49 protein-coding genes (2 of these 49 cut by a window edge) are annotated in these 57,413 nt (G+C 71.8%); 21 read left to right on the top strand and 28 right to left on the bottom strand.

Annotated features, from left to right (window positions below):
- Positions 1-938: the 3' portion of a hypothetical protein gene (locus ACFWGP_RS15290; protein ID WP_376931299.1), read on the top strand. 214 nt of this gene lie to the left of the window's left edge; only the last 938 of its 1,152 coding nucleotides appear in the window; its start codon lies off the left edge, out of view; it ends in the stop codon at positions 936-938.
- Here the strand turns inward: ACFWGP_RS15290 and ACFWGP_RS15285 are convergent.
- Entirely contained in the window at positions 919-1,968 is a 1,050-nt protein-coding gene (locus ACFWGP_RS15285; protein ID WP_275505522.1) for an LLM class F420-dependent oxidoreductase, read from the bottom strand. The genes ACFWGP_RS15290 and ACFWGP_RS15285 overlap by 20 nt on opposite strands.
- Before the next feature lie 189 nt (positions 1,969-2,157).
- Between ACFWGP_RS15285 and ACFWGP_RS15280 the strand changes: the two genes are divergently transcribed.
- Positions 2,158-3,333: a MarP family serine protease gene (locus ACFWGP_RS15280; RefSeq protein ID WP_275505521.1), complete on the top strand. Its 1,176-nt coding sequence runs from the start codon at positions 2,158-2,160 to the stop codon at positions 3,331-3,333.
- A 2-nt stretch (positions 3,334-3,335) separates the two neighbouring features.
- On the opposite strand, the gene ACFWGP_RS15275 is transcribed toward ACFWGP_RS15280, so the two are convergent.
- Together ACFWGP_RS15275 and ACFWGP_RS15270 are read right to left on the bottom strand one after the other, a co-directional pair.
- Positions 3,336-4,268: an aldose 1-epimerase family protein gene (locus tag ACFWGP_RS15275; protein WP_275505520.1), complete on the bottom strand. Its 933-nt coding sequence runs from the start codon at positions 4,266-4,268 to the stop codon at positions 3,336-3,338.
- Entirely contained in the window at positions 4,265-5,116 is an 852-nt protein-coding gene (locus tag ACFWGP_RS15270; RefSeq protein ID WP_376931298.1) for a DeoR/GlpR family DNA-binding transcription regulator, read from the bottom strand. The genes ACFWGP_RS15275 and ACFWGP_RS15270 overlap by 4 nt, the downstream gene beginning before the upstream one ends.
- A gap of 170 nt (positions 5,117-5,286) precedes the next feature.
- Between ACFWGP_RS15270 and galT the strand changes: the two genes are divergently transcribed.
- Together galT and galK are read left to right on the top strand one after the other, a co-directional pair.
- On the top strand, positions 5,287-6,390 hold the full coding sequence (gene galT / locus ACFWGP_RS15265) for a galactose-1-phosphate uridylyltransferase (protein ID WP_376931460.1): 1,104 nt from the start codon (positions 5,287-5,289) through the stop codon (positions 6,388-6,390).
- Positions 6,387-7,541 carry a galactokinase gene (gene galK / locus ACFWGP_RS15260; RefSeq protein WP_231430212.1) on the top strand — a complete coding sequence of 385 codons (1,155 nt, stop codon included), beginning with the start codon at positions 6,387-6,389 and terminating at the stop codon, positions 7,539-7,541. The genes galT and galK overlap by 4 nt, the downstream gene beginning before the upstream one ends.
- A gap of 32 nt (positions 7,542-7,573) precedes the next feature.
- On the opposite strand, the gene ACFWGP_RS15255 is transcribed toward galK, so the two are convergent.
- The gene (locus tag ACFWGP_RS15255) at positions 7,574-8,227 is read right to left on the bottom strand and encodes a helix-turn-helix domain-containing protein (protein ID WP_376931297.1); all 654 of its coding nucleotides are present in this window, start codon (positions 8,225-8,227) and stop codon (positions 7,574-7,576) included.
- A 262-nt stretch (positions 8,228-8,489) separates the two neighbouring features.
- Positions 8,490-9,005, bottom strand: coding sequence for a YbaK/EbsC family protein (locus ACFWGP_RS15250; RefSeq protein WP_376931296.1), 516 nt, complete (start codon positions 9,003-9,005; stop codon positions 8,490-8,492).
- An 83-nt stretch (positions 9,006-9,088) separates the two neighbouring features.
- On the opposite strand from ACFWGP_RS15250, the gene ACFWGP_RS15245 reads away from it, so the two are divergent.
- A complete protein-coding gene (locus ACFWGP_RS15245; protein WP_376931295.1) occupies positions 9,089-10,351 on the top strand; it encodes an APC family permease in 1,263 nt (420 codons plus the stop codon).
- Positions 10,352-10,360: 9 nt separating this feature from the next.
- The gene (locus ACFWGP_RS15240; RefSeq protein WP_231430208.1) at positions 10,361-10,894 is read left to right on the top strand and encodes a gamma carbonic anhydrase family protein; all 534 of its coding nucleotides are present in this window, start codon (positions 10,361-10,363) and stop codon (positions 10,892-10,894) included.
- A 36-nt stretch (positions 10,895-10,930) separates the two neighbouring features.
- Here ACFWGP_RS15240 and ACFWGP_RS15235 read toward each other — a convergent pair whose 3' ends face one another.
- From ACFWGP_RS15235 to ACFWGP_RS15225, 3 genes are read right to left on the bottom strand one after another with little or no spacing between them, the layout of a single operon-like run.
- Positions 10,931-12,553: a DUF6716 putative glycosyltransferase gene (locus ACFWGP_RS15235; RefSeq protein WP_376931294.1), complete on the bottom strand. Its 1,623-nt coding sequence runs from the start codon at positions 12,551-12,553 to the stop codon at positions 10,931-10,933.
- A complete protein-coding gene (locus ACFWGP_RS15230; protein WP_231430206.1) occupies positions 12,550-13,428 on the bottom strand; it encodes an N-acetylneuraminate synthase family protein in 879 nt (292 codons plus the stop codon). The genes ACFWGP_RS15235 and ACFWGP_RS15230 overlap by 4 nt, the downstream gene beginning before the upstream one ends.
- Positions 13,425-14,693, bottom strand: coding sequence for an acylneuraminate cytidylyltransferase (locus tag ACFWGP_RS15225; protein WP_231430205.1), 1,269 nt, complete (start codon positions 14,691-14,693; stop codon positions 13,425-13,427). Before ACFWGP_RS15225 ends, ACFWGP_RS15230 begins: the two co-directional genes overlap by 4 nt.
- Before the next feature lie 191 nt (positions 14,694-14,884).
- Between ACFWGP_RS15225 and ACFWGP_RS15220 the strand changes: the two genes are divergently transcribed.
- Positions 14,885-15,970, top strand: a complete 1,086-nt coding sequence (locus ACFWGP_RS15220) for a type I restriction endonuclease (RefSeq protein WP_376931293.1) — start codon at positions 14,885-14,887, stop codon at positions 15,968-15,970.
- 127 nt (positions 15,971-16,097) lie between these two features.
- Here ACFWGP_RS15220 and ACFWGP_RS15215 read toward each other — a convergent pair whose 3' ends face one another.
- Together ACFWGP_RS15215 and glyA are read right to left on the bottom strand one after the other, a co-directional pair.
- The gene (locus tag ACFWGP_RS15215; RefSeq protein WP_376931292.1) at positions 16,098-16,982 is read right to left on the bottom strand and encodes a bifunctional methylenetetrahydrofolate dehydrogenase/methenyltetrahydrofolate cyclohydrolase; all 885 of its coding nucleotides are present in this window, start codon (positions 16,980-16,982) and stop codon (positions 16,098-16,100) included.
- Between the two features lie 85 nt (positions 16,983-17,067).
- On the bottom strand, positions 17,068-18,342 hold the full coding sequence (gene glyA, locus ACFWGP_RS15210) for a serine hydroxymethyltransferase (protein ID WP_275505514.1): 1,275 nt from the start codon (positions 18,340-18,342) through the stop codon (positions 17,068-17,070).
- Positions 18,343-18,654: 312 nt separating this feature from the next.
- On the opposite strand from glyA, the gene ACFWGP_RS15205 reads away from it, so the two are divergent.
- Positions 18,655-20,307: a beta-N-acetylhexosaminidase gene (locus ACFWGP_RS15205; RefSeq protein WP_376931291.1), complete on the top strand. Its 1,653-nt coding sequence runs from the start codon at positions 18,655-18,657 to the stop codon at positions 20,305-20,307.
- 72 nt (positions 20,308-20,379) lie between these two features.
- Here ACFWGP_RS15205 and ACFWGP_RS15200 read toward each other — a convergent pair whose 3' ends face one another.
- The 4 genes from ACFWGP_RS15200 to ACFWGP_RS15185 form a co-directional block, all read right to left on the bottom strand.
- Positions 20,380-23,256: a discoidin domain-containing protein gene (locus tag ACFWGP_RS15200; protein ID WP_376931290.1), complete on the bottom strand. Its 2,877-nt coding sequence runs from the start codon at positions 23,254-23,256 to the stop codon at positions 20,380-20,382.
- A 190-nt stretch (positions 23,257-23,446) separates the two neighbouring features.
- Entirely contained in the window at positions 23,447-24,376 is a 930-nt protein-coding gene (locus tag ACFWGP_RS15195) for a carbohydrate ABC transporter permease (RefSeq protein ID WP_231430200.1), read from the bottom strand.
- A gap of 2 nt (positions 24,377-24,378) precedes the next feature.
- Entirely contained in the window at positions 24,379-25,374 is a 996-nt protein-coding gene (locus ACFWGP_RS15190; RefSeq protein ID WP_231430199.1) for a carbohydrate ABC transporter permease, read from the bottom strand.
- A gap of 46 nt (positions 25,375-25,420) precedes the next feature.
- The gene (locus ACFWGP_RS15185) at positions 25,421-26,674 is read right to left on the bottom strand and encodes an extracellular solute-binding protein (protein ID WP_231430198.1); all 1,254 of its coding nucleotides are present in this window, start codon (positions 26,672-26,674) and stop codon (positions 25,421-25,423) included.
- A gap of 396 nt (positions 26,675-27,070) precedes the next feature.
- Between ACFWGP_RS15185 and ACFWGP_RS15180 the strand changes: the two genes are divergently transcribed.
- The 9 genes from ACFWGP_RS15180 to ACFWGP_RS15140 all read left to right on the top strand — a co-directional run bounded on the left by ACFWGP_RS15180 (position 27,071) and on the right by ACFWGP_RS15140 (position 36,405).
- The gene (locus ACFWGP_RS15180; protein WP_376931459.1) at positions 27,071-27,940 is read left to right on the top strand and encodes an SIS domain-containing protein; all 870 of its coding nucleotides are present in this window, start codon (positions 27,071-27,073) and stop codon (positions 27,938-27,940) included.
- A gap of 4 nt (positions 27,941-27,944) precedes the next feature.
- Positions 27,945-28,958 (top strand): ROK family protein, encoded by a 1,014-nt coding sequence (locus tag ACFWGP_RS15175; RefSeq protein ID WP_376931289.1) that lies wholly within the window; start codon positions 27,945-27,947, stop codon positions 28,956-28,958.
- Positions 28,955-29,950 carry a 1-phosphofructokinase family hexose kinase gene (locus ACFWGP_RS15170; protein ID WP_376931288.1) on the top strand — a complete coding sequence of 332 codons (996 nt, stop codon included), beginning with the start codon at positions 28,955-28,957 and terminating at the stop codon, positions 29,948-29,950. Before ACFWGP_RS15175 ends, ACFWGP_RS15170 begins: the two co-directional genes overlap by 4 nt.
- Entirely contained in the window at positions 29,947-30,807 is an 861-nt protein-coding gene (locus tag ACFWGP_RS15165; RefSeq protein ID WP_376931287.1) for a class II fructose-bisphosphate aldolase, read from the top strand. The genes ACFWGP_RS15170 and ACFWGP_RS15165 overlap by 4 nt, the downstream gene beginning before the upstream one ends.
- Entirely contained in the window at positions 30,804-31,589 is a 786-nt protein-coding gene (locus ACFWGP_RS15160) for a DeoR/GlpR family DNA-binding transcription regulator (RefSeq protein WP_231430194.1), read from the top strand. The genes ACFWGP_RS15165 and ACFWGP_RS15160 overlap by 4 nt, the downstream gene beginning before the upstream one ends.
- A complete protein-coding gene (gene nagA, locus ACFWGP_RS15155; protein WP_376931286.1) occupies positions 31,590-32,765 on the top strand; it encodes an N-acetylglucosamine-6-phosphate deacetylase in 1,176 nt (391 codons plus the stop codon). It abuts the gene before it with no gap.
- A 428-nt stretch (positions 32,766-33,193) separates the two neighbouring features.
- Positions 33,194-35,107, top strand: coding sequence for a sigma-70 family RNA polymerase sigma factor (locus tag ACFWGP_RS15150; RefSeq protein WP_376931285.1), 1,914 nt, complete (start codon positions 33,194-33,196; stop codon positions 35,105-35,107).
- 26 nt (positions 35,108-35,133) lie between these two features.
- Complete coding sequence (purU, locus tag ACFWGP_RS15145; protein WP_376931284.1) at positions 35,134-36,006, top strand: formyltetrahydrofolate deformylase; 873 nt, start codon at positions 35,134-35,136, stop codon at positions 36,004-36,006.
- 24 nt (positions 36,007-36,030) lie between these two features.
- Positions 36,031-36,405 carry a YrdB family protein gene (locus tag ACFWGP_RS15140; protein ID WP_231430189.1) on the top strand — a complete coding sequence of 125 codons (375 nt, stop codon included), beginning with the start codon at positions 36,031-36,033 and terminating at the stop codon, positions 36,403-36,405.
- A 57-nt stretch (positions 36,406-36,462) separates the two neighbouring features.
- Here the strand turns inward: ACFWGP_RS15140 and ACFWGP_RS15135 are convergent, their stop codons facing one another.
- A complete protein-coding gene (locus ACFWGP_RS15135) occupies positions 36,463-37,518 on the bottom strand; it encodes a hypothetical protein (RefSeq protein ID WP_231430188.1) in 1,056 nt (351 codons plus the stop codon).
- Between the two features lie 167 nt (positions 37,519-37,685).
- On the opposite strand from ACFWGP_RS15135, the gene ACFWGP_RS15130 reads away from it, so the two are divergent.
- Positions 37,686-38,279 (top strand): TetR/AcrR family transcriptional regulator, encoded by a 594-nt coding sequence (locus tag ACFWGP_RS15130; protein WP_275505504.1) that lies wholly within the window; start codon positions 37,686-37,688, stop codon positions 38,277-38,279.
- Between the two features lie 85 nt (positions 38,280-38,364).
- On the opposite strand, the gene nagB is transcribed toward ACFWGP_RS15130, so the two are convergent.
- The 9 genes from nagB to ACFWGP_RS15085 all read right to left on the bottom strand — a co-directional run bounded on the left by nagB (position 38,365) and on the right by ACFWGP_RS15085 (position 49,591).
- Positions 38,365-39,150, bottom strand: coding sequence for a glucosamine-6-phosphate deaminase (gene nagB, locus ACFWGP_RS15125; RefSeq protein WP_231430186.1), 786 nt, complete (start codon positions 39,148-39,150; stop codon positions 38,365-38,367).
- Complete coding sequence (locus tag ACFWGP_RS15120; protein ID WP_231430185.1) at positions 39,135-40,097, bottom strand: ROK family protein; 963 nt, start codon at positions 40,095-40,097, stop codon at positions 39,135-39,137. The genes nagB and ACFWGP_RS15120 overlap by 16 nt, the downstream gene beginning before the upstream one ends.
- Positions 40,094-41,626 (bottom strand): glycoside hydrolase family 3 protein, encoded by a 1,533-nt coding sequence (locus ACFWGP_RS15115; protein ID WP_376931283.1) that lies wholly within the window; start codon positions 41,624-41,626, stop codon positions 40,094-40,096. The genes ACFWGP_RS15120 and ACFWGP_RS15115 overlap by 4 nt, the downstream gene beginning before the upstream one ends.
- A complete protein-coding gene (locus ACFWGP_RS15110; protein WP_231430183.1) occupies positions 41,623-42,582 on the bottom strand; it encodes a carbohydrate ABC transporter permease in 960 nt (319 codons plus the stop codon). The genes ACFWGP_RS15115 and ACFWGP_RS15110 overlap by 4 nt, the downstream gene beginning before the upstream one ends.
- Positions 42,579-43,568 carry a carbohydrate ABC transporter permease gene (locus tag ACFWGP_RS15105; RefSeq protein ID WP_231430182.1) on the bottom strand — a complete coding sequence of 330 codons (990 nt, stop codon included), beginning with the start codon at positions 43,566-43,568 and terminating at the stop codon, positions 42,579-42,581. Before ACFWGP_RS15105 ends, ACFWGP_RS15110 begins: the two co-directional genes overlap by 4 nt.
- Before the next feature lie 152 nt (positions 43,569-43,720).
- The gene (locus ACFWGP_RS15100) at positions 43,721-44,968 is read right to left on the bottom strand and encodes an extracellular solute-binding protein (RefSeq protein ID WP_231430181.1); all 1,248 of its coding nucleotides are present in this window, start codon (positions 44,966-44,968) and stop codon (positions 43,721-43,723) included.
- A gap of 70 nt (positions 44,969-45,038) precedes the next feature.
- Positions 45,039-46,211 carry an ROK family protein gene (locus ACFWGP_RS15095; protein WP_376931458.1) on the bottom strand — a complete coding sequence of 391 codons (1,173 nt, stop codon included), beginning with the start codon at positions 46,209-46,211 and terminating at the stop codon, positions 45,039-45,041.
- A gap of 172 nt (positions 46,212-46,383) precedes the next feature.
- Positions 46,384-48,264 carry a heavy metal translocating P-type ATPase gene (locus tag ACFWGP_RS15090; protein ID WP_376931282.1) on the bottom strand — a complete coding sequence of 627 codons (1,881 nt, stop codon included), beginning with the start codon at positions 48,262-48,264 and terminating at the stop codon, positions 46,384-46,386.
- 109 nt (positions 48,265-48,373) lie between these two features.
- Positions 48,374-49,591 carry an NADP-dependent isocitrate dehydrogenase gene (locus ACFWGP_RS15085; RefSeq protein WP_231430179.1) on the bottom strand — a complete coding sequence of 406 codons (1,218 nt, stop codon included), beginning with the start codon at positions 49,589-49,591 and terminating at the stop codon, positions 48,374-48,376.
- A 213-nt stretch (positions 49,592-49,804) separates the two neighbouring features.
- Between ACFWGP_RS15085 and ACFWGP_RS15080 the strand changes: the two genes are divergently transcribed.
- Positions 49,805-50,260 carry a GNAT family N-acetyltransferase gene (locus tag ACFWGP_RS15080; RefSeq protein WP_231430178.1) on the top strand — a complete coding sequence of 152 codons (456 nt, stop codon included), beginning with the start codon at positions 49,805-49,807 and terminating at the stop codon, positions 50,258-50,260.
- 41 nt (positions 50,261-50,301) lie between these two features.
- Positions 50,302-50,592, top strand: coding sequence for an MGMT family protein (locus ACFWGP_RS15075; RefSeq protein WP_231430177.1), 291 nt, complete (start codon positions 50,302-50,304; stop codon positions 50,590-50,592).
- 56 nt (positions 50,593-50,648) lie between these two features.
- Here ACFWGP_RS15075 and ACFWGP_RS15070 read toward each other — a convergent pair whose 3' ends face one another.
- A complete protein-coding gene (locus ACFWGP_RS15070; RefSeq protein ID WP_231430176.1) occupies positions 50,649-52,436 on the bottom strand; it encodes a sensor histidine kinase in 1,788 nt (595 codons plus the stop codon).
- Positions 52,436-53,101 (bottom strand): response regulator transcription factor, encoded by a 666-nt coding sequence (locus ACFWGP_RS15065; RefSeq protein WP_231430175.1) that lies wholly within the window; start codon positions 53,099-53,101, stop codon positions 52,436-52,438. The genes ACFWGP_RS15070 and ACFWGP_RS15065 overlap by 1 nt, the downstream gene beginning before the upstream one ends.
- A gap of 275 nt (positions 53,102-53,376) precedes the next feature.
- Between ACFWGP_RS15065 and ACFWGP_RS15060 the strand changes: the two genes are divergently transcribed.
- Positions 53,377-54,132, top strand: coding sequence for a hypothetical protein (locus ACFWGP_RS15060; protein ID WP_376931281.1), 756 nt, complete (start codon positions 53,377-53,379; stop codon positions 54,130-54,132).
- A 75-nt stretch (positions 54,133-54,207) separates the two neighbouring features.
- On the opposite strand, the gene ACFWGP_RS15055 is transcribed toward ACFWGP_RS15060, so the two are convergent.
- Both ACFWGP_RS15055 and ACFWGP_RS15050 read right to left on the bottom strand, forming a co-directional pair.
- Positions 54,208-56,013, bottom strand: a complete 1,806-nt coding sequence (locus ACFWGP_RS15055) for an ABC transporter ATP-binding protein (RefSeq protein ID WP_376931280.1) — start codon at positions 56,011-56,013, stop codon at positions 54,208-54,210.
- Positions 56,010-57,413: the 3' portion of an ABC transporter ATP-binding protein gene (locus ACFWGP_RS15050; RefSeq protein ID WP_376931457.1), read on the bottom strand. It continues 423 nt past the right edge of the window; 1,404 of the gene's 1,827 nt are visible here — the last part of the coding sequence; its start codon lies off the right edge, out of view; the stop codon is at positions 56,010-56,012. Before ACFWGP_RS15050 ends, ACFWGP_RS15055 begins: the two co-directional genes overlap by 4 nt.

Genomic DNA, 57,413 nt, shown 5'->3' with positions numbered 1-57,413 from the left:
TGATCGCGACCGGGCTCGTCGGCATCGTCGTGGCCGTCGCCCTGCTCGCTCGGGGCGCACGCGAGCCGCGCGCCCCGTTCGTCGCCGCGGTCGCCGCCGCACTGCTCGCCCTCGCCGCGACCCTCGTGCTGGGAGACGCCGGGACGATCACCTTCGCCGGCTACGTCTTCGGCTTCTGCTCGGTCGTTGCCGGCGTCGTGACGACGTGCGTCCTCGTCGTCCGCGCCCCGCGCCTCGGCGTGCCCCTGCTCGTGCTGCTCGTCGCGCTCGTCGTCGTCGCGGTGTCGTGGGCCGGCCTCACCTGGCAGGGCGTCACGACGTTCCTCGGCAAGTTCGGCGCCGCGCTCGTCGCGAACGCTGGCCTCATCACCGTCTCGGCGATCTCGGTCGTCGCGGTGCTGGCGTGGGTCGCGATCGCGGTCTCGGTCGGACGCACGACGCGCGAGGTGCGCCGCTTCGAGGGATGGCTCGTGCGGCACCGCCGAGTGCTCACGGTGCTCGCCGCGCTCGGGCCGCTGCCCTACGCCGTGGTCCGCGCGAGCTGGCTCACGCCGTGGCCGCTCTTCGCGCCCGCCGCCGACGAGCTCTCGCCGGCGATGCTCACGACCGGGCTCATGCTCGGGGCGGGCGCCGTCGCCGCGGTGGTGCTCACCCTCGGCCTGATCCTGCCGTGGGGGCTCGTCTTCCCGGCGTGGATGCCGCGGGTCGGCGGCCGGACGGTTCCGGCGCGCCTCGCCGTCGTGCCGGGGCTCGCCGCGGCGACCGTCGTCACGATCTCGGCCGTGCCGATGCTCATCGTGGCGGCGGGAAGCCCGACGCTCGGCGAGGCCGTCGTGTTCGACCTGCTGCTGCCGTTCTGGTTCTGGGGGCCGATGCTCGCCCTCGCCGTCTGGGCCTACGCGGCGTGGCGCCGCGAGCTCAGCCGACCAGTCGCCTGAACCCGGCCATGAGCGCCACGCGCTCGGCGGAGGTGCGCGCGAGCGGGGTCACGGCGAGGGTCGTGACCCCGCTCGCGGCGAATGCCGCGACGCGCTCGGCGACGACCGAGGCCGGGCCGATGAGCGAGATCGCCCGCACGAGTTCGTCGGGCACCGCCTGGACCGCCTCCTGCTTGCGCCCGTCGAGGTAGAGGTCCTGGATGTGCGCGGCCTCCGCCTCGAACCCGTAGCTCGCGACGAGGTCGTTGTAGAAGTTCTTGCCGCGGGCGCCCATGCCGCCGACGTAGAGGGCGAGCTGCGGCTTCGCCGCGGCGAGCGCCATGGCCTCGAGCTCGGGGTCCTCCGTGATGGCGAGCGCGGGGCTCGCGAACACGTCGAGCTGGCCGAGCGCGGCATCGCGCTTCGCGGTGCCCGCGGCGAGCGCGGCACCCCACACGTCGCCCGCGCGCTCGGGGTGGTAGAACATCGGCAGCCAGCCGTCGGCGATCTCGGCGGTCTGCTCGACCGACTTCTGCCCGAGGGAGGCGACGGTGATCGGGATGCGCTCGCGCACCGGGTGGTTGATGAGCTTCAGCGGCTTGCCGAGCCCGGTCCCCTCGCCCGCGGGCAGCGGGATCGTGTAGTTGCGTCCCTCGTGCACGACGGGCTCGCGCCGCCACGTCATGCGGCAGACGTCGATGATCTCGCGGGTGCGCCCGAGCGGGGCGTCGTACTTGACGCCGTGGAAGCCCTCGATGACCTGCGGTCCCGAGGCGCCGATGCCGAGCTCGAACCGGCCGCCCGACACGTAGTCGAGCCCTGCGGCCGTCATCGCGGTGAGCGTGGGCGTGCGGGTGTACAGCTGCAGGATGCCGCTCATGAGCGTGAGCCGCTCGGTGCGGGCGGCGAGGAAGCCGAGCTGGCTGACCGCGTCGAACGAGTACGCCTCGGGCACCGCGATGAGATCGACGCCGGATGCCTCGAGCTCGGCGACCTCGTCGGCCGCTTCGCGGAAGCCGCCCGCGTAGTTCAGGAACATGCCGACGCGCATCCGTCACTCCTCGTCGTGTGGGGTCGTGGTGTGCCCGGCCGTCGGCACGGGCCCATCAGAGGCTACCGAACGGCTCGGGCACCCGCCGCGCCGGTTGTGGGGTTCCGACGACCCTCAGGTTGCTCCGAGTCGGATGCCGCAGGCTGGACTCCAAACGACCGCCAGCATGCCCCGACGGGAGGAGGATCCGTGAGCTGGAGCCTCGTGCTCGACATCCTGCTCGTGCTCGTCTTCATCGGAGCCGCCGTGAACGGCTGGCGTGCGGGGCTGCTGCGCACCGCCGCGGGCCTCATCGGGCTCATCGCGGGCGGCATCGCCGCCTGGTTCGCGATGCCCTGGCTCGCCGGGCTCGTGCCCCTGCCCGAGCTGCGCGCGCCGGTCGCGATCGCCGTGGCGCTCGTGCTGCTGTCGCTCGGCGCCTGGCTCGGCGCGATCGTGGGCCGTGCGCTCCGCCGCGGCGCGCACCGGGTGAAGCTCGGCGTGCTCGACCGGGCGCTGGGTCTGGTCGGCAACCTCATCGTGACCGCGTTCGTCGTCGCCCTCGTCGCATCGGGCGTCGCGGCGATGGGCGTTCCGGTGCTCTCGCCCGCCGTGGCCGGATCGACCGTCGTCCGGGCGCTCGACCAGGTGACGCCGCCGCCGGCGAGGTCGGCCATGGCCGAGCTCCGTGCCGCGGCGCTCGGCGAGGGGCTGCCGTGGCTCGTCGACGTGCTCGACACGCCGCTGCCGACCGAGCCGCCGCCGCAGGGCGGCGTCGACTCGCCCGCGATCGCCGAGGCGTCGCGGTCGGTCGTGCGCATCACGGGCACGGCGTTCCGGTGCGGCAGCAACGTGTCGGGGTCGGGGTTCGTCGTCGCCGACGACCGCATCGTGACGAACGCGCACGTCGTCGCGGGCGTCGACGAACCGATCGTCGAAGCGCCGGGGCTCCCCGCCGTCGCCGGCCGGGTCGTCGCGTTCGACCCCGAGCACGATCTCGCGGTCATCGCGGTCGACGGGCTCGACGCCCCGGCGCTGCCCATCGACGAACCCGCCCTCGGCGACGAGGTCGCCGTCGCGGGGTACCCGTTCGGCGGGCCGCTGGAACTCCGACCGGCGCGCGTCGCGGCGAGCGGACCGCTCACGATCTCGACCGACGGCGCGACGTCGACGCGCGACGTCATGACGCTGTCGGCCGACGTCGATCCCGGCAACTCGGGCGGGCCGGTGCTCGACGTCGACGGCGAGGTCGCCGGCGTCGTGTTCGCCCGGTCCGAGACCGTCGCGACGGTGGGGTTCGCGGTTCCCGTGTCGACGCTCGCGCCGCTCGCGGCGGAGGCATCCGCCCTCGACGACCCGGTCGATTCGGGGGCGTGCGCCGCGTGAGGTCAGTCGGCTGAGAAGCCCTCGAAGCGGATGCCCCAGCTGAGCTGCCATTCCTCGCCCGGGCCGAGCCACCGCAGGCCGCGGCCGGAGTTGAACGCCTCGGCCGGCGCGGTCATCGGCTCGATCGCGATCGCGACGTCGCCGCCCTCGCCCGGGTACTCCCGCGAGGTGTAGACCTGCACGTAGCCGAACTCGTCGTCGGCCCACACCGACACGCTGCGCCCGTCGGGTGCGGTGAGCGTGTGCAGCACCTGGCCGTCGTCGCTCGCGAGCTCGCCGAACGCGTCGTCGAGCTGCACGTCGCCGACCCGACGTCCTTCGCGGAAGTCCCACTCGGTGCCGTCGACCGGGACCTCGCCGGTCGGCAGCAGGCGCTCGTCGACCTCGATGTGGCTCGCGGCGTCGAGACGCAGGACCAGGTCTTCGGTGCGGACGCCGCCGATCTTGAGGTACGGATGGGTGCCGAGCGCGACGGGGGCCGTGTCGGCGCCGAGGTTCTCGACGAAGTGCGTGACGCGCAGGCCGTCGGCGACGAGCTCGTAGTGCACGGCGGTGCCGAGCAGGAACGGGTAGCCGAGCTGCGGGTAGATGCGCGCGGCGAGCGTCACCGAGTCGCGCTCTCGGTCGACGGCGCTGTACTCGGTGTAGCGCAGCAGCCCGTGGATCGCGTTGCCGCGGGCCGGCTCCGTGATCGCGAGCTGGTGGTCGACGCCGTCGTGGCTCCACCGGCCGTCGCGGATGCGGTTCGGCCACGGCGCGAGCACGATGCCGGCGCCCATCGGCGGCGACTGGTCTTCGCCGTAGGCGGGAACGAGGTCGATGCCGTTGATGCTGAGGGTGCGGAGCCCGGCGGCGACGGCCGTGACGGTGGCCCGGATCTCACCGCTCGACGTCGTCGTCTCGAGCTCGAACTGCTCGCCCGTGGGAAGGGTCATGGACCAACTCTATGGTCTGCATCGGGTGCGTGCGCGGTGACGACCGCGAGTCCGGCCTCCTCCAGTTCGGCGACGACCGGGTGCGGCGCCGAGGCATCCGTGACGAGCTCGTCGAACGCGTCGACGGGGCCGACGCGACCGAGGTGCACCTCGCCGACCTTCGACCCGTCGGCGACGACGACGGCTCGCGCCGCCCGCTGCAGCATGAGCGCCTTCACCTGCGCCTCGGGCAGGTTCGCATTGGTGACGCCGTGCACCGGATCGACCCCGTTGCAGCCGATGACGGCGAGGTCGACGTGCAGGTCGCGCAGCATCGAGCCGGCGAGCGGGTCGACGAGCGAGTGCTGGCGAGGACGCAGCGTGCCTCCCGTGACGACGACCTGGAACCTCGGGATCTCGGACTCGAGCTCGAGGGCGATCGAGAGGCCGTTCGTGAACACGACGACGTCGTCGAGGTCGCTGCGCTGCTTCAGCGCGCGCGCGACCTGCAGGGTCGTGGTGCCGACGTCGAGGATGAGGCTCTGCCCGCTGCGCACGAGTCCGGCCACGTGCGCTCCGATGCGGCGCTTCGGTTCGACGGACGCCTCGAGCGCCTCCTCGAAGCTCGGCTCGCGTTCGGGCCGGTCGACGCCGGGAGCGCCGGCGGGCACGGCGCCGCCGTGCACCCGGCGGATCATGCCCTGGCGTTCGAGCGCGTCGAGGTCGGCACGGGCGGTGACGGTCGTCACGCCGAAGGCGCGGCTCAGCTCGGCGACGCGCACGAACCCGCGCTCGGCGACGAGGGCTCGCGCGAGCTCACGGCGGCGGGGCGCGTCGACCTGGGCGTCGAGCCGTGGTTGGTCGCTCATAGGGGAATCATGCGGCTTCCCACCTGACTTTGCAATACGAAAGTGGTTTGTTTGCGAATCGAAAGTCGCGTAGGGTGTGCGGCGTGACCGAGACCCGTGACTCCGCCGAGGCATCCTCGACGCCCACCGGCGCCCCGCGCATTGTCGACCAGCACGCCGTCGACCCCCGCATCGCCGTACGACGCACGAGACTCGCCGACGGTCGCGAGCTGATCTACTTCGACGACGTCGACACGACGCTGCCCGACGAGCGGTCGATCGACGAGCGCGAGCTCGGCCCTCGCCCGGCGACGGCCGAGATGCGGCAGGACGTGCTCACCGGCGAGTGGATCTCGATCGCCGCGGCCCGCCAGAACCGGGTCGTGCTCCCGCCCGCCGAGCTCGACCCGCTCGCGCCGCAGTCGCCGGGCAACCCGTCCGAGATCCCGAGCCGGTACGACGTCGCGGTGTTCGAGAACCGGTCGCCGTCGTTCGGGCCCGCCATTCGGCCGGCTCAGGGCGCCGAAGGCGGGCTCGCCGGGCTCCGCCGCGTCGGCCTCGAGCGCCGCCTGCCCTCGGTCGGCCGGTGCGAGGTGGTCTGCTTCAGCCCCGAGCACGAGGGCTCGTTCGGCACGCAGCCGGTCTCTCGCGCCCGAACCGTGATCGAGGCGTGGGCGCACCGCACGGCCGAGCTCTCGGGGCTGCCCGGGGTGCAGCAGGTCTTCCCGTTCGAGAATCGCGGCCGCGAGATCGGCGTGACGCTCGGGCATCCGCACGGTCAGATCTACGCCTACCCCTATGTGACGCCGCGCACCGAGCGACTGCTCGCCTCGATCGACGGCTACGGCCCCGGACTCTTCGCCGACCTGCTCGAGCGGGAACGCGGCGGCCCGCGCATCGTGCTCGAGGGCGAGCACTGGAGCGCGTTCGTTCCGTTCGCGGCCCGCTGGCCGATCGAGGTGCACCTGCTCCCCCACCGTCACGTGCCCGACCTCGCGGCGACGAACCTCGACGAGCGGGACGAGCTCGCGGTGCTCTACCGGCGGCTCCTGCGCGGCGTCGACCGGCTCTACGAGACGCCGACGCCCTACATCGCGGCCTGGCACCAGGCGCCGGTGCACGAGCGTCGCGACGAGGTGCGGCTCATGCTGCAGCTCACGAGCCCGCGCCGCGGCGCCGACAAGCTGAAGTACCTCGCCGGCTCCGAGGCCGCGATGGGAGCATGGGTCGGGGATGTCCCGCCCGAAGCACAGGCCGAGGCGCTGCGCGCCGCGATCGAAGGAGTCGCAGAATGACCGTCGCCGACGCCGCCCACGGATTCGCCGAGTGGTTCGGCCGACGGCCGGCCGGGGTGTGGTCGGCGCCCGGCCGCGTGAACCTGATCGGCGAGCACACCGACTACAACGACGGCTTCGTGTTCCCCTTCGCGATCGACCGTCGCACGACGGTCGCGCTCGGCGACCGCGACGACCGGGTGCTGCGCGTGGCGACGAGCCACGAGCCCGAGGCGGTCGAGATCGGCCTCGACGACCTCACCCCCGACGCCGTGTCGGGGTGGGCCGCCTACCCGCTCGGCGTCGCGTGGGCGCTGCGGGAGTTCGGCGCCGATCTCGACCACGCCCGCGGGGTCGACCTCTACATCACCTCGGACGTGCCGATCGGTGCGGGCCTGTCGAGCTCGGCGGCGATCGAGTGCGCGGTCGCGCTCGCGCTCGACGAGCACTGGGGGCTCGGTCTCGACCGCCCCACGCTCGCGAAGGTCGGCCGCCTCGCCGAGAACCGCGTGGTCGGCGCCCCGACGGGCATCATGGACCAGACGGCCTCGCTGCTCGGCGCAGCCGACTCGGCGGTGTTCCTCGACTGCCGCAGCCTCGACGCCGACGTGATCCCGCTCGGCCTGGAGGCCGAGGACCTCTCGCTCCTCGTGGTCGACACCCGCGTGGCGCACGCCCACGCCTCGGGCGGCTACGCCGCGCGTCGGGCGTCGTGCGAGGCGGGTGCCCGGAGCCTCGGCGTGGAGTCGTTGCGCGACCTGCGGGTCGACGGCCTCTCCCGCGCGGCCGAGGTGCTCGACGACGAGACGTTCCGTCGGGTGCGCCACGTCGTGACCGAGAACCAGCGGGTGCTCGACACCGTGCGCACGCTGCGGGAGCACGGGGCGGGGGCGATCGGCTCCCTGCTGGATGCCTCGCACGTGTCGATGCGCGACGACTTCGAGATCTCGGTGCCGGAACTCGACCTCGCCGTGGCGACCGCGCAGTCGTCGGGCGCGATCGGCGCCCGCATGACGGGCGGAGGCTTCGGCGGTTCGGCGATCGCGCTCGTCCCCGAGGCCCTCGTTCCCGACGTGACCCGCGCGGTGACCGCGGCCTTCGCCGACCACGGCTACCGCGCACCCATCGTCTTCACGGTTCGCGCATCGGAGGGCGCCCGCCGGGACGCCTGATCGGCGCCGACCGGAGTCGCGTCGCCTCCGGATCAGGTGCCGCACTCGCAATCGCAGTCGGCCGCACAGTCGCCGGCCTCCCAGCAGTCGACACGACAACGACAATCGTCGAGCAGTATCGGATCGCGTCTCGCGAGGGATGCGGCACGCTCGAGTCGGTCTCGAAGGCGTCGCTGCGCCTCGAACCTGAGGGCGCTCGTGGTCGGCCCATCGTCGTTCACCGCATGGAGACCGCGGGCGCGCCGCTCATCACGGTGCGCTCGATGGTGGTACCAGGCGTTCGGCTCGGCACGGTCGTAGTGGATATCGGTGAGCCTCGAGCGTGGGCGGTCGTCGGGCGGGCGCACGTCGAGATGAACGGGCAGACGCCGTCCGGCGTTGTCGCGCACCCAGTCGGGCGGAATCGGGGCCATCTCGGCGCCCGACTCGTCCAGCACCGCGAGACGCATCCCCGCGAGGCCGACGAGCCGCTCGAGGTCGGCCACGTCGATGCCGTTCCGATTCGCCTCGACACGTGCGATCGCCGCGTGGCTGACGCCCAACCGTCGTGCGAGGTCTCGTTGGCTCAGGTCGAGCTGTCGACGAACCCTGAGGACCACGCCGACCACATCGAATCGAGGGGTCTGCGCAGCGACGGGTTCCCCGTCGCTCCGTCTCCCCTCCATCGGTCCTCCGCTCTTCTCCATCGGTCCTCCGCCCCGGGCGCGACCTGCGCCACTGCAGGTGCTCTCAGGAGGCAGTGTCCTGCTCGCCACCCACATCCATCACGCCGTCGTGATTCCCTCGGCGCGACTACGACACTGAATCGCCCTGCGACTCAGTGTCGTAGTCGCGGGAGCGGGATCGACATCGGCGTGGAAGCCGGCCGCGAGCGGGATGCAGCGCAAACGCAGGCCTGTGGGCCGCAGGGAAGTTCCGCCGTGGCGCGCGGATGCCGCGCGATTCCGGTCAGGCTGACTCGGCGGCCGGTTCTCGGGCGGGCTCGACGGCGCGAGGCGTGCCGCCGGTGATGCGGACGAGGTCGTCGAAGGTGGTGGGGAACACGGTCTTGGCGTGCCCGGCGGCGGCCCACACGACGGGGTAGGCGGCGAGGTCGGTGTCGACGATCGTGCGCACCGGAGCGGGGTGGCCGAGCGGCGCGACGCCGCCGATCACCTGGCCGGTCGCCGCCTTCACGGTCTCCTTCGACGCTCGCCGGATGACGCCGCCGAGCTCCGATCCCAGCCACTCGGTGTCGACGCGATGGGCGCCCGACGTGAGCACGAGGATCGGTTCGTCATCGAGCGTGAACACGAGCGAGTTGGCGATCTGGCCGACCTCGACGCCGAGCGCGTCGGCCGCGAGCTGGGCGGTCGTCACGGCGTCGTCGAACCACACGATCTCGGGCTCGAGTCCCTGCGCGGCGAGGGCCGCGGCGACGCGGTCGACGGCAGCATGCGACGGGGCGGAAGCGGGTGAGCTCATCTCCCGATCCTATGGCGCGTCGCGGCTGGTGCCGCGCTGAGCCGAGAAACGGGCGCGACACCCCGATGGCGTAGAGTGCGCGCGTGCCACAGCCTTCGCTCGCCCGCCGACTCGGGCTCCGCGACGCCGTCGTGATCGGCCTCGCCGCCATGATCGGCGCCGGCGTCTTCGCCGCGTTCGCCCCCGCCGCTGCCGCCGCCGGCGAGGGGCTGCTCATCGGCCTCGCGATCGCCGCGATCGTCGCCTTCGCGAATGCGAGCTCCACCGCGCAGCTCGCTGCGCGCTACCCCGAGTCGGGCGGCGCCTACCGCTACGGGCGCGAGCGGCTCGGAGCATGGCCCGGATTCCTCGCCGGTTGGGGGTTCGTCGTCGGCAAGACCGCGAGCTGCGCCGCGATGGCCATGACGTTCGCCGCGTACCTCGTCCCAACGGCATGGCAGCGACCCGTCGCCGCCGCGGCCGTCATCGTGCTCGCCGCCGTCAACCTCCGCGGCATCACCCGCACGGCCCGGGCCGCGAGCATCATCGTCGCGGCCGTGATCTCGGTGCTGCTGCTCGTCATCGCGGCCGGCGCCGGTCCGCTCCTCCAGCGCGGCATCCCCCTCGACGGGCTGCTCGATGCCGGCTGGCCCGGCATCCTGCAGTCGGCGGGCCTCCTCTTCTTCGCCTTCGCCGGCTACGCGCGCATCGCGACCCTCGGCGAGGAGGTGCGCGACCCCGCCCGGACGATCCCGCGCGCCATCCCGGTCGCCCTCGGCATCGCGGTCGCGCTCTACGCCCTCATCGGCTCCGTCCTGCTCGCCACCCTCGGCGCCGATGCACTCGCGACGTCGACCGCACCGCTCGTCGACCTCGTCGACGACGTCGGCTGGACCTGGGCCGCCCCGATCGTGCGCGTCGGCGCGGCCGCCGCCGCACTCGGCGCCCTCCTCGCGCTCATCGCCGGCATCGGCCGCACCGCGCTCGCCATGGCCCGCGACGACGAGCTTCCGCGACCGCTCGCCTCGGTGCATTCGCGGTACCGGGTGCCGCACGTCGCCGAGATCGTCGTCGCGGTGGCGGTCGTCGCCCTCGTGCTCACCGTCGACCTGCGCCAGGCGATCGGCTTCTCGTCGTTCGGCGTGCTCGGCTACTACCTCGTCGCCAACCTCGCCGCGATCACCCAGCCCGCGAACGAACGCCGCGTCCCCCGCGCGCTGTCTGTGCTCGGCGCGATCGGCTGCATCGTGCTCGTCGTCACGCTGCCGCCTGGCGCGATCGCGGCGGGCGTCGCCGTCTTCGTCGTCGGCGCCGCCTGGCGCCTCGTGACCCAGGCGATCCGAAGGCGCCGCAGCCGCCGCCGATAGGCTGTCGCCATGTCCGTCGATCCCAGCGCACGCCTCATCCCACTGGCCGGCATCGCCGCCCCCGCCGTCGCCGACAGCGCGTTCGTCGCGGCCGGCGCCGTGATCGTCGGCGACGTTCGCCTCGAGGCGGATTCGAGCGTCTGGTACAACGCGGTGCTGCGCGCCGAGGCCGAGCCGATCGTGCTCGGCGAGGCGTCGAACCTGCAGGACACGGTCGTCTGCCACGTCGACGCCGGCTACCCGCTCACCGTCGGCCGTCGGGTCTCGGTCGGCCACGGCGCCGTGCTGCACGGGTGCACCGTCGAAGACGACAGCCTCGTCGGCATGAACGCCACCGTGCTCAACGGCGCGGTCATCGGCGCCGGCTCGCTCGTCGCGGCCGGTGCGGTCGTGCTCGAGGGCACGATCGTGCCGCCCGGCTCGCTCGTCGCCGGGGTGCCCGCGAAGGTGCGCCGCGAACTCAGCGACGCCGAACGCGAGGGCATCCGCCGCAACGCCGCCTCGTACCTGCAGCACGTCGGCGAGCACAGCGCCGGCGCCTGACCCGGCACTGCGATCGGCGGCGCCGCCACCGTCGGACTACGCCGCGTCGGACAGCGCCGCGTCGGACAGCGCCGCGTCGCCGCGCGCTTCGCCCGCCGGCATCGATTCGAGCATTCCCTGCTCACGGTGGATCGACTCGGTGCCCGGCCGCGTCGTGACCGATCGCTCGCTCCGCACGGGGTCCGTGAGCACCCCGTCGGCCGGCATGGAGCCGGCGAGCACGGCGTGCGCGATCGCGGAGGACGACCCCGCCCGCGAACCGCCCGGCAACGCACGCCGCACCGCGCGCACCCGGCGCAACGCCCACCGCGTCGGCACCGCGACGATCGTCGACAGCGCCCCGGCGACCGACCGATCGTACGGCCCGAGCATCCGCTTCCGCTCGAACGCCCGACGCACCGCACCGCCGACGAGGTCGTGCCGTCGAGTCGGCGCCGGCAGCAGTCCGGCCGCACGCCGGTCGAGCAGTTCCTCGAGCCGATCGACCCAGTCGTCGAAGGCCTCGCCGTGGAAGTAGTTGTCGACGAGCCAACCTTCGGCCGGCGGCTTCGCCACCCACTCCGCGACCGCCGCGCGGTCGCCGAACAGCCCGCTGCCAGCGAACACCGTGTTGATCAGCTTCGGGCCGACGCCGAACTCGTCGACGACGATCGCGGGCACCCCGGCGGCCACCGCTTCGAGCACGGCCGTCGAACTCACCGTGACGAGCATCGACGCGCGTCCGAGGTGCTTCGCCATGGGCCCGTCCTCGACGACCAGGTTCGGCGGGACGCCGCCGAGGCGGGCGCGTACCTCGGGATCGGCGAGGAGGTCGGCGTAGTCGTGCGCCTCCGCGTGGGTCTGCGCCTCGCCGCGCCGAGCCCTGACCTTGACGACGACCCGTCGGGTCGGACGCCGCCGCGCGGCATCCGCGAGCAGGCCGAGCATGCGCACCCGGTCGTCGCGCTCGGCCGGCACCTTCGCCTGGGCGGCGAACACGAGGTCGCCGTCGGGCGGCGTCGATGCCGACGTCGACGCGAAGGCCGCCACCGGCGCAGACGCCACGTGCGGCGTCACCGGCGCGGCATCCCCGTCACCCGGCGATGCGCCGCGTCGGCGCGCCGTGAGGAACGGCAGCGTCGCGAGCCCGAACCCGACCCGCACGCCGAGCCCCGCGGCCAGCTGCTCGAACTCGCGCACCTCGCGGCGACTGTGGAGCACGACGAGATCGACCTGTTCGCGGTAGACCACCGCCTTCGGGACCGCCGGGATCGTGAGCCCCGGGAAGCCGCTCAGCAGGACCGGCCTCCCGGGCAGCGCCGCGACGATCGGCGCGACGACCCGCACGAAGGGACCGCGCAGTGCGAGCAGCACGGCATCCGGCCGGCGGGCGGCGAGGCGTCGCTCGAGCGACGCCAGGTCGAGCCGGCGCACGCCCTTCGCATGGAACGACGAGCCGGCGAGCGCGGCGCCGAGCTGCCGGTCGCTCGGCATCACGGGCGTCGTCACCACGATGAGCTCGGCATCCCAGCCGGCCGGCAGGCGTGTCGCGAACGCCGCTCCCCACTTGACGTACGAGTCGGAGTCGGCGACGACCACGAGGCGACGACGTGCCTCGGGCGCGCCAGAGGCCTCCGTGACGGCGCGACGCGCTGGTCCGCCCGCCGAACCCGCGTTCACAGCGCCGGCACCCGTCGCAGCTTCGCGCGCGGCGCCTCCTCGCCCGGGAACACGCGCTTCGCACCGTCGCCCATCGCGTCGCCGATCACCCTGATGTCGCGCACCAGGTGATCGAAGCCGGTCGGCTCGAGCGATGCGGCCTGGTCCGACCCCCACATCGCCCGGTCGAGCGTGATGTGCCGTTCGACGGCGACGGCGCCGAGTGCGACCGCGGCGAGCGAGATCTGGAGGCCGCGCTCATGCCCCGAGTACCCGACCGGGACACCCGGGTAGCGGCGTCGCAGCGCGTCGATCACGAGGAGGTTCGCCTCCTCGGGCGGCATCGGGTAGCTCGAGGTCGCGTGCATGAGCACCAGGCGCTCGGTGCCGAGCACCTCGACCGCCCGATCGATCTCGTCGAGGGTTGACATGCCGGTCGAGCAGATGACGGGCTTGCCGGTCGCGGCGATCGCCTCGAGCAGGGCGAGGTCGGTGATCGAGGCCGAGGCGACCTTGTGCGCGACGACGTCGAGGCGCTCGAGGAACGCGACCGACGGCACGTCCCACGGCGAGGCGAACCAGTCGAGCCCCGAGCGCATCGCGTACGACGCGATCTCGAGGTACTCCGACTCGCCGAACTCGACCCGGTACCGGTAGTCGAGGTAGCTCATCGTGCCCCACGGGGTCTCACGCGAGACATCCCGCATGTGCTCGGGCGTTGCGATCTCGGGCGTGCGCTTCTGGAACTTGACCGCCTGCGCACCCGCCTCGGCGGCGACGTCGATCAGGCGCTTCGCGATCTCGACGTCGCCGTTGTGGTTCAGGCCGATCTCGCCGATGACGTACACGGGCTGACCCGGGCCGACCGACGAACGGCCGATGCGGACGGTGTTCATGCGAGGGCTCCCTGCGGTGCTGTTCGGTGTGCGGAGGGTTCGGCCGCAGTGGCGGCTCGTTCGTGGGGTGCTGCGCCGGTCGCACCGTCGCGGGCCGCGAGCACGAGCTCGGCGAGCTCGCGCACCGCGCCGTCGCCGCCCCCGGCCTCGAGCACGAGGCGGGCGGCGTCGCGCACCGCGGGCACCGCATCGGCGACGGCGAGCGGCCACCCGACGAGCGCCATCGCCGGCAGGTCGCCGACGTCGTTGCCGAGGTAGGCGATGCGTGCGAGCGGGATGCCTCGGGCCTCGGCCCATTCGGCGAGCGCGGGGGCCTTGTCGTGCATGCCCTGGAGCACGTCGACCCGCAGCTTGGCCGCTCGCGCGGTCACCACGCGGTTCGTCTCGGCCGAGAGCACGAGCACCGGAACGCCCGCCGCGCGGAGGCGGGCGACGCCCTGCCCGTCGCTGCGGCTGACGCGGACGAGCTCGCGTCCCTCCGTGTCGATCCAGGCGGTGTCGTCGGTGTGCACCCCGTCGAAGTCGGTGACGACGGCGTCGACGTCGACGACGCGTGCCGGCCGGTCGATGAGCTCGACGAGCGCCCGCGCGACCACGAGGTCGGCGGCGGTGTCGATGTCGACGCCGTGCAGCTGGGGCACGACCTGCGGCGCGATCCGGCCGAAGAAGCGGTGCCGTGCCGCGCGGAAGCCCGCCGTCCGCATCGCGGTGAACGCGCCGGTCTCGCGGAACTCCGGTTCGCGCTCCTGCCTGCGGTGGCGCACCGCGGCGTCGTGGTTGGCGCCGAACACCGAGCCGTCGCCGGCGGCGCGCCACACGAAGGCGTGGCTCTCGACCGCCGCGAACACGCTGTCGGCCTCGTGGCTCACGACCCGTGCGACCGCGGCGTCGAGATCCGACGGGTCGATGAACGGCGATGTCGCCTGCACGAAGAGCGTGACAGCGGGCAGCGGGCCCCGGGCCTCGAGCTCGTCGAGTGCGTGCAGCAGCGCCGATTCGCTCGACGCCGTGTCGCCCGAGAGGTCGGCCGGCCGGTCGACGACGGTCGCCCCGGCGGCGCGCGCCACACGTGCGATCTCGTCGTCGTCGGTCGTGACCACGACCGCGCCGACGCTGCGTGCGGCATGCGCGGCCGCGACGGCGCGACCGACGAGGGAGACCCCGCCGAGGCGCATCAGGTTCTTGCCCGGCAGGCCCTTCGACCCGCCGCGCGCCGGAATGATCGCGACGGCGACGCCGCGCTGATCGGTCTTCGACTCGGCCATGCGGGCAGGCTACGGATCCGAGGTGGCGCCGGGGTGGCGCGCGCGTTGCGCACCGGTGAACGGCGGTCTGCAGCGAGCGCGGAGCGCCGTTTGCGCGCCCCCCGAAAAGGGGGTGTTCGGCACCCGAGTCGCCGCCGAGGTGACGCGGATTCGCTCGATAGAGTCACCCGTACTGCGACTGAGAGGTACCCATGGATTTCCCTGATGCGCTCAACGCGCTCGCTCAGAAGGTTCGGAATCAGCGCGAGGCGATTCAGACCGAGGAAGCGACGAAGAACGCGTTCGTCATGCCGTTCATCTCAACAGTGCTCGGATACGACGTGTTCGACCCTCTCGAGGTTGTCCCCGAGTACACCGCAGACGTCGGTATCAAGCGCGGTGAGAAGATCGACTACGCGATCATGCGCAACGGCGAAGTGCAGATGCTCGTCGAATGCAAGACCGGCACGAGCGGGCTCAAGATCGAACACGCGTCGCAGCTCTACCGCTATTTCGCCGTCACGAACGCGCGCATCGCGGTGCTCACCAACGGAACGGTCTACCATTTCTTCACTGACCTTGATGCTCCCAATCGGATGGACGAGAAGCCATTCCTCGTCCTCGATCTTCTCGACATCGACGAAAGCCTGGTGAGCGAGCTCAAGAAGCTCTCGAAGGACTCATTCGATCTCGACTCGGTGATCAGCGCGGCCGGCGAACTGAAGTACATCGGAGAGCTCAAGCGCGCGATCGCGGAGCAATTCCGTTCACCATCGGAAGACTGGGCTCGCTTCTTCATCTCCAAGGTCTACGACGGTTCGATCACGCAGCGTGTGCGTGATCAGTTCGGCCCTCTCGTCACCAAGGCAGCTGCCCAATTCTTGAACGACCAGGTCAACGATCGACTGAAAGCGGCCCTCCGAGGCGCGTCGTACACGACGGACGAGACCGCCCCCGCAATTACCAGCCAGGACCCCTCCACCGATGATCTTGATCGCGATACGGAGATCGAGACCACTCTCGAAGAGCTTGAGGCGTACCAGATTGTGAAGGCGATCGCGTGCAGTGACGTGAAACCTCACCGGGTTTCACAGCGCGATTCGAAGTCCTATTTCGCAATCTTGCTCGACGACAACAACCGAAAGCCGATCGCGCGACTTCATTTCAATTCGAAGAAGCAGAAGTACCTCGGTCTGCTCGATGAGCAGAAGAATGAAACGAAGTACCCGATCGACGGGCTCGAGGACATTTACGAGCACTCTTCGCTCATCCGCGAGGCAGTCGTCCGCTACAAGTAGACAGACGTTCGCAACGCCATATTCGCGATAGTCCGAGCCCTTCCCACCCTCGACTCGCGATGAGTTCGTGGCGGGCGCGGCGCGTGCCGAGGCATCCAGTCGTGAGGCGACTCGGCCGCACATGCGCCTAGCGCTGCAGGCCCTGCTCCGCCGCCTTCACGACGTTCGCGAGCAGCATCGCGCGGGTCATGGGGCCCACGCCGCCCGGGTTGGGCGAGAGGTGTCCCGCGACCGCTGCGACGGCGGGGTCGACGTCGCCCGTGAGCCGGCCCTTGCCGGTCTCCTCGTCCTGCACGCGGGTGATGCCGACGTCGAGCACCGCAGCGCCGGGCTTGATCCAGTCGGGCTTCACGAGGTGGGGCACGCCGACGGCGGCCACGACGATGTCGGCGCGGCGCACCTCGGCCGCGAGGTCCTGCGTGCGCGAGTGCGTGAGGGTGACGGTGGCGTCGAGGCCCTTGCGCGTGAACAGCAGGCCCAGGGGCCGGCCGACGGTGAGGCCGCGCCCGATGACCGTGACGTGGCGTCCTCTGATCGGCACGTCGTAGCGCTGCAGCATCTCCACGATGCCCGCGGGCGTGCACGGCAACGGCGAGTGCAGCTCGCCCTCGATGCCGAGCACGAGGCGGCCGAGGTTCGTGGGGTGCAGCCCGTCGGCGTCCTTGTCGGGATCGATGAGCTCGAGCATCGCGTTCTCGTCGTGCCCGGCGGGCAGCGGCAGCTGCACGATGTACCCGGTCACCTCGGCTGCGGCGTTGAGGTCGCTGATCGCCGCGCGCACGTCGGCGGCGGTCGCCGTGACCGGCAGGTCGACGCGGATCGACTCGATGCCCACCTCGGCGCAGTCGCGGTGCTTGCCCGCGACGTACGAGCGCGACGCCGGGTCGTCGCCGACGAGCAGCGTGCCGAGGCCGGGCGTGACGCCGCGGGCCTTCAGTTCGGCGATGCGTGCGGCGAGCTCGTGCTTCACGGCGGACGCCGTGGCGACCCCGTCGAGCGTGATGGCGGTCATGGTGCTCCTCGGTGGGCGAGCGGGTGAACGGATGCGACGGGGTCGGTCCGGCCGGGGCGACGTCCGCCGCCCCGACCGGCGCGGCCTACTGCTGCAGGCCGGGGTAGAGCGGGAAGGCGGCGGTGAGCGCCTCGACCCGGGCGCGGAGCGCCGCGACATCCGCCTCGCCCTGCAGCGTCAGCGCGATGATGTCGGCGACCTCGGTGAACTCGGCGTCGCCGAAGCCCCGAGTCGCGAGCGCCGGGGTGCCGATGCGCAGGCCCGACGTGACCATCGGCGGGCGCGGGTCGAACGGCACCGCGTTGCGGTTGACGGTGATGAGCGCCTCGTGCAGCAGGTCTTCGGCCTGCTGGCCGTCGATCTTCGAGTTGCGGAGGTCGGCGAGCACGAGGTGCACGTCGGTGCCGCCCGTGAGCACGTCGACGCCGGCCGCGCGCGAGTCGTCGGCGGTCAGGCGGTCGGCGAGGATCGCGGCGCCGCGCAGCGTGCGCTCCTGGCGGTCCTTGAACTCGGCCGAGGCGGCGATCTTGAACGCGGTGGCCTTTGCGGCGATGACGTGCATGAGCGGGCCGCCCTGCTGGCCGGGGAACACGTTCGAGTTGAGCTTCTTCGCGAGCTCCATGTCGCGCGAGAGGATGAAGCCCGAGCGGGGGCCGCCGATCGTCTTGTGCACGGTCGACGACACGACGTCGGCGAAGGGCACCGGGTTCGGGTGCAGGCCCGCGGCCACGAGGCCCGCGAAGTGCGCCATGTCGACCCAGAGCTTCGCGCCGACCTCGTCGGCGATCTCGCGGAACGCGGCGAAGTCGAGCTGGCGGGGGTACGCCGACCAGCCGGCGATGATGACCTGCGGGCGGTGCTCGAGGGCCTTCTCGCGGACGACGTTCATGTCGACGAGGAAGGTCTCGGGGTCGACGCCGTAGGCGACGGCGTTGTAGAGCTTGCCCGAGAAGTTGAGCTTCATGCCGTGGGTGAGGTGGCCGCCGTGGGCGAGCTCGAGGCCGAGGATGGTGTCGCCCGGCGTCGCGATCGCGCTCAGCACGGCCGCGTTCGCGGTCGCGCCCGAGTGCGGCTGCACGTTGGCGTACTCGGCGCCGAAGAGCGACTTCGCGCGCTCGATGGCGAGCGACTCGGCGACGTCGACGTACTCGCAGCCGCCGTAGTAGCGACGACCGGGGTAGCCCTCGGCGTACTTGTTGGTGAGCACGGAGCCCTGCGACTGCAGCACCGAGACGGGAACGAAGTTCTCGCTCGCGATCATCTCGAGGTAGTCGCGCTGGCGACCGAGTTCGAGTTCGAGAACTTCGGCGATCTCGGGGTCGACCTCGGAGAGGGGCGCGTTGAAGACGGATTCGGCCAAGACTGGCTCCTTCATGACATACGGACCTAGGGGGTGCTGCCGCTGCGACTCGCGCAGCAAGCAGGCGTACCGGCCCAGGCGTGCGGTCGGTCCGTGCCAGTCGCTCCCCGATGGGAATCCATCTCAACGCCAGTCGCGACGACGCAAGCATAGCAATGGATGCCTCCTGCCGCCGCCGCTCGCGACGTGACGAGGCCGTCGGGATGCGGCACCGGGAGCCGGCGGCTCTTCCGCACGCCCGTCGTCCCGTGGCAGGATGTCCGACGAGACGATTTCGTCAAGATTCCTGTCTTTCGATTGGGAGGGGCAAAGATGCCGAACGCCGCCGTCCGCACCGCCGTGGCCGTCGCGACGGCATCGCTCCTCGTGCTGTCGGGCTGCTCGGCGGACTCGGACGCGAAGGCCGAGTTCTCCGGCATCGTGCCGGCGCCCGCGCGGTTCGAGCTCACCGACCGGGGCGCATTCACCCTCGGCGAGCGCACCCGGCTCGTCGTCTCCGGCGACGGCGCCGCCGCCGTCGCCGAGACGTTCGCCGCACCGCTCCGCACCGCGACCGGGTTCGAGCTGCCGGTCGAAGAGGGCGCGGCCGAGGCATCCGACATCGAGCTCGTCATCGACCCCGAGGTCGAAGGCGACGAGGGCTACACGCTCGACAGCGGCGCCGACGGCGTGCGGATCGCCGCGTCGGCGCCCGCCGGACTGTTCTGGGGCACCCAGTCGCTGCGGCAGATGCTGCCGGGCGAGATCGAGGAGGCCGACCCGATCGAGCCCGAGGGCGGCTGGGAGGTGCCCGCGGCCTCCATCGTCGATCGGCCGCGGTTCGCGTACCGGGCCTCGCTCGTCGACGTCGCGCGCCACTTCTTCCCCGTCGACTACGTCGAGCAGCACCTCGACCGCATGGCGCTCATGAAGATGAACGTGCTGCACCTGCACCTGACCGACGACCAGGGCTGGCGCATCCAGATCGACGCGTGGCCGGAGCTCACCGGCATCGGCGCGTCGACCTCGGTCGGCGGCGACGGCGGCGGCTTCTACACGAAGGACGACTACCGCCGAATCGTCGACTACGCCGCCGACCGGTTCATCACCGTGGTGCCCGAGATCGACCTGCCCGGGCACACGAACGCGGCGCTCAGCGCGTACCCCGAGCTCAACTGCGACGGTGTCGCGCCGAAGCCGTACGAGGGCGTCGAGGTCGGCTTCTCGTCGCTGTGCGCCTCCCCGGCGCGCGCGGAGGCGACCGATCGCTTCCTCACCGAGGTGCTCGCGGAGGTGGCGGAGATGACGCCCGGCCCGTGGATCCATGTCGGGGGCGACGAGCCGCTCGCGACCGAGCCCGACGACTACCTCGACCTCGTGCGTCGCATCACGGCGGCCGCCGCGGCGACGGGCAAGACCGTGATCGCCTACCACGAGATGGGGGCCTCGACCGAACTGCCGCCCGGCACGATCGGGCACTACTGGGACCTGTCCGCCGGCCACGAGATGCCGGCGAACCGGCGCGGCGAACCCGCGCGCCCGTATCCGGAGTCGGCCGGCCAGGCGCATGCGTTCCTCGAGCAGGGCGGCAGGCTCGTGCTCGCGCCGGCCGACAAGACCTACCTCGACATGATGTACCCCGACCGTCCGGCGGGCCCGCTCGGCACCGAGCTCGGCACGCGTTGGGCCGCCACCATCACGCTCGAGGAGGCCTACGGCTGGCAGCCCGAGGCGACGATCGACGGGCTCGACGAGTCCGACATCCTCGGCGTCGCCGCCTCGGTCTGGACGGAGACGCTCTCGAACGCGGCCGACTTCGAGTTCATGGTGTTCCCACGCATCGCCGCGATCGCCGAGGTCGGCTGGTCGCCCGCCGACGCGCGCGACGAGGAGGGCTTCCGTTCACGGTTGACGACGCTCGGCGCCCACCTCGACGGGCTGGGCGTCGCCTACCGGGAGGTCGGCGGGGTCGACTGGCCCGGCTAGCGGCGGATGCCTCGGGGCCGACCCCGAGGCATCCGCCGTGCGCGTGCGGGCCGAGGCGGCCCGCACGCGATCTCAGCCGCGACCTGGCGCAGGCGAGCTCGCGACCGGGGAGACGTGCCCGACCAGGTCGGTGGCACGCGCCTCGAGCGTGTGGCGTCCCGGGGCATCGACGACCACATCCTCACCGTCCCACGCCGTCCAGGAGCCGCCGTCGAGGCGGAACTCGACGCTCGCGATGCCGGCGCCGTCGTCGTGCGCCTCGATCGTGAACCGCACCGGACTCCTCGGGCTGCTCACCGCGGGCCGGCGGTCTGCACCGACCTCCACCGACGGTGCGACCGTGTCGACCTTGACGATGCCGTATCCCGCGACCCGCCGATCACCGACGGTCGCCCGGTACTCGACCCGCTGCTCCCCCTGTGCGCCGATCTCGACGGGGCCGTCGGCGGCCGACCACTCGCCGTCGCCGATCCGCACCTCGACGCCCGAGGGCGCGCCCTCGGTGCCGCCGGCGGCGAAGCTCGCGCTCGGGGCGGAGGTGTACCAGCCGTCGGGGCCGTCCGGGGCCTCCGGCGAGAGTTCGGCCGAGATCCATGCCCCGGCCTCCGCGATCGACGGCACCGTGAGCTCGAAGAGGCTGAGGTACGGGCTCAGGTTCTTCGCCGTGACCGTCACGCGGACATGGCGTGCGTCGACCGGCTCGAACGCCACGGTGTCGACGCGCGCCCCCGCGGCCTGCCCGGTCATCGTCGCGACGGTGGTCCAGGTCGCCCCGTCGTCGGAGACCTCGACGACGTAGTCCTTCGCCGAGGCTCCCTCCCAGGCGAGCACGACCTCGCCGAACTGCTGCTCCGACCCGAGGTCCACGGCGATCCACGGCTGTGCGACGTAGTTCGCCGACCAGCGCGTCTTGTCGTCCCCGTCGATCGCGAGGCTCGGCGGGAATGCTGCGGCCTCGACGCCTGAGGCGGTCGCCGTGGCGCCGCTCGTGAGCGGCTCGGGTGCGAAGACCGACATCCGCCAGGCGCCGAGGTCGCCGCCGTCGGCGCGGATGTCCCGCACGGCGACGTACCGCGCCGACAGCGAGCCCAGCTCGACCGATGCGGCGGTGCCGTCCACGTCGTCGGCGACCTGCTGCCAGAACACGCCGTCGTCGGAGACCGCGACGTCGTAGCTCGCCGGCGCGATCCCGGCCCAGTCGACCTCGAACCGGCCGACCGGCGCCGCCTCGGCGAGTTCGATCCGGACGTCCGCCGTGTCCTCGGTCGTCGCCCACCGAGTGAGGGCGAGACCGTCGGTCAACGACTCGGCCGGCGTGCCCTCGCCGCTCGACGACGCGGTGACGGCCGCCCCGAGACTCAGCTCGCCGGACCGCGCGACTCCCGTCTGGTCGATCGTCGTGAGCCCCGGACCCGAGCCGATCCGCCGCTGCACGGCGACGAACTCGCCGTACGACCGTGTCGGGGTCTGCGAGTCCCAGGTCTTCTGCGCGATCACGGGGAAGGAGTCGCGCACGAGGCCGTGCACGTCGAGTTCGGTGTACTCCTCGTGCACGAGGTCGTTCCAGACCGCGAACATCGCACCCTCGGGCGCCCCTTCGGGCACGACGGCCGTCGAGCCGAGCCGGTTGGGAAGCCACGTGGCGTAGAGGCCCGCGTTGTTCAGACCGTTGCCGTGGTAGTAGTTCGCGAACGGCACGACGTAGAGGTCGCCGTCGTTCGTGTTGATGTAGCGGTACCCGTCGGCCTCGGCCTTGGCCATGCCGTACCAGCCGTTGTTCCAGGCGTTGATGATCACGTCGCGGTCGTATCCGTCGGCCGAGCCGTGCATGACGCTCATGCTGCCCCAGGCCCGCGGCTGCTTGCCGAGCGAGCGGATGTGCTCGGCCATGGTGTTGAAGAACTCGCGGTACTGGTCGGCGCCCGAGCGCGGGTACTCGTCGGCGCCGAAGTGCACGTCGGGGCCCTCGAACCAGGGCACGAACTCGTCGAAGACGGCCTTGATCGTCTCGGTCGACTCGGGCTTGGAGAGGTCGAGGTGGTCGGAGTCGCCGCCGTTGAAGCCGAGTTCGGGCTTCCATCGGATGAACGAGCGCGAGTGCGCCGGTGCGTCGATCTCAGGGATGATCACGACCGCGTGCGCGGCCGCGGTGTCTTCGAAGCTCTGCCAGTCGGCGCGGTCGTAGGCGCCGTCCTCCGACGCGAGCCCGGCGAACGCGGGGTCGTCGCTCTTCAGCCGGAAGCCGTCGTACGCGTCCTTCCAGCCGCCCGCCGGGCGGGCGATCTCGTTGTCGTTGAGGTGGATCTGGAACTCGTTGAGCTTGTACCAGCTCATCATGGTGATGTAGTCGCGCACGAACTCGGGCGTGAAGAAGCGGCGCCCGACGTCGAGCGAGAATCCGCGCACGCCGTGGTTCGGCCAGTCGACGGTCTCGCCCGCGGGCAGCGAGTTGCGCTGGGGCGACTGCACGAGCCCCTGCAGCACCGTCCGCGTGCCGTAGAAGGCGCCCTGCGAGGCCGGGGCGACGATCTCCACCCCGTCGCCGTCGATCGTCAGCCGGTAACCCTCGGCGCGGAACAGCTCACCGCCGTCGGCGTGCTCGAGGCCCGGGTCGAGATCCAGCGTGAGGTCACCGGGGCGCGCATCGGCGCCGACCGCGACCTCGGCCGCGAAGCCGGTCGTGGCCTCGAGATCGTCGGCGAACTGGCGCGCGACCGACTCGAGGTCGGCGTCGGCGACGATCCGGCTCTCGGCGCCGAGGACGAAGGCGCCCTCGCCCCCGGTCCACGTCTGCAGCGCGGGAATGACCTCGGGGGCGTCGTTGGTCGCCGCCTGCGCCGGCGCGGGGGTCGTCGCGAGCAGTCCCGCCATCAGCCCGAGCGCCGCGATCGCCGCCGCGCCCCTTCGCCGAACCGCTCGATGCGTACTGGGAGTTCGTGTGCCGCTCACCCCTGGACCTCCTCGTCCTCGTCAACTTCATTGAGTAAACAAACTAAGTTGGCTCGAACCTAGGAGATGCCGGCGGTCCCCGTCAAGGCCGGGATTCCCCGGGGCCGTGCCCGGACGATCGCCGCGAACGACGAGGGCGGACGACTCGGGTCGGCCCCGAGGCATCCGCCCTCTGCACTACGACGAGCGCCTACTTGACGCTGCCCGCCGTGAGGCCGCCGACGAGGCGCTTCTCGATGAGCATGAACAGCACGACGACGGGGATGATCGCCACGATCGACACGCCGAACACGTACTGCCAGCTCGTCGAGTACTGGCCGACGAACTTGGTGAGCGCGACCGACATCGGCTGGTTGCCCGCCGTCGAGAGGATGACGAGCGAGGCCGCGAACTCGTTCCAGCAGGCGACGAAGGTGAACACGATCGCGGTCACGATGCCCGGCCAGACGAGCGGCAGGTTGATCTTGAAGAGCACCGTGAGCCGGCCGGCGCCGTCGATCTGGGCGGCCTCGTCGACCTCCTTCGGGATGCCCGCGAAGAAGGAGTGCATGATCCACACGGCGAACGACAGGTTGAACGCCGCGTTGATGAAGATCATCGCCGCCCAGGTGTCGATCATGCCGAGCGCGGTGAACTGCCGGAACAGGCCCGATGTGAGCACCGCCGGCTGCAGCATCTGCGTGACGATCACGAGGAAGAGGAACACGAAGCGGAACGGGAACTTGAACCGCGCCGTGTAGTACGCCGCGGGCAGCGCGACCGCGAGCACGAGCAGCGTCGCGAAGACCGAGATCACGATCGTCGAGACCATGTTCTGCGGCAGCGGCGTCTCGGGCGTCGACCACATGTCGAGGTAGTTCTCCCAGTGCCACTCCGTGGGGAAGTAGGTGGGGTCGACCGACAGGATCTGCGACTTCGTCTTCACCGAGCCGAAGAACATGATGAGGTACGGCACGATGAAGACCGCGAGCACGATGAGCCCGGCGAACATGCGCAGCAGCACACGGCCGAGGGGCACCTGGTCTTCGGTGTAGCGACGCTTGCGGGGCGGGGTCTGGCGGCCGGATGCCCCGTGGCCGGCGTCGCTCGCGAGCATCGCGCGGGTTTCGGTGACGGTCACGGTCAGACCTCCTTCATGGGCTTGACGACCTTCACGTACACCGCGACGATCACGATGACGATGACGAACGCGACGACCGAGAGCGCGGACGCGACGTCGACCTTGTGCTGGTTCTGGATGTACTTGAAGATCATCGTCATGATCGTGTCGGCGTCGTAGCCCGGGATCGACCCGGTCATCACCCGCAGGATCGGCAGCGAGTTGAAGACGTTGATGATGTTGATGAGCACCGCGACGCTGAGCGCCCCGCGCAGCTGCGGCAGCACGATCGTGAAGTAGGTGCGCACGGAGCCAGCGCCGTCCATCTTCGCGGCCTCGAGCGTGTCGCCGGGCACGGTCGCGAGTCCCGCGAGGATCGTGTAGGTCGTGAACGGCAGCGACACGAAGATCGCGACGATGATCGACCACATGAACGCGGTGGTCGGGTTCTTCGTCCAGCCGTAGCCCTCGGGGGTGTCGACGAGTCCGATGTCGACGAGGAACTTGTTGATGATGCCGAAGTACGGTTCGAGGCCGTAGTAGACGACCATCGTCGTCATCACGACCGAGGCCGCCCACGGGATGATCACGACGAGCCGCACGAGCTGTCGGCCAGGGAAGGCCTTGTTGAGGATCTGGGCGAGGCCGAGCGAGATCACGACGGTGAACGCCACGACCACGACGACCCAGACGATCGTGCGGAAGAAGATCGGCCAGAAGTACGGGAACTGGAAGACCTCGACGTAGTTGTCGAAGCCGACCGAGCCCTTGTCGAGCCCCGAGAGCGAGATGTCGCGGGTCGAGTTGTAGAACATGACGACGGCCGGGAACAGCACGACGCCGAAGATGAGGATCAGCGCGGGGGTGATCCAGGGAAGGGCGGCGGCGAGGTCGCGGCCGCCGGGCTTGCCTCGGCGGGCGGGCTTCGCGCCCTTCCCGCCTGCCGGCGATCCCCCGGAACGGGGGCGGCCTGCGGCCGCCCCCGTCGGGTTCGGTGATGCGTCGGTCGTGGAGCTCATGGTGCGAGGATCACCGAACCCTTTCCGTGTGGGATCGAGGCGAGCGTCAGCTCGCGTCGACCTGCGCCTGGATCTCGGTCAGCACGTCCTGCGCGGGCTTCGACTGGATCTGGCCGAACAGCGACTTGAACGCGCCGTCGGTGGCCTGCCACTTGGGGTTCGAGCTCGGGTAGAACTGCGCGTCGGGCAGCACCTCGAGGAACGGCGCGAGCGCCTCGTCGTCCTTCAGCTGCTCGGCACCCGACTTGGTGACGGGGAGGAAGCCCTCGGCCTGCACCCACGGCACGTACACGTCGGCCGAGTAGTAGTAGTCGAAGAACTTCTTGATCGCGTCCTGCTTGTCGCCGTCGTTCTGGAAGGCCATGAGCTGGTCCATGACGCCGAGCGTGAAGGGCGAGCCGTCCTTCGTCGGGATCGGGACGATCGAGTAGTTCAGGTCGGGGTTGCCGTCCTCGATCTGGCCGACGGTCGGCGGGAGGCCGACCTGCATGCCGATCTTGCCCTGGACGAAGATCTCCATGAGCGGGGTGCGGTCGGTCGAGCCCGGGTCGGCCTGCGTGGCGCCCGCGTCGATCATCTTCTTGATCTGGTCGGCGCCCGGCAGGTTCTCGGGGATGTCGACCGTGATCTCCTCGGCGTCGCCGAAGGTGCCGCCGCCGCCCCAGAGCCACACGGCCGCCTCGGCCTGCGCCTCTTCCGAGCCGAGCGGCATGCCGTAGCCGGCCACGCCGCCGCCGAGCTTCGAGATCTTGGTGGCCGCGTCGAGCAGCTCGTCCCAGTTGGTCGGCGCAGCGCTCACGCCGGCCTGCTCGAGGAGGTCGTTGTTGACGAACAGCGCGCGGGCCGAGGCGATGAGGGGCAGCGCGTACGCGGTGCCGTCGACCTCGGCGTTCGCGAGGAACGAGTCCTGGAAGTCGCTGTAGGTGTCGTCCGAGACGACGTCCTTCGTCTCGTAGAGCAGGCCGTCGGCCGCGAAGCCGGCGAAGGGGCCGCCGTTGTAGATGTCGGGGGCCTCGCCGCCCTGGATCTTCGTCGTGATGACCGACTCGAGGTTGTCCCACGACTGGACCTCGAGCTTGACGTCGATGTCGGGGTTCTCCTTCTCGAAGCCCTCGATGACGGTGTCCCAGTTGTCCTGGGTGGCGTCGGAGTAGCTCGGAACGAGCATGTTGAGCGTGGTCTTGCCGGAGGCGTCGCCGCCGTCGCTGCCGTTGCCGCCGCCGAAACCGCACGACGCGAGCGTCAGCGACGCGGTGGCCGCGAGCGCGATCGCGGCGCCCAGGCGCAGTGACTTCTTCATTGAATGCTTCCTCACTCTGGTGGTCGGCGCACCGGCGGCGAAGGGTCACGCGCCAGTGCGTTCGCTCGAAAGCTGCAGTGATCGTGAAATCAATTGCAGTTTCATGAACGTTTCGTCGAACAAATGATCAGGTGCGTTCATTCGACGCTGGGCAATCTATTCCGGATGCCTCACGGCCGTCAAGCCGCGGAAGCCATTTGTTATCAGATTTTGTTCAGATCCCTCACAAACCCCGTGTTTGCGGGGTAGTGATGGGAAACGATCTTTTCAATGATCGCTGGACACGGATTGCAGTCATCTGCAATCATTGCTGCGTCAGTGCCCTGCGTCGCCGGGCCCGCCCCACCGACTGGAGATCCCGTGACCGTGCCCAGCGCATCCGCCCCCGCCGCCCACATGGCCGCCGAGCTCGCCTCGCAGCCCGAGACGTGGGCGCGCGCGGCCGAGCTGCGCGACGAGCAGTCGCGCCTCCCCCGGCGCGGCGAGCGCATCGCGGTCGTCGGCTGCGGAACCAGCTGGTTCATGGCGCAGTCGTACGCGTGGCTGCGCGAGTCGGGCGGCCACGGCGAGACCGACGCGTTCGCCGCCTCCGAGGCGTTCGCGCTCCGCGGCTACGACGCGGTCGTCGCCCTCACGCGCTCCGGCACCACGACCGAGGTGCTGCAACTCGTCGAGGAGCTGCGCGGCGAGGTCCCCACGGTGGGGGTCATCGGCGACGCCTCGTCGCCGCTCGTCGGCCTCGTCGACGACGCGATCACCCTGCCGTTCGCCGACGAGCAGTCGGTCGTGCAGACCCGGTTCGCGACGACGGCGCTCGCCCTGTTCCGCGCCTCGCTCGGCGAGGACCTCGCCCCCGCGATCGCCGATGCCGAGCGTGCGCTCGCGAGCGACCTCGACCCCGCGCTCGTCGAGGCGGACCAGTACACGTTCCTGGGCCGCGGCTGGGGCGTCGGCCTCGCCCACGAGGCGGCGCTCAAGATGCGCGAGGCGTCGCAGTCGTGGACCGAGTCGTACCCGTCGATGGAATACCGCCACGGGCCGATCGCGATCGCCGCGCCCGGCCGGGTGACCTGGCAGTTCGGCGAGGCGCCCGAGGGCCTCGCCGCCGATGTGGCCGCGACCGGCGCCCGGTTCGAGACGAGCACGCTCGACCCCATGGCCGACCTCGTGCGCGCGCAGCGCGTCTCGCTCGCCCGTGCGCTCGCCCGCGGGCTCGACCCCGACCAGCCCCGCAACCTCACGCGGTCCGTCATCCTCGAGGGCTGACCCGATGACCGCCGAGCCGATGAGGGAGGACCCGGCTCCGCTGGGTCCCGGCGCCGCCGTGCTCGCATTCGACGTCGGCGGCACCGACACCAAGTCGGGTCTCGTGGATGCCTCGGGCCGGGTGCTCGGGCTCCGCCGCACGCCGACCCCGCTCGACGCGGGCGACCCGGCCGGCGCGATCGCGCGATCGTTCGCCGAGCTCGCCGACGCGCTCCGCGCCGACGCGCCCGGCGTCGTCCCGGTCGCCGTCGGCGTCAGTGTTCCGGGGCTCGTCGACGAAGTGGCCGGCATCGGCATCTTCTCGTCGAACCTCGGCTGGCGCGATGCGCCCATCCGCGACCTCGCCGAGGGCGCGCTCGGCCTCCCGGTCGCCTTCGGGCACGACGTCCGTGCCGCGGGCGACGCCGAGCACCGGCTCGGCGCGGCGCGCGGCTACGACGACGCCGTCGTGCTCGCGATCGGCACGGGCATCGCGAGTTCGATCCTGATCGGAGGACGCCCGTACGCCGGCGGCGGCTACGCCGGGGAGTTCGGGCACTCGCTCGCCGACCCGGCGGGTGAACGCTGCGCGTGCGGGGCGATCGGATGCCTCGAGACGATCGCCTCAGCCGGCGCGATCGCGCGCCGGTACGCCACCGCGACCGGTCGGCCGGTCGCGGGCGCACGGGCGGTGCTCGCTGCCGCGAGCGCCGGCGACGCCACCGCGCGCGGCATCTGGGACGACGCGATCGAGGCTCTGGCCCAGGCCCTCGCACGACTCGTCGCGAACCTCGCTCCCGAGGCCGTGGTCATCGGCGGCGGCCTGTCGCAGGCCGGCCCGGCGCTGTTCGACCCCCTGGGCGACCGCCTCGACGCGCTGCTGAGCTTCCACCGGCGGCCCGTGCTCGTGCGCGCGTCGCTCGGCGACGATGCGGGCCTGCTCGGCACGGCGCTCGCCGCGCGCGACCTCGCGGCATCCCATGGTTCGGAGAACGACGCGCGGGTGCCTCGAAACCCCGGCGAGGAGACGGCATCGTGATCCTCACCGTGACGGCGAACCCCGCCGAAGACCTCACCTGGCACGTCGACGCGCTGCGCCCCGGGGAGACCCACCGTGTGCCGGCGGGAGTCTCGCGCGCGGGCGGCAAGGGCCTCAACGTCGCGCGCGTGCTCGCCGCCGAGGGCCACGACGTGCTCGCGCTCACGACCGCCGGGGGCGCAGCCGGCGACCGGCTCGTCGCCGATCTCGAACGCAGCGGCATCGCCCACCGCACCGTGACGGTCGCGGGAGAGACCCGGCGCAGCCTCGCGTTCGTCGACGAGGCGAGCGGCGAGACCACGATCTTCAACGAGCTCGGCGCCCCGCTCGAGGCCGCGGAGTCCGCGCAGTTCCTCGCCGAGGCCACCCGGCTCGGTCGTACGGCCTCGGTCGTCGCCGTCTCGGGCAGCCTGCCGCCGGGGCTCGACCCCGCCGATCTCGCGGCCCTCGTGGCGGAGCTCGTCGCGGCCGGCACCGCCGTCATCGTCGACACGAGCGGCCCGGCGCTCGTCGCGGCCGCCCGTGCCGGTGCGACCGTGCTGAAGCCCAACCGCGACGAACTCGCCGAGGTCACCGGCCTCACCGACCCGATGGCGGGCGCCCGCGTCCTCATCGAGGCCGGTGCCCGCCTCGTCGTCGTCTCGCTCGGTTCCGACGGGCTCATGGTCGTCGCCGCGGCGGCGGTCGGAGGCATCCGCGCCCGCCTCGCCGAGCCGTTGCGCGGCAACGCGACCGGCGCCGGCGACGCCGCCGTCGCCGCGATCGCCGCGGCCCTCGCCGCCGCACCGACACTCGCGACCGACCCGGCCGAGCACGGGGCGCGCGTCGCGCTCGCACGCCGGGCCACGGCGTGGTCGGCGTCGGCCGTGCTCATGCCGCTCGCCGGCGCGCTCTCGCCCGAGCACGCGAGCCTCGAGTCCCGGGTCGTCGTCGAGATCGACGGCGGCCCGGAGACCCCGCTCTCCACCTCCGAACCGAAGGCCACCGCATGACGCTCACGTCCACCCGCACCATCCTCGAGGCCGCGGCCGCCGCCGGCACGGGCGTCGGCGCGTTCAACGTGCTCCACCTCGAGACGGCAGAGGCGCTCGCGGGCGCCGCCGAGGAGACCGGGCTGCCCGTGATCCTGCAGCTCTCGGAGAACTGCGTGCGCTACCACGGCGCGTTCGAACCGATCGCACGGGCCACGCTCGCGGTCGCCGAGGCGTCGACGGCGCGGGTCGCCGTGCACCTCGACCACGCGGAGGACGCCGGGCTCGCGCTGCGTGCGATCGACCTCGGGTTCGGCTCGGTCATGTACGACGGGGCGAAGCTCGACTTCGCCGACAACGTCGCGACCACGCAGCGGGTCGTCGCCGCAGCGGCGACGCGCGCCGTGCTCGTCGAGGCCGAGCTCGGCGAGATCGGCGGAAAGGACGGCGCGCACGCCCCCGGCGTCCGCACCGACCCCGACGAGGCGGCCCGCTTCGTCGCCGAGACGGGCGTCGACGCGCTCGCAGTGGCCGTCGGCTCGTCGCACGCGATGACCGAGCGCGTCGCCGCGCTCGACCTCGAGCTCATCGCCCGGCTGCGCGCCGCCGTGCCGGTGCCGCTCGTGCTGCACGGGTCGTCGGGCGTGCCCGACGAGACGATCGTCGCCGGCATCGCCGCCGGCCTCACCAAGATCAACGTGTCGACGCACCTGAACAAGGCGTTCACGGGGGCGATCCGGGAGTTCCTCGCGGAGCACCCCGCCGCCGTAGACTCTCGCAAGTACGTCGCGGCGGGCCGCGACGCGGTGCGCATCGAAGCGGGCCGGATGCTGCGGCTCTTCGCCTCGGCCGGGGCCGGGAAGGACGGGATCGGATGAATCGCGCGGAACGGCTGAGCGCCGTCCTCGATCTTCTCGCCGACGGCGGGCAGGTCGAGGTCGAGCAGATCGTCGAACGGCTGAACGTGTCGCCCGCGACCGCCCGTCGCGACCTCGACGCGCTCGCGAGCCAGCAACTGCTCACCCGCACCCGTGGCGGCGCGGTCGCGCATTCGGTCGCGTACGACCTTCCCATCCGGTACAAGAACCAGCAGAACCCCGAGTCCAAGGCCGCGATCGCGCGGGCCGCGAGCGCGATGGTGCCGCGCGGCGCCGTGATCGGGCTGTGCGGCGGCACGACGGCGACCGCGATCGTCGAGGCGCTCATGTCGCGTGCCGACATCATGGAGCCGGCGACCGACCCGAGCCTCACCGTCGTGACGAACGCGATCAACATCGCCATGCAGCTCGCGATCCGGCCCCAGATCAAGACGGTCGTCACGGGCGGTGTCGTGCACGCGCGCTCGTACGAGCTCGTCGGCGCCTACACCGACGCGGTGCTCGGCAGCGTCACGCTCGACTACGCCTTCATCGGGGTCAACGGCATCGACCCGGCGCTCGGCCCGACCTCGCACGACGAACGGGAGGCGGCGGTCAACGCGCTGATGGCGTCGCGCGCGACGCACCCCGTGATCGTCGCCGACTCGTCGAAGCTCGACAAGCGCGCGTTCGCGGCGATCGGACCGCGGCGGCTCTTCTCGACGATCATCACCGATTCGGGGGTCACCGAGGAGCAGCTGGCCCGTCTCGCCGACCACGGGTACGACGTTATCGTTGCTTAGGTGAGCACCCCCGACGAATCCTCGCCTGCTTCGACCGTCATCCACTCGGCGCGCCTCGTGTCGGGCTTCGACAGCGTCCCCGACGCGTGGGTGCGGTTCGAGGGCGGCCGCGTCGCCGAGCGCGGGCTCGGCGACGGATGGCGCGCTGCACTCGACCCGGCGACGAGCGTGACGGATGCCTCGGGGCGGTTCCTCGTACCCGGGTTCATCGACCTGCACTGCCACGGCGCCGGCGGCTTCGCCGTCGACGAGGGCGACGAGGCGATCGAGACCATCCTCGCGGTGCACAACGCGCACGGCACGACGCGCTCGGTGCTCTCGCTCGTGACCGCTTCCGTCGATCGGCTCGCCGAGCAGGTCGCCGCGATCGCGCGGTTCGCGGCGCGCGACCCGCGGGTGCTCGGTTCGCATCTCGAAGGGCCGTTCCTCGACGACGGGTACCGCGGTGCGCACGACCCGGCGCTCCTGCGTACGCCCGACACCGGGGCGGTCGACCTGCTGCTCGCCGCCGCGGGCGGAACGCTGCGCCAGATCACCATCGCCCCCGAGCACGACGGCGCCGCCGCGGCGATCGCGCGGTTCGTCGATGCGGGGGTCGTCGTCGCCGTCGGGCACACGGGCGCCGACTTCGCGACGGCGCTCGCGGCGTTCGATGCGGGGGCGTCGATCCTGACGCACGCGTTCAACGGCATGCGAGGCATCCACCACCGTGCCCCCGGGCCGGTCGTGGCGGCGATGCACGCCGACCACGTGACCCTCGAGATCATCAACGACGGCGTGCACGTGCACCCCGACGTCGTGAGGCTCGCGTTCTCGGGCGCCCCCGGCAGGGTCGCCCTCATCACGGACGCGATGGCCGCGGCCGGCGCCGCCGACGGCGAGTACGTCCTGGGGTCGCTCGAGGTCGTCGTCGCCGACGGCATCGCGCGCCTGCGCGAGGGCGGATCGATCGCCGGCTCGACGCTCACGCTCGACGAGGCGCTCCGCCGCACGGTCGTCGAGTGCGGGATCCCGTTCGACCAGGCGATCGCGGCGCTCACGATGGTGCCCGCAGCGGCGATCGGCCGAGCGCACGACCTCGGCCGGCTCGATCGCGGCTACGCGGCGGATGCGGTGCTGCTCGGCGAGCAGCTCGACGTGCAGGCCGTGTGGTCGGGCGGCGTCCGGCTGGTCTGATCTCCGGCGGTGCGCAGTCCTGAGCGCTGCCCTGTTCCCGATCGCGTCTGACGAGAGAGGGTGGGCCAGTCGAGAGCGAGGGCGGGGCCCCGAGGCGTGTTCCCCATCGCCTCCGGACCCCAGCCCGATCGAGCGACGCGCCTCCCCCGGCGCGACCGCTGCTCCGCCGGCGGGTACCCGGCGGCCGTCTCGGTCTTCGGGTCCCCGAGACGGCGGTTCTCGGAGGGCGATTCTCACGCCCTCACCCCATGAGACGGGGTCGATGCGGATCTATGACGCGATTCCCGGAGAAATCTGCTGGAATTGGTGACATCCGCCCGGGCGCGTCATGATCAGCCCGTTCTCGCGTCTCTCGGGTGGGCCACCACTCGCGCCCGCGGGTGACGACCCGATCCGCCGACCGCACCCCACTGATCAGAAGGAGCCGCGTGCCCCCCGTGCGCACCGACCATGCCGCCGACGCGGCGCTCATCGAGCGCACCCGCCGGGGCGACTCCGCGGCGTACGGCGAGCTCTGGCAGCGGCATGCAGCCTCGGGCAGGACCGTCGCCCGCTCGTACAGCTCGCTCGATCCCGACGACCTCGTCGCCGAGTCGTTCACGCGCATCTACGACGCGATCCTCGCGGGCAAGGGCCCGACGGCCGCGTTCCGCCCGTATCTGTTCACGACCATCCGGAACACGGCCGCGAGCTGGGGCCGTGCACGCCACGAGACGAACCTCGAGACCCTCGAGTCGTTCGAGGACCCCGAGACGAGCGAGTCGGCGACCCTCGAGGCGCTCGACCGCTCGACGACGGCGCAGGCCTTCCGATCCTTGCCCACCAGGTGGCAGGAGGTGCTCTGGTACAGCGAGGTCGAGGGGATGACGCCGCAGCAGATCGCTCCGCTCGTCGGCATGAGCGCGAACTCGACGGCTGCGCTCGCGTACCGGGCGCGCGAGGGTCTCCGCCAGGCGTGGATCCAGGCGCACCTCAAGAACGCGACCGAGCCAGAGTGCCGCTGGACGATCGATCGGCTCGGCACGTACACCCGCGGCAAGCTGCGCGCCCGCGACACGGCGAAGCTCGAGGCCCATCTCGACGACTGCGCCCGCTGCACGATCGTGGCGGCCGAGGCCCGGGAGGTCGGTTCGCGCCTCGCGCTCGTGCTGCTGCCGCTCGCGGCCGGCATCGGCGGTGCGACCGCCTATTCGGCCTGGCTGTCCCAGGGCACGGCCGTCACGACCCTCGCCATGGGTGCCGGCGGCGTGGGCGCTGCAGGAGCCGGCGCCGCGTCGACCGGGACGGCGGGCGCGGCAAGCGCGGCCGGTTCCTCTGGTGCTGCGTCGTCGACGGGAGCCGCGGGCTCGGCCGGTGCCGCCGGCTCGGGGGTCGCGGTCGGCACGGGTGCCGCGATCGGCGCGGGGGCACTGGTGCTCGCCGCGGCGGCCGTCGCGATCGCCGTCATCGCACCGAGCCTGGTCGCGACGAACGATCCCGTCGCCGCTCCCGTGAACGACGCCGTCGGCGAGCCGCCGGCAGCCCCCGAGGCGGCCGAGGCGCCGGCCCCCGCCGCACCGCCCCCACCCGTCGACGAGTCGGCGCCGGTTCCGCCCGACGACGATGCCGTCGCGGACCCCGCCCCTGCGCCGGGCGACACCGAGGCGCGATCCACGCCGCCGGCTCCCGCACCGACACCGTCGCCCACGCCGGCCCCCACGCCGACGCCGACCCCCACGCCGACGCCCACGCCCACGCCGACGCCCACGCCGACGCCGATCGACACCGAGGCGCTGGCGCCCGAGGTCTTCGAACCGGACACCGGCGGCGGGCTCGTCGAGCCCGTCGTCTCGGGCACCGCCGAGCCCGGAGCGACGGTCACGGTGAGCGCCGGCGCCGGAGCCGCACGAATCGCGGCGACGTCTTCGACCGCGGGCGGCTGGCAGACCACCGCCGACGCCGATGGCGCCTGGTCGCTGACCCTCGACGGCGTGCCTGCAGGCGATTCCGTCTACCGCGCCGTGCAGGTCGACGTGGCGGGCAACCAGTCCGAACCGACCGAGTTCGCGGTGCACCTCGCGACGCCGCCGAGGCTCAAGCTCTTCGTCTGGAAGGGCATCCTCTGGCGCATCGACGTGAGCGACGGGATCGCGGGCGCCGACGCCGATCTCGTCGTCGACGGCTCGACGTGGCACACGTTCACGCTCGACCGACGCGGTTCGGCGCGCTTCCGGCTCGTCGACGACGCCGAGTCGCTCCGGTCGATGACCGTGCGCTACCGCGTCGGCGACCGAGTGGGTCCCGTCGGCCAGGCCACGTCCTCCCAGGACGAGCCGGTCACGGCCTCCCCGAGCGCCGGCTGAGGCCGCGCGCCCGGTAATCTGGGCGGATGACGACGGATGCCGCGCCAGAACGCCTGTACCACTGGGTCGTGACCCTGAGCTGCGTCGACGGACCGGGCATCGTGCACGCGATCTCAGGTGCCATCGTCGCCTCCGGCGGCAACATCACCGAGAGCCAGCAGTTCGCGAGCCTCGACACCGGCCGCTTCTTCATGCGGTTGCAGGTCGAGTCGCCGGCCACCCTTGCCGACTTCGAGGCCGCGCTCGCGCCGGTGACCGAGCGGTGGAGCATGCAGTGGCACCTCGACGAGGTCGGCCGGCCGCTGCGCACGCTCGTGCTCGCCTCGACGGCCGGGCACTGCGTCAACGACCTGCTGTTCCGCCAGCGTGCGGGGCAGCTGCCGGTCGAGATCCCGCTCGTGCTCTCGAACCACGGCACGCTGCGCGACCTCGTCGACTTCTACGGGGTCCCGTTCGAGTCGGCCGCGGTCACGAGCCCCGCCGAGAAGGCCGAGTTCGAGCGGCGCGTGCTCGCCGCGATCGACGAGCACGACATCGAGCTCGTCGTGCTCGCCCGGTACATGCAGATCCTCTCCCCCGAGCTGTGCGAGGCCCTCGCGGGCCGCTGCATCAACATCCACCATTCGTTCCTGCCGGGATTCAAGGGCGCGAACCCCTATCGGCAGGCCCACGCGCGCGGCGTGAAGCTCATCGGGGCGACGGCGCACTTCGTGACGAGCGACCTCGACGAGGGCCCGATCATCGAGCAGAACGTCGTGCGCGTCGACCACTCGCGATCCGTCGCCGAGCTCGTCGCGATCGGCCAGGACGAGGAGAGCCGCACCCTCAGCCAGGCGGTCAAGTGGTTCGCCGAGCGCCGCGTGCTGCTCGACGGCGCCCGCACCATCATCTTCCGCTGAGTCGCGCGGGTAGACTCGAGGGTTGTGAGCAACGCACCCCAGCCCGCGCAGTCCGCCCAGCCGAAGATCGGGCCGAACGACATCCTGCGGTTCTTCCTCGAGCTGTTCGCGATCGTCTCGCTCGGCATCTTCGGCTTCACCGCGTTCGCGCTGCCGTGGCCGGGCATCCTCGTCGGCATCGGCGCCCCCGCGCTGGCGATCCTGCTCTGGGGCCTGTTCCGCTCACCCAAGGCCGTCTTCCGGGTCGACCCGTTCGTGAAGGCGCTCGTCGAGATCGCCGTGTTCTCGTCGGCCGCGATCGCGTGGTGGATCATGGGCCAGCCCGTCGTCGCCGTCGTCTTCGCCGTGATCGCCGCAGTGAGCGGCATCATCAACGGGCGCAAGGAACTGGCGGGCTGACGACGCGACCCCGCTCCGCCTGCCGGGCGGGCGGGGTGCGTGGTCGCTGCCGAGCCTTCAGGCCTCCACGGCCGCCTCGGCATCGGGCTCCGCGCCGCCCGCCGTGCGGAAGTGCCCCACCACGCTGAGCAGCAGTCCGCCGACGGCCCACGCGGCGAGCACGAGCCACGGGAAGGTCGTGTCGGCCGCCGGGAAGTACGAGAGGTCGCGCACGAGCGTCGCGGCGGCGCCCGGCGGGAACCATTGGCCGATCTCGCCCCATGGCTCGGCGATGAACTCCTTCGGGATCGCCGCCGCCGAGATCGGGTTGGCGAACAGCAGCATGACGACGGGACCCACGGCGATGCCGGCCCGGCCGAAGAGGGCGACGAAGCCCGTGATCGGCGCCGCGATCGCTGCGAGGGCGAGTCCGATCGCGGCGGCGTTGAGCCAGTAGTCGCCCTGCAGCGCACCGAACCAGCCCTGCAGGATGCCGGCGAGCACGAGCCCGCCCGCGGCGGCGTAGACCACGACGGCGAGCACCCGGCGCATCGCGCCGATCACCGAGAGCGAGATGGCGATGCCGCCGAGCATGCCGCCGAGCACGAGCGGGAAGAGCGCGGCCGCGAGCCCCGTGCCGCGCGGGTCGGTGTCGGCGAGCGGTACGACATCGGTGACCGCGACGTCGATGTGCGGCGGCGCGGTCGGAGCACCGGCCGCCTCTGCGGCCGCCGCCGCCTGCGCGTTGACGCCCTCTTCGAGGTTCGTCGCGACCGTGCCGAGCAGTTGGGCGACGACGAGGCTCCCGGCCGACGTGGTGAGCACCTCTGGCGCCTGGCCGAGCACCACGGCGCCGTAGACCTCGCGGGTCTCGATCGCGCTGACGGCGGCATCACGGTCGTCGACCTCGACGAACGCGATCGCGCCCGGCTGCTGCTCGTCGACGGCCGCCTCGGCCGCATCGACGGCCTCGGCCGGGCCGGTGATCGCGATCGGCAGGTCCTTCGCCTCCGCCGTGACCGACGGCCACGAGAAGGCGAGCACGATGACCGCGACGACGGCGGCGAGGGCGAGGCCGAGTCCGACGACGCGTGCGATGGGGGTATGCCGGTTCACGGCATCGGCGTGGGGCATGGTTGGCGCCTCCTCAGGGCGAGCGGCCGTGGCGGCGGGCAGCGGCGTTCGGCCCGGCCGGCCCGCCTCATCGGCATCTATAAAACGAATGTTCGTTCTTTATAAGGATGCGCCCGCAGCCTATGCTTGTCAAGAACGTTCATTCTGTTTGCGACGAGGAGGCGACCATGCCGAAGGTCACCGCCGAGCATCGCGCCGCCCGCCGCGACGAGATCCTCGACGCCGCGCTGCGCGCCTTCTCGGAGAAGGGCTTCCAGCGCACCTCGATGGCCGACATCATCTCGGAGTCGGGCTTGTCGGCGGGCGCGATCTACGGGCACTTCACCGGCAAGCGCGACCTCGTCGCGGCCGTCGCCGCGCGAACGCTCGAGGCCCGTCGATCCGAGCTGCTCGCCCGCCGCGCCGACGACGGGCGCCCGCTCTCGCCCGGCGAGGTCATGGCGACGATCGTCGACGGCATGCGCCACGAGGGGTTCAGCCGCATCCTGCTGCAGCTCTGGGCCGAGGCCGCGATCGACCACGAGATCCGCGAACTCGTGCAGGGCGTGCTCGTGCGCCTGCGCGAGACGCTGCGCACCCAGCTCGTCGAGTGGGGCGAGGCCAATGCCGACCGCATCGACGGCGACCCCGAGGCATGGGCGGCTCGCCTCACGCCGGTGCTCATCGCCCTCGGGCCGGGCTTCGTCGTGCAACGGCAGCTCGTCGACGGCTTCGACGAGGATGCGTACCTCGCAGCCCTCCCCGAGGCCCTCCCCCACTGACCCGCGTCGGGCCCGTCACGGGCCGACGACGACGGATGCCTCGGAGCGACGCGCGCCCGAGGCATCCGTACTCGTGGAGCGGCGGTCAGATGCCCTGCCAGGCCGGCTTGTTCGCCCAGGCGTGCCGGTAGTAGTCGAGGTTGGCGAGCCGCGATGCGGCCGCGGCGTCGACGATCACCGTCGCGTGCGGGTGCAGCTGGATCGCCGATCCGGGCTGGCTCGCGGAGACCCCGCCCTCGACCGCGGCGGCGACCGCCTCGGCCTTGGCCTCGCCGAAGGCGAGGAGCACGAGATGCCGCGCCCGCAGGATCGTGCCGATCCCCTGCGTGATGCAGTGCATCGGCACGTCGTCGGGCGAGTCGAAGAACCGTGCGTTGTCGATGCGGGTCGGCTCGGTGAGCGTCTTCACGCGGGTGAGCGACGCGAGCGACGAACCCGGCTCGTTGAAGCCGATGTGGCCCGTGCGGCCGATGCCGAGGATCTGCAGGTCGACCCCGCCGGCCGCGGTGATCGCGGCCTCGTAGTCCGCGCCGGCGTGCTCGATCGTCGCCGGGTCGCCGTTCGGCACTCGCACGAGCTCGGGCGTGAGGCCGAGCGGTTCGACGACTTCGCGGGTGATGACGGCCCGATAGCTCTCGGGGTGGCCCGCCGGGAGCCCCACGTACTCGTCGAGCGCGAACCCGCGCACGCCCCGCACGTCGATCGACTCGGCCGAGATTCGCGCGGCGAGGGCACGATAGCTCGCGAGCGGGGTCGAACCGGTGGCGAGCCCGAGCACCGCATCGGGCTTCCGCCTGATGAGCGAGACGATCGCGTCGGCGACGAGCTCGCCGGCGGCCTCGTCGCTGTCGACGATTACGACTTCTGCCATTGCGCTACTCCAACCAGGGCAGCGCCCACTGCCGCTGCCGGGAAACCGAGGGGGATGACCTGGACCCGCTCAGCGAGATCCAGTGAGGCGAGGAACGCCGAGTCGGCGGCCCACTCGTTCAGGATACGGCGCGTGCCGACGACGAGCGGGTCGCCGAGCGCGGCGAGCCCCCCGCCGATGACGACGTCGTCGACGTCGGCGGTCAGCACGAGGAGCCGCACCGCGGCGGCGACGCCCCAGAGGAACCGCTCGCGCACCCGCACCGCCTCGGCGTCACCGGCCTCGGCCGCGTCGAAGAGTTCTCGGGCGGGCAGCTCGGCGAGCGTCGGCCAGGTTCTCGCGATCGCCGACCCCGACGCGAACGTCTCGAGGCAGCCGCGCTGCCCGCACCCGCACCGATCACCGGCCGGATCGACCGGGATGTGCCCGATCTCGCCGGCGACGCCGTGCCCGCCGCGCAGCAGGCGCCGGCCCTGCACGATGCCTGCGGCGAGACCGGTGCCGAGGTTCAGGTAGGCCATCGACCGTTCGCCGACGACGCCTGCGTCCGCCCGGTCGTCCGTGCGGCCGAGCAGGTGGTGGGCGCCGAGCGCCGCGGCCTTGACGTCGTTCTCGATGCGCACGTCGATGCCCAGCCGGTCGGCGAGCCGCGCGCCGAGGTCGAGGCCCTCGAGCCCGAGGTTCACGGCATGCGCGACCCGACCCGTCTCGTTGTCGACGGCTCCGGGGATGCCGATGCCGATCGAGGTGAAGGCGCCCGTGCCGAGCCCCGAGACCTCCGCCATGCGTTCGACGGTGCGCAGGGCGGTCTCGACCACCGCGTCGGCGCCGAACCCGGTCGGCATGCGCACCTGGTCGCTCAGTTCGCCGCCGTCGCCGATCGCCACTGCGGCGGTCTTCGTACCGCCGATGTCGATGCCGAGCCGCACGACGCCACCGAGGCTCACCGGGCCGCCAACGGCGCGAGTGCGCCGTCGACGAAGGCGAGCACCGCATCGCCGACCAGACGGGAGGCCCCGAAGGTCGCGACGTCCGCATAGGCGCGATCGTGCGACGGCCAGCCCATGTCGATCGTCACGACGTCGTCGCGCACGGCGCGGAGCGCGTCGATCGCGGCGCGGGCGAACACATGCCGGTGCAGGTCCTTGCCGACGACGAGCACCGAGCCGGAGAGGGCGGCGGGGTCGGCGAGTCCGGACCCCTCGGCGAGGGGGACGATCTCGGCACGGCTCAGCCACGACGGGCGCTCGGCGACCGCCTCGGCCGCGAACGGCCCCCACGGCGCGACGCCGATGGCGATGTTCGCCACCGTGTCGACGCGGATCACCGTGCCGATGCCCGACGTTCGCGAGAGGCGTTCGCTCGCGTCATCCGACACCTCGAACGCCCCGACCACGCGGGCGATCTCCTCGTCGTCGTGGGCGGGCTCGATCACGTCGGGCGCGGCGGGGCCCTCGGGGACCGCCGGGGCCGTGGCCCCGAGGGCACGCACCCGTGCCGCGGCGTCGCGAACCCGATCGACCGGGAGCCGGCCGGACGCGATCGCCTGTGCGACGGCGTCGACGATCTCGCTGATCTGGGCGTCGGTGTTGTCGGCGCCGATGCACAGCAGGTCGCAACCGGCGGCGAGGGCGCGCACAGCGGCTTCGGGTATGCCGTGCACGCCGCTCGCCCCCTTCATGTCGAGGGCGTCACTCACGATGACGCCCTCGAACCCCAGCTCCCCGCGGAGCAGGCCGTGCAGAATACGCGGGGAGAGGGTGGCCGGGTTCTCCGCATCGAGCTGCGGAATGAGGATGTGCGAGGTCATGATCGTGCGGGTGCCCGCCGCGATCGCCGCCTCGAACGGCGCGAGCTCGCGATCGCGCAGCGTCGCGAGCGGCACGTCGACGACCGGAAGCGCGAGGTGCGAGTCGGTCGCGGTGTCGCCGTGCCCGGGGAAGTGCTTGGCGCTCGCGGCGATGCCGGTCTGCTGCAGGCCCTCGACCCATGCGGCGCTGTGCCGCGAGACGAGCGCCGGGTCGGCGCCGAAGCTCCGCACGCCGATCACCGGGTTGTCGGGGTTGGCGTTCACGTCGACGTCGGGCCCGAAGGTCACCGTGCAGCCGGTCGCGGCGAGCGCACGACCCACCTCGGCCGCGACACGACGGGTGAGCTCGGGTTCGTCGATGCGGCCGAGCACGGCGTTGCCGGGGAACGGCGCCCCGCGGTCGTAGAAGAGCCGAGTGACATCGCCGCCCTCCTCGTCGATCGCGATGACGGCCTCGGGGTTCGCCTCGCGCAGGCTCGCGTTGAGCGCGCGCAACTGCTCGGGGTCGACGACGTTCTCGCCGAAGAGGCAGATGCCGCCGAGGCCGGCGCGCAGCCGGGCGAGCACCCACTCGGGGGCCACCGGCCCCACGAATGCGGGAAGCAGGGTCGTCAGGATGTCCCGGTGCAGCGCCACGGCATCACCGGTCTGAGTGGCGGCGCTCATCCCTTGACGGCTCCGGCCACGAGGCCGCCGACCATCCGCCGCTGCACGAACAGGAAGAAGATCACGACGGGCAGGGTGATGAGGGTCGAACCGGCCATGACGGCGCCCCAGTTGGTCGCCTCGGTCGCCGACTGGAACGAGTTCAGCCACGGCGGGAGGGTGAGGTTGTAGCCCTTGAGCAGGAGCAGGGCCATCAGGAACTCGTTCCAGCTCTGGATGAAGGCGAAGATGCCGGTCGAGACGAGCGCGGGCGCCATGAGCGGGAAGGTGACCTTCCAGAATGCCTGGGCCTTGGTGCAGCCGTCGATCATGGCCGCCTCCTCGAGCTCCTCGGGCACGCCCTTGACGAAGCCGCGCAGCGTCCAGATCGTGAACGGCACGACCGCGGCGAGGTGCACGATGAACAGGCCCAGCAGGGTGTTCATGAGGCGCCAGTCGTCGATCATGTTGTAGATCGTGAACATCATCGCCTCGCCCGGCACCATCTGCACGACGAGGACCGCGACGATGAAGAACACCCGGCCGCGGAACGCGAAGCGCGAGAGCGCGATCGACGCGAGGAAGGCGAAGACCGCGCCCACCACGACGACCGCGACGGCGACGATGATGCTGGAGCCGAGCGCGTGCGGGAAGTCGGTCTGGCCGGGCGCCGCCTCGCGGGTCCATGCCGTGACGTAGTTCTTGAACGTGAAGTCGAGCGGCAGCAGGCTCGGGTTGCGGCTGATGATCTGGTTCGAGGGGGTGAACGACATGTTCACCATCCAGTAGACCGGGAAGATCGAGCACACGATGATGACGAGTGCCCAGGCGTTGAGGCCGATGCGGCCGAACAGGCCCTTGCGGCGGCCGGCGCGCCGGCCGAGGCGGCCGCCGTCGCGGATCGTGGTGGCGGCGCGCGTGTCGGCCGCGACCGACCCGGGCTCTTCGGCGAGCTGCATTCCGGGACTGATGCTCACAGCTCTTCCTCGTCTTTCAGGGAGTTGCGGACGTTGAAGTAGGAGATGCTCATCAGCAGGATCATCATGAACACGCCGATCGCGGCGGTCGTGCCGAACTCGCCGATGCCCTGGCGGAACAGGTAGGTCGGCAGCACGTTCGTCTCGCTCGCGAGGCCGCCCTGCTGCTGCAGGGAGTACACCTGCGTGAAGATGCGCAGGTTCCAGATGGTCTCGAGCACGAGCACGGCGGTGATGACGTTGCGCATGTACGGCAGGATGATGAGCCGGAACCGCTGCCAGGCGCTCGCGCCGTCGAGCGACGACGCCTCGATGACCTCGTCGGGGACCTGGCCGAGGCCCGCGTAGAAGGTGATCGCGGCGAAGGGGATGCTCTGCCACGTGACGATGATGACGAGCACCATCATGAACGACCACGGGTTCTCGAGCCAGCCGTGGCCGCGCCAGTCCTGCGTGCCGGTGATCGTGTTGAGGGCCCAGTTGACGACGCCGTAGTCGGTGTCGAACATCCAGCCCCAGACGACGGTCGCGGCCAGCGGCGGCATCGCCCAGGCGAACAGCAGCGCGATCGAGACGGCGAGGCGCCAGGCCTTCGAGAGCTTCGTCAGGGTCAGCCCGATGAGCATGCCGAACACGACGATGAGCACGGTGAGCACGACCATGAGGCCGAGGCTGCGGGCGAGCACCTGGGGGAACTGCGAGTCGGTGAAGATCTCGAGGTAGTTGTCGAACCCGACGAAGTCGGGCGCCGTGCCGAGCATCTTGTTCTTGATCTCGAGGTTCGTGAACGAGGTGATGAACATCACGATCGTCGGGTAGACGACCATCACGATGAGGAGGGCGATGCTGGGGCCGAGCAGCGCCCAGGGCGCCCACGGCAGCGGCTTCTTCTTGCGGGCGCCTGCGGAGGAGCCCTTCGGGGGACGGGGTGGTCTGGTGGTCGGCGTGCGCGGCGCTGCGTCAGGCTCGGTGAGGGTTGCGCTCATGGCTGCTCCTCTGGGTGACCGCGAGGGGGACGCGGGTATGACTGATGGTACGACTCGCGGCACCGGCGCCGCTCGATCCGCTTCCGGCCGTGGCCGGGCAGAGGAGCGGGGGCGGAGCTGTGTGGGACTCCGCCCCCGCGGGGCTCAACAGGCTAGCTGTTGAGGATCTCCTCGATCTGCTTGTCGAGGTCGGCCGCGATGGTCGGCACGTCGCCACCCTGGGCGATCTTCACGAGCGCCTCCTGGATGATCTGCGAGGCCTCGACCTCGGCCCACTTCGGAGTGGTCGGGGTGACCTTCGAGTTCTCGAGCGCGGTGGCCTGGGCCTTCGCGATCGGGGTGTCGGGCAGCGACGACGCAGCCGCCGTCAGACCCGGGGTGAGGCCGCCCTCGGCGAGGAGCTTCTGGTAGCCCTCGCCCGCCATGATGTCGAGCGCGGCGCGAGCCTGCTCGGGGTTCGCGCTCTTCGTCGCGACGGCGATGTTCGAGCCACCGGCGAAGATCGGCGCGGTCTCACCGGCCGTGCCGCCCGGGAGCGGGAAGGCCTGGAGGTCCTTGCCGTAGGTGTCGGGGCAGCCGGGCGCCTCGGCGTCGGCCGGAGCCGTGATCGACCACTGCACCCACGCGGGTGCCGAGAGGAAGAGGACCTCACCGGCGCAGAACGGCACCTGCGGGTCGGTCTCGTCGCCGTCCTTCGGCGCGTTCGACGCCTTGAGGTAGACCTGCTGCAGCTGCGTCAGGCCCTCGATGCCGCCCTCGCTCGAGAAGCCGGCCTTCCACTCGTCGCCCTCCTGCTCGGCGATGAAGCCGCCGTGCTCCCAGACGTAGGGCAGCGCGTTGTACCAGTCGCGGCCCGGAGCCCAGATGCCCGAGACGGTGTCGGTCTTGCGAGCCTCGCCCGTCGCGACGTACTCGTCGAGCGTCGTGGGGAGGGCGGTGTCGCCGAGGACCTCGGGGCTGTAGAACACGATGCGGCCGCCGGCGTAGTACGGTGCGGCGTAGAGCTCGCCGTCGTAGGTCGCCGAGTCGACGAGGCCCGGCAGGTACGCCGAGCTGTCGAAGTCGTCGAGCGGGAGGAAGAGGCCCTGGTCGGCGAAGCTCGCCGTCTGGGTGTTCCCGACCTCGACCACGTCGGGCGAGTCGTTGGACTGGAGCGCGGCGGCGTAGGTGTCGCTCACGTCGGCCCAGGTCTTCTCCTCGACGTTGAGGGTCCAGCCCTTGTTCTCGGACTCGAAGGTGTCCTTGAGGTAGGCGCGGGCCTCCTTCGGGGTGTCGGTGCCGACGACCCAGACGGTGATCTCGCCGCCGTCGGCGGAACCGTTGTCGCCGCCACCGGTGCTGCAACCGGCGAGGGTCAGGGCAGCCGCGGCACCGAGGGCCACAATGCCGAGTTTCCTCATTTGTCGTTTCCTTTCATGGGGGTTGGGCTGGCAGCGGGGGTTCGCTGTCACCCTTGGTGCGTGGAGTCCCTCACGAGACCCCGAGTTGTCCGGAGAGGACCATGACGGCCGCGCCGCGGAGGACGACGTCCTCCGCCTGCTCGGACATCCGGAGCCTCAGATCACGGTTGAGCACCGCCATCGTCCGCTGCCGGAGGGTGTCGACGGTCGCGTCGTGGAACGGGCCGTCGAGCAGTTCGGCGGGGCCGCTGAGCACGACCTCCGTCAGATTCAGTGCGCCCACCACGGGCGCGAGCACGATGCCGAGCCGACGCCCGGCCTCGCGCAGGATCTCGTCGCGCGCGGCCTGCACGGCGGCGGGCTCGCCCGCGAGCGAGTCGAGCTGCTCGGTCAGTCGCGGAACGGCGAGCCAGGCTTCGAGGCATCCGTCCTTGCCGCACGCGCAGCGGGGGCCGCCGTCGGTACCGACCACGACATGGCCGATCTCGCCGGCCGCGAAGCCGCCGCCGATGACCGGGCGGCCGCCGACGATGAGGCCGGCGCCGACACCGTGGCCGATCTTGATGAGCAGGAGGTCGTCGAGCGGGGTCGCGCCGTGCTCGGCGAGCACGGCGACGTTCGCGTCGTTCGCGACGTGCACGGGCAGTTCGGTGCGGGCCGCCAGCCGGGCCTGCAGCGGCAGGTCGAACCACCCGAGGTTCGGCGCCGACCGCACGACGCCGAGCGGGTCGACGACACCGGGCGATCCGACGCCGATGCCGAGCACCGGCGCGGTCGCGAGGCCGAGCAGGCGCTCGACGATCGACTCGACGAGTTCGACGGCCTGCTCGCCGGTGGCGCCGGCGCGCTCGAGCGACACCCGCTCGAGGATGGTGCCGTCGAGGGCGGTCACGACGCCGTGGAACACCTCGTGCCCCGAGAGGTCGAGGCCGAGGATCTGGAACGCGGCGCGGTCGACGTCGATGATCGTCGCCGGCTTGCCGGGCCGGACGCCCTCGCGCGGGCCGAGCTCGACGACGAGGCCCTCGGCGATGAGCTCGGCGACGAGGTCGGAGACGGTGACCCGCGTCAGCCCGGTCTCACGTGCGACGTCGGCGCGGCTCTGGCCGCCCGCCGTGTAGAGGGTCTGCAGCACGAGTGCGCGGTTGTGGCTCCGGGCGTGCTCGGGCAGCACCTTGCTCGTGGGCCGCAGGGCGCGCGAGCGGGTGAAGATCGGCGCACCCGCGAACGGAACGGTGAGCAGGTCGGAAGCCGCCACCGAGGTGGTGTGCGTCGGCTCCGCGGTGACCGGGCCTCGCTGCGTTTCCGTTGCAGTCACGTTTGTTAGTAAACATTACGAACAAACCTCGCGCAAGTGTTCGCCCGGATTTTCTCGGCCCGTTACCGAGTTGTGACGGTCACCGGACGGGCGTCGCTCAGGCCGCCTGACGAGCGGGGGCGGATGCCTCGGCGCGGGCCTCGCTCGCGGCATCCAGACGGCCGCCGATGGCGCGCAGCGCCGCGAGGATCGTGACGAGGTCGACCACCTCCTGCAGCAGCGCGCCCACGGTCGCCGGAATCACGCCGAAGGCCGCGACGAGCATGAGCGCGACGCTCACGACGATGCCGATCCAGATGCTCTGCAGTGCGATCCGCACGGTGTCGCGGCCGATCTCGACGGCCTTCGCCGTGCGCGAGATGTCGTCGACGAGGATCACCGCCGACGCCGACTCGCTCGCCGCCGTCGCCCCCTTCGCGCCCATCGCGATGCCGACGTCGGCGGCGGCGAGCACCGGCGCGTCGTTGACGCCGTCGCCCACCATGATGACCGGCCGGGCGGCGATCGCGGCGACCTCGCGCACCTTGTCGGCCGGCAGGCACTCGGCGTGCACGCGCGAGATGCCGAGCTCGGCGGCGATGTGGTCGGCCGTCGCCTTCGCGTCGCCCGTGAGCATCATCGTGTCGTGCACGCCGAGCTCGTCGAGGCGCTCGAGGGTCGATCGCGCATTCTCGCGCAGCCGGTCGCTCGCGAGCAGCGCACCGCCGTACCGGCCGTCGACCGCGACGTAGACGGCGAGCTCGCCGGGGGCGATCGGCGTGCGCTCGGCCTCCGGCGCGTGCGCGCGGACGAACGCGAACTTGCCGACGACGACCTCGCGTCCGCCGATCGTCGCGACGACGCCGTTCGTCGCCTCCTCGCGCGCGGCATCGGCCTCGGCGAGCGCGAGCCCGCGTTCCCGAGCCGCGTCGATCATCGACGCGGCGAGCACGTGCGACGAGTACTGCTCGGCCGACGCGACGAGCGCCAGCAGCTCGTCGTCGCCGAGTCCGCCCGCCGGGCGGACGGCGACGAGCGTCGGCTCGCCGTGCGTGAGCGTGCCCGTCTTGTCGAACACGGCCGTCTTCGCTGCAGCGAGCGACTCGAGCACGCCGCCCGCCTTCACGATAACGCCGTTGCGTGCGGCGCGGCTCATGCCGCCGATGAATGCGACCGGCGCCGCGATGAGCAGCGGGCACGGGGTCGCGAGCACGAGCACCTCGGCGAACCGCACCGGATCGCCCGACAGCCACCAGGCGACGCCCGCGAGCGCGAGCGAGAACAGCGTGAACGGCACCGCGTACCGATCGGCGAGGCGCACGACGGGGGCCCTCGACTCGGCTGCGCCGGCGACGAGCGCGACGATCTGCTGGTACTGGCTGTCGGCGGCCGTCGCCGTCGCCCTGATCTCGACCGCCGACTGGCCGTTCACCGATCCGCTCAGCACTGCGTCGCCCGCGCGCTTCTCGACCGGCACGCTCTCGCCCGTGATCGACGACTCGTCGAACGCCGCCTCGTGCGAGCGCAGCTCGCCGTCGACCGGCACGATCTCGCTCGGGCGCACGAGCAGCACGTCGCCCGCGACGACCCGGTCGACCGGCACCTCGACGAGTTCGTCGCCCTCGAGCCGGTGCGCGAGCTGCGGCGACCGGGTCAGCAGGGCGTCGAGCTCGCGCTTCGCGCGGCGGTTGGCGTAGTCCTCGAGCGCCGCTCCCCCGGTGAGCATGAGCACGACGAGCAGTGCCGCCACGTACTCGCCGACGAGCACCGTCGCGACGATGGCGGTCACGGCGAGGATGTCGAGTCCCCAGTGCCCGCGCAGGATGTCGCGGACCATCAGCACCGCCTGCCACGCGGCGACGGCGAGCGCGTACGCGCTGAACAGCCATTGCACGGCGACGCCCGCTCCGGACAGCGCGAGCACGATGCCCACGAGTCCGATCGCGAGCGTGAGCGTGACGACCCAGTACTGGCGGGCGAGCTTCACGAGGCGAGCCATGCGTCCCATCCTCCCCCGTGCGGGCCGCGAACGCGACGAAGGGGCGGATGCCCGAGAGCATCCACCCTTTCGTCCCTTCGTCGAGCGCCGCGCGGGCGGCCGGCGGGACCTACGCGCCCAGGCGCGCCTTGAGGTTCGCGTCGATCGTGTCGAGGAACTCCTCGGTCGTCTGGTAGCCCTGCTCGGGGCCGACGAGGAGCGCCAGGTCCTTCGTCATCGCACCGGACTCGACGGTCTTGATGACGACGTCCTCGAGGGTCGCGGCGAACTCGATGAGCTCCTGGTTGCCGTCGAGCTTGCCGCGGTGCGCGAGGCCGCGCGTCCAGGCGTAGATCGAGGCGATCGGGTTGGTCGAGGTGGGCTTGCCCTGCTGGTGCTGGCGGTAGTGACGGGTGACGGTGCCGTGCGCCGCCTCGGCCTCGACGACCTTGCCGTCGGGCGTCGCCAGCACGCTCGTCATGAGGCCGAGCGAGCCGAAGCCCTGCGCGACCGTGTCGGACTGCACGTCGCCGTCGTAGTTCTTGCACGCCCAGACGTAGCCGCCCTCCCACTTCAGCGAGGAGGCGACCATGTCGTCGATGAGGCGGTGCTCGTAGGTGAGGCCGGCGGCGTCGAACTGCTCCTTGAACTCGGTGTCGAACACCTCCTGGAAGAGGTCCTTGAAGCGGCCGTCGTACGCCTTCAGGATCGTGTTCTTCGTCGAGAGGTACACCGGGTAGTTGCGGGCGAGGCCGTAGTTGAGCGACGCGCGCGCGAAGTCCTTGATCGACTCGTCGAGGTTGTACATGCCCATCGCGACGCCCGACCCCGGCGACTGGAAGACCTCGAACTGCTGGGGCTCCGAGCCGTCCTTCGGGGTGAAGGTCATCGTGAGGGTGCCCTCGCCCTCGAAGCGGAAGTCGGTGGCGCGGTACTGGTCGCCGAACGCGTGACGGCCGACGACGATCGGCTTGTTCCAGCCGGGCACGAGGCGCGGGATGTTCGAGATGATGATCGGCTCGCGGAAGATCACGCCGCCGAGGATGTTGCGGATCGTGCCGTTGGGCGAACGCCACATCTTCTTGAGGCCGAACTCCTCGACGCGGGCCTCGTCGGGGGTGATGGTCGCGCACTTGACGCCGACGCCGTGCTTCTTGATCGCGTTGGCCGCGTCGACCGTGATCTGGTCGTCGGTCTCGTCGCGCTTCTGGATCGAGAGGTCGTAGTACTCGAGGTTCACGTCGAGGTACGGGTGGATGAGCTGGTCCTTGATGGCCTGCCAGATGATGCGGGTCATCTCGTCGCCGTCGAGCTCGACGACCGTGCCTTCAACCTTGATCTTGGACAACGTGGATCTCTCCTTGGATCTCTCGGGGAATCGAGGAAGTCTCGTAGGGCGGATACGCCGCCTGCCAGCTTACCGCGTCACGCAGATATCTCGACATCGAGACAAACCCGGATGCCTCGTGCATGCGTGATGCGACCGCTCGGGGTCCGCTCGGGGTCGGCTCGGGGTCATCCCTGCTACCCCGGTGCGCGATCGACGGGTTAGCCTTGGCGCATGGCTGAGCTGAGACTGGAAGAACTGTCCGCCTCGAACATCGTGGCGGCGAACACGTTGTCGCTGAAGCCCGGCCAGGAACAGTTCATCGCACCCGTCACCTACTCCGCAGAGGCCTCGGTCGTGAATCCGCAGACCGCGTGGCAGCGCGTCGCCCTCGACGCCGACGAGAAGGTCGTGGGCTTCATCCACGGCAACTTCGACCCCGAGAACCCGCACGAGGAGTTCCGTGCGTGCATCTGGCGCATCAACGTCGACGCCGAGGTGCAGGGCAAGGGCGTCGGCCGGTTCCTCGCGACCGCGCTCGCCGAAGAGGCGAAGCGCCGCGGCTTCGACCGCATCACGGTGCTGTGGGAGCCGGGCGAGCTCGGCCCCGAGAAGTTCTTCCACCGGGTCGGCTTCGTCGACGTCGGCGAGACCCAGTACGGCGACATCATCGGGGCGCTCGAACTCTGAACGAGTTCCCGGGGCACGTCGAGGGGCCGGCCGCGGGCTTCGTGGAGGCGGTGCTCGCCGTCGTCGCCGACATCCCGCCGGGGTGCGTCGCCACCTACGGCGACGTCGCCGCGCTGCTCGGTTCGCGCGGCGCCCGCGCGGTCGGGCAGGTGATGGCCAGGTACGGGGCGGATGTCGCGTGGTGGCGCGTGATCCGCGCCGGCGGTCGCCCGCCGTCGGGCCACGCCGAGCGCGCCCGCGAGCACTACGACCGCGAGGGCACGCCGCTCATCGCGACCCGCGACGACGACGGCTACCGCGTCGACCTCGCCGCCGCGCGCTGGCGCCCCTGACGACCCACGCCGTCATCGCCGCTCCGATGCGCGTCGCCCCTGTGCGTCGGCGCCGCTCAACCGGCGGCGGGTGACGGCACCGGGATGCGGATCGTGATCGTCGTGCCGGCGCCGCGCGGGCTGTCGATCGCGAGGTCGCCGCCGACGGCGTCGACCCGGTCGGCGATGCCGAGCATGCCGCCGCCGTCGGGCGCGGCCCCGCCGACGCCGTTGTCGCGCACGACGATCTCGAGCACCCCGTCGACGAGGTGGGCGCGCACCCACGCGCGCGTCGCCTGCGCGTGCTTGGCGATGTTCGCGAGCGACTCCGCCACGGCGAAGTACGCGGTCGACTCGACGACCTCGGGCAGCCGCCCCTCGGCCTGGACGTCGATCTCGACCGGCACGGGGCAGCGCCCGGCGAGCTCGGGCACGGCGAGCGCGAGACCGCCCGACGAGAGCAGCGACGGGTGGATGCCGTGCGCGAGTTCGCGCAGCTCCTTGAGCGCATCGTTCAGCATCGCGATGTTGCCGTCGAGTTCGACGCCGAGCGGCTCCATGCCGCGGTCACGGGCCTGGTTCGCGGCGAGCCTGAGTCGCATGCCGAGCGAGACGAGGCGCTGCTGGGCGCCGTCGTGCAGGTCGCGCTCGATGCGGCGGCGCGCCTCGTCGCCGGCCTCGACGATGCGGGCTCGCGACTGCCGCACCTGATCGAGCGTGCGCTCGATCTCCGACCGGAGCCGCCCGTTGTCGACCGAGAGGCGGAGCGCGCTCGACACGCCGTCGAGCAGGCGCATGTTGTCGGTGAGCACCCGGTCGTGGCGGATGAGTGCGATCGGCATGCCGGTCGGCGAGGCGACGGGCAGCAGGCCGTGGTCTCCGTGACGGTCGGCGGGATCGTGCACGATGGGCTCGCCGGAGGCATCCGCGTACCGCCCGCGCTCCTCGTCCCACCAGTACACCCGCACGGAGGCGTCGCGCAGGGTGCGGGCGAGCGACTCGGCCCAGAGTCCGCGGTCGGCGCCCTCGCGCGTGATGCGCATGAGGTCGGCGACGCGGGCACGCATGTTGCGGGTGTGCGCGATCCCCGCGACGAAGCTCACGGGGATCGACGCGATGGCGACGAGCGAGACCGTCGCGAGCACCTGGTCGGCGGTGCCCGACGCCGCGTACGTGACGGCCTGCGCGGCGAGCGTCGTCGCCCACGCGAACAGCGCGAGGGGCATGAGGAAGGCGACGGTGCGGGCGGGCACGCTGCCGCGCACCCAGCGAACGAGCAGGCGCGCCGCGATGACGAGGGCGAGGAGCACCCCGACGAGCCGGTACCCGATGTCGATCGCGGCGTACAGGACCGGCGCTTCGCCCACCGCGTACGGGTTCGGTGCGCACGAGCAGATCTCCTCCGGCGGCTGCGCGAGCAGCACCGTGCCGAGCAGGAACACGAGCGAGGCGCCGAACGCGATGCCGGCGACCCAGCGCGCGAGGCGCCCGTCGAGGTCGCCGCGCGGGTAGAGCAGCACGAGGACGCCCGTGAGCACCCCCCACCAGAGATGCACGCCGTAGAGCAGCGGCCACAGCCAGCCGAGGCCCTCCACGACGCGGAGGAACGGCACCGGGATCCAGAACACGGGGAACAGCACCATGAGCCGGGCCGGCACCCGCGACGGCCCGATGGCCCAGGCCACGCCCGCGCACGCCGCGAACACGAGCGGCACGATCGCGTGCAGGGTCGTGTAGCCGACCTCGGGGCGTTCGGCCGCGGGGGTCGCGACGAAGCCGGCGACCTCCATGCCGAGGCTCAGCGCGACCACGATGCCGATCGTGATGCTGCGCCTGATGATCCGGCCCTTGCGGCCGGGCGCCATCACCTCGCGCCGAGGAGCGTCAGCACCGCGAGCACGCGCCGGTGGTGCTCGGGTGACTCCTCGAGGTCGAGCTTCTGCAGGATCGACCGGACGTGGGTCTCGACCGTCTTCAGTCCGAGGAAGAGCGTCTGCGCGATGCCGCCGTTCGAGTACCCCTGCGCCATGAGCTCGAGCACCGAGCGCTCGCGCTCGGTCAGGCGCGACAGCGGATCATCGGCCCGGGTGCGGTGCACCAGCTGCTCGACCACCTCGGGGTCGACGACCGATCCGCCCGAGGCGACCGTCTCGACCGCCCGCACGAGCGTCTGCGGCTCGGAGACCCGCTCCTTCAGCAGGTAGCCCGTGCCGCTGCCCGCGCCCATGACGCGGAGCGCGTACTCGGGGGTCGCGTACATCGAGAGCAGCAGGACGCCGATGGTCGATCCGCCCGCGCGCAGCTCCTCCAGCGCGAGGATGCCCTCGTCGCGGAAGCTCGGGGGCATGCGGATGTCGAGCACCGCGGCGTCGATGCCGCCCGCCCGTACCGTCTCGACGAGCTCGTCGCCCGTGCCCACCGAGGCCACGACGTCGAGGCCGCCGCCCTCGAGCACCTTGGCGATGCCCTCGCGCAGCAGCAGCGCGTCGTCGGCGATGGCCACCCGCAGCGGCCGGGATGCCTCGACCATCGCACCTCTTCTCGTTTCGCCGATCCGGACCGCAGGGGAACGAACCGGTCTGAAGGCGCGGATGACCGGACCGGTCGCCCCCGCCTGACTCGACCGTAGCGCGTTCGCGCGCCGCGCCGCGCCCCCGATTCAGGGGGTACCCGGATCCGGTCGGGGCGAGGGTGTGGCAGGCTGCCCGGGCGACGTGCGCGCCGCCGGAGGATCAGGGTCAGCACCTGATCGTTTTCGTGGGCGGCCATGACGCGGCGACCGCGACCGTGCGCGACACTTCCGGCATGTCCACGATCGAGCGCCTCCGAATCTCCCCCGCCGCGGGCCGTCGCGTGGCCGGCGCCCGTCGGCGCACCTCCTCCGCGACGACCGCCACCGCCCCGATCTCCGACCGCCTGCTCGCCCTGCGGGGTGAGCTGCCGGAGGCCGGCCTCGTCGTGTCGACCCGGTCGCTGCAGGACCCGGCGGGCATCCGGGCGGCCGACGCGTTCGGCGCAGCGTTCGCCGTCGACTCGCACCGCGAGATCGACCGCCTCGAGCGCGAGCGCGTGACGATCGGCCGGTGCCTGCACGCACGGCCCGCCGCCCCCGTCGCCGAGATCACGGGCGCGTACCTGCGCGGAGTCCGCCTGTTCGTCATCGGCGGCCCCGACGAGCTCGCGAACTTCCGGGAGCTTCCCGAGGTCGCGGTGCTCGTGCGGCTCTCGTTCGGCGGCGTCCGGCGTCACGACCGCGGCGTCGCCCCGCGCGCCGCCGCACGCACCGTCCGCGCCTGCCGGGCGGCGGGGATCCGGGTGGCCGGGTTCACCCTCCAGCTCGACGGAGTCGCGCATCGGCGCGGACGCAGGATCCGCAGGACCGTCGCCATCATGCGGCGGCTCGAACGCGGCGGGCTGTCCGCCTTCGACACGCTCGACCTCGACCTCGGCGGGCTCGACGCCCGCCACGAGGCATCCCGCGAGCGACTCGGCCGCGACCTGCACGCGGCGGTGCGCGGAGCCGCTCGGCGCTACCGGGTCGTCGCCCGGCGCGCGGCCTGAGCGCGTCGACGCGAACGGGAACGCCCCGCACCCGTCACCGGGTGCGGGGCGTTCCGCGAGCAGGGCTGCGGCCGCTCAGACGAGCGAGTCGCGCCACGCGGCATGCAGCGCGGCGAACCGCCCCTCGCCGCCGATGAGGTCGACGGGCGCGCCGTCCTCGACGATGCGGCCGTGCTCCATGACCAGCACCCGGTCGGCGATCGCGACCGTGGAGAGGCGGTGCGCGATGATGATCGCGGTGCGGTCGGCCAGCAGCTTCGTCAGGCCCTCCTGCACGAGTCGCTCGCTCGGGATGTCGAGCGAGCTCGTCGCCTCGTCGAGGATGAGCACCGCCGGGTCGGCGAGGAACGCGCGCGCGAACGAGATGAGCTGGCGCTGCCCCGCGCTCACGCGCCCGCCGCGCTTGTTCACGTCGGTGTCGTACCCGTTCGGCAGCCCCTCGATGAACTCGTGGGCGCCGACCGCCATGGCCGCCCGCACGATCTCGTCGAACGTCGCGTCGGGCTTGCCGAGCGCGATGTTGTCGGCGACCGAGCCGGAGAACAGGTACGCCTCCTGCGTGACCATGACGATCGCCCGGCGCAGGTCCTTCGGGTGGAGCTCGGCGAGCGAGACCCCGTCGAGCGAGACGACGCCCTCGCTCGGGTCGTAGAACCGGGCGATGAGCTTCGCGAGGGTGGACTTGCCGGCGCCCGTCGAGCCGACGAGCGCGATCGTCTGGCCGGCCGGGATGTCGAGGTCGAACCGGGGCAGGATGCTGCGGCCCTCGACGTACGAGAACTCGACGCCGTCGAACCGGACCCGGCCCTCGGCGTTCCAGAGGTCGACCGGGTGGGACGGGTCGGGAACGCTCGGCTCCTCCTCGAGGACGCCCGAGATCTTCTCGAGCGCCGATGAGGCGGACTGGTACCCGTTGTAGAACATCGCGAGGTCCTCCATCGGGTCGAAGAACCGCTTCGTGTAGAGCACCGCGGCGAGCAGCACGCCGACCTCGAGGCCGCCGTCGATGACCCGGAATCCGCCGAGCACGATCGTCACCGCGACCGCGGTGTTGCCGATGAGCGCGAGGCCCGGATTGAAGACGACGAAGAGGCCGAGCACCTTCGCGTTGACGTCGCGGTAGTCCTCGACGAGGCCGCCGAACTCGTGCTCGTTGCGGCGCTCCTTGCGGAAGGCCTGCACCGCGCGGATGCCCGTCATCGTCTCGACGAACTGCACGATGAGCTTCGCCGACGCCACCCGGGAGCGGCGGAACAGCGACTGCGACCGCACCTGGAACCACCGGGTGAGGATGCCGAGGGGGATGAGGGCGACGAGCAGCACGAACCCCGAGGGCGCGTCGAGGATGAACAGCATGATCGCGGTGAAGACCATGTACATGAGGCCGCGCACGAGCAGCGTGAGCCCCTCGTCCATGAGCTCGCGGATGGCATCGAGGTCGCTCGTCTGCCGCGAGATGATGCGCCCGGAGGTGTAGGTCTCGTGGAACTCGAGCGACAGCTTCTGCGTGTGCAGGAACACCCGCGTGCGCAGGTCGATGAGCACGGCCTGGGCGACGCGCGCCGACAGCCTGATGTACGCCGAGATGAGGAACGCCCCGACGAGGCCGGTCACGAGGTAGGCGACCCCGGCGAACGCCGCGGGCATCCAGTCCTGCGCCATGAGCGCTGGGATGCCCTGGTCGATGCCGTACGCGATGATCGCCGGGCCCGCGACCTGCGCCGCCGACGAGACCACGACCGCCGCCGCGGTCAGCCACAGCTTGCCCGTGAGCGGTCGCAGCAGCGACCCGAGCAGACGCCGCGATCGGACGCGGATGTGTCGCGACTCGGCCTTCGAGTACTGGTCGCGCTCTTCGCCCTGCACGCCGGTGACGCTCATGATGCGGCCTCCTCTCGTTCGAATTCGGATGCCTCGTCGGCATCGCCCCCGTCAGCCGGCCGAGACGCCGGCGAGGGGTGCGGACGCGACTCGAGGTCGCGGCGTTCCTCGTCCTCCAGGCTCGAGATGACGAAGCGGTAGTGCTCGCTCTCGCGGAGGAGCTCGGAATGGGTGCCGACGGCCGTGATGCGACCCGCCTCGAGGAGGGCCACCCGGTCGGCGAGCATGACCGTCGACGGCCGGTGCGCGACGACGAGCGCGGTCGTTTCGGCGAGCACCGCGCGGAGCTCGGCCTCGACCTTCGCCTCGGTCGCGACGTCGAGCGCCGACAGCGGGTCGTCGAGCACGAGCACCGCGGGCTTCGCCGCGACCGCACGGGCGAGCGCGAGCCGCTGGCGCTGGCCGCCCGAGAGGCTCATGCCCTCTTCGCCGACCTTCGTGTCGACGCCGTCGGGGAGGTCGTACGCGAAGCCGGCCTGGGCGATGCGCAGGGCCTCGTCGAGCACCCGCTCCGCCTCGGCGCGCACGTCGGGGTCGTCGCCGGCGAGCTCGGGCCGGCCGAGCAGCACGTTCTCGCGCACCGACGCGCTGAACAGCGTCGCGTCCTCGAACGCCATCGCGATGTGCCTGCGCAGCTCTTCTCTCGTGAAGGCGCGCACATCCACGCCGTCGAGGGTCACCGAGCCGCCCGTGACGTCGTAGAGACGCGTCGTGAGCGCCGTCATCGTCGTCTTGCCACAGCCGGTGAGGCCGACGAGCGCCATCGTCTCCCCCGGTTCGACGACGAGGTCGACGCCGTCGAGCAGGTCGCCGAACCGCTCGGGTGAGTCCTGGTAGCGGAAGTGCACGCCCGTGAACGCGAGCTCGCCGCGCGGGCGGTCGACGTGCTGCGGGTCGGCCGGATCGACGATCGTGTTCTCGCTGTCGATGATGTCGAAGAACCGGTCGGTCGCCGTGCGCGCGTCGAGCGCGAACGCGAGCATGAAGCCGATCGACTCGATCGGCCACGCGAGCACCGTCGCGGTCGCGAAGAATGCGACGAGCTCGCCGACCGAGAGCTGCCCGTTCGCGGAGAGCCAGATGCCGACGACGAGGCAGAGCGCGAGCGCCACGGTCGGCACGACCATGATCCACACCCAGATGTTCGCGTCGAGGCGCGCCTTCTCGATCTCGGTCGACCGCAGCGACTCTGCCTGGGCGCGGAAGCTCGACAGCGCGTACTTGCCGCGGCCGAACGCCTTGAGCACGCGGATGCCGTGCACCGACTCCTCGACCGCGGTCGCGAGGTCGCCCTGCTGGTCCTGGCTGAGGCGCGACTTCTCCGAATAGCGACCCTCGAACCGCCAGCCGGCCCACCAGAGCGGCAGCGAGCAGACGAGGAAGATGAGTCCCAGCATCCA

Origin of the sequence: Agromyces sp. NPDC127015, from assembly GCF_042725165.1 — a bacterium.
In the GTDB taxonomy this organism is placed as follows: domain Bacteria; phylum Actinomycetota; class Actinomycetes; order Actinomycetales; family Microbacteriaceae; genus Agromyces; species Agromyces chromiiresistens.
The sequence above is the reverse complement of the archived record's forward strand: the minus strand, read 5'-3'. Positions and strand labels throughout refer to the sequence as shown.

Bases quoted from the DNA above. Each gene is read 5' to 3' on its own strand.
- ACFWGP_RS15285 (WP_275505522.1), bottom strand. From the start codon at position 1,968: ATGCGCGTCGGCATGTTCCTGAACTACGCGGGCGGCTTCCGCGAAGCG.
- ACFWGP_RS15275 (WP_275505520.1), bottom strand. From the start codon at position 4,268: ATGACCCTTCCCACGGGCGAGCAGTTCGAGCTCGAGACGACGACGTCG.
- ACFWGP_RS15270 (WP_376931298.1), bottom strand. From the start codon at position 5,116: ATGAGCGACCAACCACGGCTCGACGCCCAGGTCGACGCGCCCCGCCGC.
- galK (WP_231430212.1), top strand. From the start codon at position 6,387: ATGACCGTCGCCGACGCCGCCCACGGATTCGCCGAGTGGTTCGGCCGA.
- ACFWGP_RS15255 (WP_376931297.1), bottom strand. From the start codon at position 8,227: ATGGAGAAGAGCGGAGGACCGATGGAGGGGAGACGGAGCGACGGGGAA.
- ACFWGP_RS15250 (WP_376931296.1), bottom strand. From the start codon at position 9,005: ATGAGCTCACCCGCTTCCGCCCCGTCGCATGCTGCCGTCGACCGCGTC.
- ACFWGP_RS15240 (WP_231430208.1), top strand. From the start codon at position 10,361: ATGTCCGTCGATCCCAGCGCACGCCTCATCCCACTGGCCGGCATCGCC.
- ACFWGP_RS15230 (WP_231430206.1), bottom strand. From the start codon at position 13,428: ATGAACACCGTCCGCATCGGCCGTTCGTCGGTCGGCCCGGGTCAGCCC.
- ACFWGP_RS15225 (WP_231430205.1), bottom strand. From the start codon at position 14,693: ATGGCCGAGTCGAAGACCGATCAGCGCGGCGTCGCCGTCGCGATCATT.
- ACFWGP_RS15220 (WP_376931293.1), top strand. From the start codon at position 14,885: ATGGATTTCCCTGATGCGCTCAACGCGCTCGCTCAGAAGGTTCGGAAT.
- ACFWGP_RS15215 (WP_376931292.1), bottom strand. From the start codon at position 16,982: ATGACCGCCATCACGCTCGACGGGGTCGCCACGGCGTCCGCCGTGAAG.
- ACFWGP_RS15205 (WP_376931291.1), top strand. From the start codon at position 18,655: ATGCCGAACGCCGCCGTCCGCACCGCCGTGGCCGTCGCGACGGCATCG.
- ACFWGP_RS15190 (WP_231430199.1), bottom strand. From the start codon at position 25,374: ATGAGCTCCACGACCGACGCATCACCGAACCCGACGGGGGCGGCCGCA.
- ACFWGP_RS15185 (WP_231430198.1), bottom strand. From the start codon at position 26,674: ATGAAGAAGTCACTGCGCCTGGGCGCCGCGATCGCGCTCGCGGCCACC.
- ACFWGP_RS15180 (WP_376931459.1), top strand. From the start codon at position 27,071: ATGGCCGCCGAGCTCGCCTCGCAGCCCGAGACGTGGGCGCGCGCGGCC.
- ACFWGP_RS15175 (WP_376931289.1), top strand. From the start codon at position 27,945: ATGACCGCCGAGCCGATGAGGGAGGACCCGGCTCCGCTGGGTCCCGGC.
- ACFWGP_RS15165 (WP_376931287.1), top strand. From the start codon at position 29,947: ATGACGCTCACGTCCACCCGCACCATCCTCGAGGCCGCGGCCGCCGCC.
- ACFWGP_RS15160 (WP_231430194.1), top strand. From the start codon at position 30,804: ATGAATCGCGCGGAACGGCTGAGCGCCGTCCTCGATCTTCTCGCCGAC.
- purU (WP_376931284.1), top strand. From the start codon at position 35,134: ATGACGACGGATGCCGCGCCAGAACGCCTGTACCACTGGGTCGTGACC.
- ACFWGP_RS15135 (WP_231430188.1), bottom strand. From the start codon at position 37,518: ATGCCCCACGCCGATGCCGTGAACCGGCATACCCCCATCGCACGCGTC.
- ACFWGP_RS15130 (WP_275505504.1), top strand. From the start codon at position 37,686: ATGCCGAAGGTCACCGCCGAGCATCGCGCCGCCCGCCGCGACGAGATC.
- nagB (WP_231430186.1), bottom strand. From the start codon at position 39,150: ATGGCAGAAGTCGTAATCGTCGACAGCGACGAGGCCGCCGGCGAGCTC.
- ACFWGP_RS15115 (WP_376931283.1), bottom strand. From the start codon at position 41,626: ATGAGCGCCGCCACTCAGACCGGTGATGCCGTGGCGCTGCACCGGGAC.
- ACFWGP_RS15105 (WP_231430182.1), bottom strand. From the start codon at position 43,568: ATGAGCGCAACCCTCACCGAGCCTGACGCAGCGCCGCGCACGCCGACC.
- ACFWGP_RS15100 (WP_231430181.1), bottom strand. From the start codon at position 44,968: ATGAGGAAACTCGGCATTGTGGCCCTCGGTGCCGCGGCTGCCCTGACC.
- ACFWGP_RS15090 (WP_376931282.1), bottom strand. From the start codon at position 48,264: ATGGCTCGCCTCGTGAAGCTCGCCCGCCAGTACTGGGTCGTCACGCTC.
- ACFWGP_RS15080 (WP_231430178.1), top strand. From the start codon at position 49,805: ATGGCTGAGCTGAGACTGGAAGAACTGTCCGCCTCGAACATCGTGGCG.
- ACFWGP_RS15070 (WP_231430176.1), bottom strand. From the start codon at position 52,436: ATGGCGCCCGGCCGCAAGGGCCGGATCATCAGGCGCAGCATCACGATC.
- ACFWGP_RS15065 (WP_231430175.1), bottom strand. From the start codon at position 53,101: ATGGTCGAGGCATCCCGGCCGCTGCGGGTGGCCATCGCCGACGACGCG.
- ACFWGP_RS15060 (WP_376931281.1), top strand. From the start codon at position 53,377: ATGTCCACGATCGAGCGCCTCCGAATCTCCCCCGCCGCGGGCCGTCGC.
- ACFWGP_RS15055 (WP_376931280.1), bottom strand. From the start codon at position 56,013: ATGAGCGTCACCGGCGTGCAGGGCGAAGAGCGCGACCAGTACTCGAAG.